At 68.7% G+C, this 56,843-nt stretch carries 48 protein-coding genes, 1 other RNA gene and 1 pseudogene (2 of these 50 only partly in view); 30 read left to right on the plus strand and 20 right to left on the minus strand.

From position 1 onward, the window contains the following. The 4 genes and pseudogenes from ABDW61_RS10995 to ABDW61_RS11010 form a co-directional block, all read left to right on the plus strand. Positions 1-960 carry the 3' portion of an ATP-binding protein gene (locus tag ABDW61_RS10995; protein WP_343638608.1) on the plus strand. Its footprint begins 441 nt before the window's first position, so 960 of the gene's 1,401 nt are visible here — the last part of the coding sequence; its start codon lies off the left edge, out of view; the stop codon is at positions 958-960. After that, positions 944-1,522 (plus strand): response regulator transcription factor, encoded by a 579-nt coding sequence (locus ABDW61_RS11000; protein WP_343638610.1) that lies wholly within the window; start codon positions 944-946, stop codon positions 1,520-1,522. Before ABDW61_RS10995 ends, ABDW61_RS11000 begins: the two co-directional genes overlap by 17 nt. Before the next feature lie 83 nt (positions 1,523-1,605). Next, positions 1,606-1,896 carry a nucleotidyltransferase family protein gene (locus ABDW61_RS11005; protein ID WP_343638611.1) on the plus strand — a complete coding sequence of 97 codons (291 nt, stop codon included), beginning with the start codon at positions 1,606-1,608 and terminating at the stop codon, positions 1,894-1,896. After that, positions 1,893-2,259 (plus strand): annotated as a pseudogene (locus ABDW61_RS11010) (DUF86 domain-containing protein). The gene ABDW61_RS11005 and the pseudogene ABDW61_RS11010 overlap by 4 nt, the downstream one beginning before the upstream one ends. Positions 2,260-2,319: 60 nt before the next feature. On the opposite strand, the gene ABDW61_RS11015 reads toward ABDW61_RS11010, so the two are convergent. From ABDW61_RS11015 to ABDW61_RS11060, 10 genes are all read right to left on the minus strand, one after another. Beyond that, positions 2,320-2,787: a glycine zipper 2TM domain-containing protein gene (locus ABDW61_RS11015; RefSeq protein ID WP_343638612.1), complete on the minus strand. Its 468-nt coding sequence runs from the start codon at positions 2,785-2,787 to the stop codon at positions 2,320-2,322. 197 nt (positions 2,788-2,984) lie between these two features. Further along, positions 2,985-3,545: an HNH endonuclease gene (locus ABDW61_RS11020; protein ID WP_343638613.1), complete on the minus strand. Its 561-nt coding sequence runs from the start codon at positions 3,543-3,545 to the stop codon at positions 2,985-2,987. Positions 3,546-3,744: 199 nt separating this feature from the next. Then, a complete protein-coding gene (locus ABDW61_RS11025; protein WP_343638851.1) occupies positions 3,745-4,473 on the minus strand; it encodes a response regulator transcription factor in 729 nt (242 codons plus the stop codon). 58 nt (positions 4,474-4,531) lie between these two features. Continuing rightward, positions 4,532-7,513, minus strand: coding sequence for a response regulator (locus ABDW61_RS11030; protein ID WP_343638614.1), 2,982 nt, complete (start codon positions 7,511-7,513; stop codon positions 4,532-4,534). Further along, positions 7,510-8,646: a chemotaxis-specific protein-glutamate methyltransferase CheB gene (cheB, locus tag ABDW61_RS11035; protein ID WP_343638615.1), complete on the minus strand. Its 1,137-nt coding sequence runs from the start codon at positions 8,644-8,646 to the stop codon at positions 7,510-7,512. Before cheB ends, ABDW61_RS11030 begins: the two co-directional genes overlap by 4 nt. Next, positions 8,643-10,754 (minus strand): response regulator, encoded by a 2,112-nt coding sequence (locus tag ABDW61_RS11040; protein WP_343638616.1) that lies wholly within the window; start codon positions 10,752-10,754, stop codon positions 8,643-8,645. Before ABDW61_RS11040 ends, cheB begins: the two co-directional genes overlap by 4 nt. Before the next feature lie 37 nt (positions 10,755-10,791). Continuing rightward, positions 10,792-12,252 carry a CHASE3 domain-containing protein gene (locus tag ABDW61_RS11045; RefSeq protein WP_343638617.1) on the minus strand — a complete coding sequence of 487 codons (1,461 nt, stop codon included), beginning with the start codon at positions 12,250-12,252 and terminating at the stop codon, positions 10,792-10,794. Positions 12,253-12,265: 13 nt separating this feature from the next. Further along, on the minus strand, positions 12,266-12,823 hold the full coding sequence (locus tag ABDW61_RS11050; protein ID WP_343638619.1) for a chemotaxis protein CheW: 558 nt from the start codon (positions 12,821-12,823) through the stop codon (positions 12,266-12,268). Next, a complete protein-coding gene (locus ABDW61_RS11055) occupies positions 12,820-14,196 on the minus strand; it encodes a CheR family methyltransferase (protein ID WP_343638621.1) in 1,377 nt (458 codons plus the stop codon). The genes ABDW61_RS11050 and ABDW61_RS11055 overlap by 4 nt, the downstream gene beginning before the upstream one ends. Next, positions 14,193-14,681: a chemotaxis protein CheW gene (locus tag ABDW61_RS11060; protein WP_343638623.1), complete on the minus strand. Its 489-nt coding sequence runs from the start codon at positions 14,679-14,681 to the stop codon at positions 14,193-14,195. Before ABDW61_RS11060 ends, ABDW61_RS11055 begins: the two co-directional genes overlap by 4 nt. 332 nt (positions 14,682-15,013) lie before the next feature. Between ABDW61_RS11060 and ABDW61_RS11065 the strand changes: the two genes are divergently transcribed. The 6 genes from ABDW61_RS11065 to ABDW61_RS11090 all read left to right on the plus strand — a co-directional run bounded on the left by ABDW61_RS11065 (position 15,014) and on the right by ABDW61_RS11090 (position 22,811). Continuing rightward, positions 15,014-15,712 (plus strand): TetR/AcrR family transcriptional regulator, encoded by a 699-nt coding sequence (locus ABDW61_RS11065; protein ID WP_343638853.1) that lies wholly within the window; start codon positions 15,014-15,016, stop codon positions 15,710-15,712. Positions 15,713-15,788: 76 nt separating this feature from the next. Further along, on the plus strand, positions 15,789-17,579 hold the full coding sequence (locus ABDW61_RS11070) for an acyl-CoA dehydrogenase C-terminal domain-containing protein (RefSeq protein WP_343638625.1): 1,791 nt from the start codon (positions 15,789-15,791) through the stop codon (positions 17,577-17,579). An 82-nt stretch (positions 17,580-17,661) separates the two neighbouring features. Continuing rightward, positions 17,662-18,117, plus strand: coding sequence for a DUF2147 domain-containing protein (locus ABDW61_RS11075; protein WP_343638626.1), 456 nt, complete (start codon positions 17,662-17,664; stop codon positions 18,115-18,117). Positions 18,118-18,171: 54 nt separating this feature from the next. Continuing rightward, positions 18,172-20,568 (plus strand): 3-hydroxyacyl-CoA dehydrogenase NAD-binding domain-containing protein, encoded by a 2,397-nt coding sequence (locus ABDW61_RS11080; RefSeq protein ID WP_343638628.1) that lies wholly within the window; start codon positions 18,172-18,174, stop codon positions 20,566-20,568. Positions 20,569-20,594: 26 nt separating this feature from the next. Then, the gene (locus ABDW61_RS11085) at positions 20,595-21,809 is read left to right on the plus strand and encodes an acetyl-CoA C-acyltransferase (protein ID WP_091726153.1); all 1,215 of its coding nucleotides are present in this window, start codon (positions 20,595-20,597) and stop codon (positions 21,807-21,809) included. A 240-nt stretch (positions 21,810-22,049) separates the two neighbouring features. Beyond that, positions 22,050-22,811, plus strand: coding sequence for an enoyl-CoA hydratase (locus ABDW61_RS11090; RefSeq protein WP_343638630.1), 762 nt, complete (start codon positions 22,050-22,052; stop codon positions 22,809-22,811). 57 nt (positions 22,812-22,868) lie between these two features. On the opposite strand, the gene ABDW61_RS11095 is transcribed toward ABDW61_RS11090, so the two are convergent. After that, positions 22,869-23,183 carry a hypothetical protein gene (locus ABDW61_RS11095; protein ID WP_343638631.1) on the minus strand — a complete coding sequence of 105 codons (315 nt, stop codon included), beginning with the start codon at positions 23,181-23,183 and terminating at the stop codon, positions 22,869-22,871. 312 nt (positions 23,184-23,495) lie between these two features. Here ABDW61_RS11095 and ABDW61_RS11100 point away from each other — a divergent pair, with 312 nt between their 5' ends. Next, positions 23,496-23,744: a hypothetical protein gene (locus ABDW61_RS11100; protein WP_343638632.1), complete on the plus strand. Its 249-nt coding sequence runs from the start codon at positions 23,496-23,498 to the stop codon at positions 23,742-23,744. Continuing rightward, a complete protein-coding gene (locus tag ABDW61_RS11105) occupies positions 23,741-24,448 on the plus strand; it encodes a hypothetical protein (protein ID WP_343638633.1) in 708 nt (235 codons plus the stop codon). Before ABDW61_RS11100 ends, ABDW61_RS11105 begins: the two co-directional genes overlap by 4 nt. 67 nt (positions 24,449-24,515) lie before the next feature. Here the strand turns inward: ABDW61_RS11105 and ABDW61_RS11110 are convergent, their stop codons facing one another. After that, a complete protein-coding gene (locus tag ABDW61_RS11110; protein ID WP_343638634.1) occupies positions 24,516-25,856 on the minus strand; it encodes a dicarboxylate/amino acid:cation symporter in 1,341 nt (446 codons plus the stop codon). A 134-nt stretch (positions 25,857-25,990) separates the two neighbouring features. Then, positions 25,991-26,347: an acyl-CoA thioesterase gene (locus tag ABDW61_RS11115; protein WP_343638855.1), complete on the minus strand. Its 357-nt coding sequence runs from the start codon at positions 26,345-26,347 to the stop codon at positions 25,991-25,993. A 165-nt stretch (positions 26,348-26,512) separates the two neighbouring features. Between ABDW61_RS11115 and ABDW61_RS11120 the strand changes: the two genes are divergently transcribed. From ABDW61_RS11120 to pyrC, 8 genes are all read left to right on the plus strand, one after another. Then, positions 26,513-28,339 (plus strand): ABC transporter ATP-binding protein/permease, encoded by a 1,827-nt coding sequence (locus tag ABDW61_RS11120; RefSeq protein ID WP_343638635.1) that lies wholly within the window; start codon positions 26,513-26,515, stop codon positions 28,337-28,339. Between the two features lie 11 nt (positions 28,340-28,350). Next, complete coding sequence (locus ABDW61_RS11125; RefSeq protein ID WP_343638637.1) at positions 28,351-29,280, plus strand: LysR substrate-binding domain-containing protein; 930 nt, start codon at positions 28,351-28,353, stop codon at positions 29,278-29,280. 176 nt (positions 29,281-29,456) lie between these two features. Beyond that, positions 29,457-30,350 carry an amino acid ABC transporter substrate-binding protein gene (locus ABDW61_RS11130; protein ID WP_343638639.1) on the plus strand — a complete coding sequence of 298 codons (894 nt, stop codon included), beginning with the start codon at positions 29,457-29,459 and terminating at the stop codon, positions 30,348-30,350. A 147-nt stretch (positions 30,351-30,497) separates the two neighbouring features. Continuing rightward, entirely contained in the window at positions 30,498-31,235 is a 738-nt protein-coding gene (locus ABDW61_RS11135) for an amino acid ABC transporter permease (RefSeq protein ID WP_343638641.1), read from the plus strand. A gap of 4 nt (positions 31,236-31,239) precedes the next feature. Then, entirely contained in the window at positions 31,240-31,902 is a 663-nt protein-coding gene (locus ABDW61_RS11140; RefSeq protein ID WP_343638857.1) for an amino acid ABC transporter permease, read from the plus strand. Between the two features lie 13 nt (positions 31,903-31,915). Next, positions 31,916-32,650: an amino acid ABC transporter ATP-binding protein gene (locus ABDW61_RS11145; protein WP_343638643.1), complete on the plus strand. Its 735-nt coding sequence runs from the start codon at positions 31,916-31,918 to the stop codon at positions 32,648-32,650. Positions 32,651-32,945: 295 nt separating this feature from the next. Next, positions 32,946-33,452 carry a hypothetical protein gene (locus tag ABDW61_RS11150; protein WP_343638645.1) on the plus strand — a complete coding sequence of 169 codons (507 nt, stop codon included), beginning with the start codon at positions 32,946-32,948 and terminating at the stop codon, positions 33,450-33,452. Positions 33,453-33,474: 22 nt separating this feature from the next. Then, positions 33,475-34,509, plus strand: coding sequence for a dihydroorotase (gene pyrC / locus ABDW61_RS11155; protein ID WP_343638647.1), 1,035 nt, complete (start codon positions 33,475-33,477; stop codon positions 34,507-34,509). Here pyrC and ABDW61_RS11160 read toward each other — a convergent pair. Continuing rightward, positions 34,487-35,434, minus strand: a complete 948-nt coding sequence (locus ABDW61_RS11160; protein ID WP_343638649.1) for a winged helix-turn-helix domain-containing protein — start codon at positions 35,432-35,434, stop codon at positions 34,487-34,489. The genes pyrC and ABDW61_RS11160 overlap by 23 nt on opposite strands. A gap of 256 nt (positions 35,435-35,690) precedes the next feature. Here ABDW61_RS11160 and ABDW61_RS11165 point away from each other — a divergent pair, with 256 nt between their 5' ends. After that, complete coding sequence (locus tag ABDW61_RS11165; RefSeq protein WP_343638650.1) at positions 35,691-36,431, plus strand: hypothetical protein; 741 nt, start codon at positions 35,691-35,693, stop codon at positions 36,429-36,431. A gap of 21 nt (positions 36,432-36,452) precedes the next feature. Here ABDW61_RS11165 and ABDW61_RS11170 read toward each other — a convergent pair whose 3' ends face one another. Next, positions 36,453-39,251: a TonB-dependent receptor gene (locus ABDW61_RS11170; protein ID WP_343638651.1), complete on the minus strand. Its 2,799-nt coding sequence runs from the start codon at positions 39,249-39,251 to the stop codon at positions 36,453-36,455. Between the two features lie 272 nt (positions 39,252-39,523). On the opposite strand from ABDW61_RS11170, the gene ABDW61_RS11175 reads away from it, so the two are divergent. From ABDW61_RS11175 to ABDW61_RS11185, 3 genes are all read left to right on the plus strand, one after another. Further along, positions 39,524-40,990 carry a cyanophycinase gene (locus tag ABDW61_RS11175; protein WP_343638653.1) on the plus strand — a complete coding sequence of 489 codons (1,467 nt, stop codon included), beginning with the start codon at positions 39,524-39,526 and terminating at the stop codon, positions 40,988-40,990. A 145-nt stretch (positions 40,991-41,135) separates the two neighbouring features. Then, positions 41,136-42,563: a serine protease gene (locus ABDW61_RS11180; RefSeq protein WP_343638655.1), complete on the plus strand. Its 1,428-nt coding sequence runs from the start codon at positions 41,136-41,138 to the stop codon at positions 42,561-42,563. Further along, positions 42,545-43,615: an FHA domain-containing protein gene (locus ABDW61_RS11185; protein ID WP_343638657.1), complete on the plus strand. Its 1,071-nt coding sequence runs from the start codon at positions 42,545-42,547 to the stop codon at positions 43,613-43,615. Before ABDW61_RS11180 ends, ABDW61_RS11185 begins: the two co-directional genes overlap by 19 nt. A 161-nt stretch (positions 43,616-43,776) precedes the next feature. On the opposite strand, the gene ABDW61_RS11190 is transcribed toward ABDW61_RS11185, so the two are convergent. The 4 genes from ABDW61_RS11190 to ABDW61_RS11205 all read right to left on the minus strand — a co-directional run bounded on the left by ABDW61_RS11190 (position 43,777) and on the right by ABDW61_RS11205 (position 46,929). Next, a complete protein-coding gene (locus ABDW61_RS11190) occupies positions 43,777-44,877 on the minus strand; it encodes an acyltransferase (protein ID WP_343638659.1) in 1,101 nt (366 codons plus the stop codon). A gap of 133 nt (positions 44,878-45,010) precedes the next feature. After that, positions 45,011-45,478: a GNAT family N-acetyltransferase gene (locus tag ABDW61_RS11195; protein WP_343638661.1), complete on the minus strand. Its 468-nt coding sequence runs from the start codon at positions 45,476-45,478 to the stop codon at positions 45,011-45,013. A gap of 88 nt (positions 45,479-45,566) precedes the next feature. Continuing rightward, an RNA gene (rnpB, locus tag ABDW61_RS11200) (RNase P RNA component class A) lies at positions 45,567-45,901 on the minus strand. 53 nt (positions 45,902-45,954) lie between these two features. Continuing rightward, positions 45,955-46,929: a Gfo/Idh/MocA family oxidoreductase gene (locus tag ABDW61_RS11205; RefSeq protein ID WP_343638662.1), complete on the minus strand. Its 975-nt coding sequence runs from the start codon at positions 46,927-46,929 to the stop codon at positions 45,955-45,957. Between the two features lie 206 nt (positions 46,930-47,135). Between ABDW61_RS11205 and ABDW61_RS11210 the strand changes: the two genes are divergently transcribed. The 3 genes from ABDW61_RS11210 (at position 47,136) to ABDW61_RS11220 (ending at position 51,500) form a co-directional block, all read left to right on the plus strand. After that, on the plus strand, positions 47,136-48,359 hold the full coding sequence (locus ABDW61_RS11210; RefSeq protein WP_343638664.1) for a multidrug effflux MFS transporter: 1,224 nt from the start codon (positions 47,136-47,138) through the stop codon (positions 48,357-48,359). A 141-nt stretch (positions 48,360-48,500) separates the two neighbouring features. Beyond that, positions 48,501-49,445, plus strand: a complete 945-nt coding sequence (locus ABDW61_RS11215) for a carbonic anhydrase family protein (RefSeq protein ID WP_343638666.1) — start codon at positions 48,501-48,503, stop codon at positions 49,443-49,445. A 237-nt stretch (positions 49,446-49,682) separates the two neighbouring features. After that, positions 49,683-51,500: a methyl-accepting chemotaxis protein gene (locus ABDW61_RS11220; RefSeq protein WP_343638668.1), complete on the plus strand. Its 1,818-nt coding sequence runs from the start codon at positions 49,683-49,685 to the stop codon at positions 51,498-51,500. 168 nt (positions 51,501-51,668) lie between these two features. On the opposite strand, the gene ABDW61_RS11225 is transcribed toward ABDW61_RS11220, so the two are convergent. Further along, a complete protein-coding gene (locus ABDW61_RS11225) occupies positions 51,669-52,394 on the minus strand; it encodes a TetR/AcrR family transcriptional regulator (protein ID WP_343638670.1) in 726 nt (241 codons plus the stop codon). A 187-nt stretch (positions 52,395-52,581) separates the two neighbouring features. Here ABDW61_RS11225 and ABDW61_RS11230 point away from each other — a divergent pair, with 187 nt between their 5' ends. The 3 genes from ABDW61_RS11230 to ABDW61_RS11240 all read left to right on the plus strand — a co-directional run. Further along, on the plus strand, positions 52,582-53,712 hold the full coding sequence (locus ABDW61_RS11230; protein WP_343638672.1) for an MBL fold metallo-hydrolase: 1,131 nt from the start codon (positions 52,582-52,584) through the stop codon (positions 53,710-53,712). Between the two features lie 157 nt (positions 53,713-53,869). Continuing rightward, on the plus strand, positions 53,870-55,432 hold the full coding sequence (locus ABDW61_RS11235; RefSeq protein WP_343638674.1) for an AAA family ATPase: 1,563 nt from the start codon (positions 53,870-53,872) through the stop codon (positions 55,430-55,432). Positions 55,433-55,554: 122 nt separating this feature from the next. Continuing rightward, positions 55,555-56,843: the 5' portion of an SIR2 family protein gene (locus tag ABDW61_RS11240; RefSeq protein WP_343638676.1), read on the plus strand. Its footprint extends 319 nt past the window's final position; the window shows 1,289 of its 1,608 coding nt (coding positions 1-1,289); its start codon is at positions 55,555-55,557; the stop codon falls past the right edge of the window.

The following is a 56,843-nucleotide window of genomic DNA, read 5'->3' on the forward strand; positions in this document are numbered from 1 at the left end:
TCGCGCTACATCTGGTTCACGGTGGCGGTGACGGGCGGCTGCTTCGTGGCGCTGACGCAGTGGCACCTGCCGCTGCTGGTGCCGGACATGGAGGGCCTCTCGCTGCCGCCGCATTACATCGGCGGCTTGCTGATCTGCTTCGCGATCAACGCCGGGCTGCTGGTGATCTTCATCCAGCGCATCGGCCGCAACCTGCGCCAGCGCGACGCGCGCCTGGCCGATCTGCGCCAGCGCGCCGCCGAGGAGGAGCACATCGTGCGCATGGGCCTGCTGGCCTCGGGCGCGGCGCATGAGCTGGGCACGCCGCTGGCGACGCTGTCGGTGATCCTGGGCGACTGGTCGCGCATGGCGCCTTTCGCCGGCGATCCGGAGCTGCGCGAGGAGATCGAGGAGATGCAGGTCCAGCTGCGGCGCTGCAAGGCGATCGTGAGCGGGATCCTGATGTCGGCGGGCGAGTTGCGCGGTGAATCGCCGGTGGTGACGACGCTGCAGGCCTTTCTTGATGACCTCGTGCAGCATTGGCTGACGACGCGCGCGCATCACGGACTCGAGTACCTGCCCGATGTCCATCTGCCGCGCCTGCGCATCGTGTCGGACGTGGGGCTCAAGCAGATGATCGACAACGTGCTGGACAACGCGCTGGAGGCGGCGCCTGGCCAGCCGGTGACGCTGCGCGCGCTGACGGAGGATGGACAGCTGGTGCTGCGGGTCGCGGATCGAGGCGCGGGTTTCCTGCCGGAGATGCTGGAGCGCTTTGGCAAGCCCTATCAATCGAGCAAGGGGCGGGCCGGCGGCGGACTGGGGTTGTTCCTGGCGCTGAACGTGGTGCGATCGCTGGGCGGACGGCTGCAGGCGCGCAACCGTCTGGCGGAAGAGGGTGGCGGCGCCGAGGTGGAGATCCGTCTGCCGTTGTCCGCCCTGGCCCCCCAGGACCTGCCGGAGAATGCTGCCCATGGATGACCTTTCGCCTGCGGACACGGACCGCCTGCTGCTGATCGTCGAGGACGATGACGCCTTCGCGCGGACGCTGTCGCGCTCGTTCGAACGCCGTGGCTATCAGGTGCTGCGCGCGACCAGCGTGGAGCAGGTGCAGAAGCTGCTTGCCGAGCGCGGCCGGGAAGAGGCGCCGGAGTACGCCGTCGTCGACCTGAAGCTGGCGGGCGGCGGTTCCGGGCTGTCGTGCGTGCAGATGCTGCACGAGCATGACGCGGAGATGGTGATCGTGGTGCTGACCGGCTACGCGAGCATCGCCACGGCGGTGGAGGCGATCAAGCTGGGCGCGCGGCACTATCTGGCCAAGCCCGCGAACACCGATGACATCGAGGCGGCGTTCGCGCGCGCGCAGGGCGACGCGGAGGTCGAGGTCACGGACCGGGCGACCACCTCGATCAAGACGCTGGAGTGGGAGCACATCCACGAGACGCTGGCGGCGACGGGGTTCAACATCTCGGAGACGGCGCGGCGGCTGGGCATGCACCGGCGCACGCTGGCGAGGAAGCTGGAGAAGCAGCGGGTGAAGTGAGGGCGGAGCGCCGCTCGTTTTGAGCGACGCGCGGCGGCCTTATCCTGATCGTGTCGTGGCAACTCGATACGAAAGGAAGATCGATGAAACCCTCGCAGGCGCTTGCCTTGAAACGAGACCTGATCGGCTCGATCGTGGCCCGTTATCCCACGACGAACCTGCGTGTCTTCGGATCCGTGCTGCATGGGCAGGATCGCGAGGACAGTGACCTGGACCTGCTCGTCGACGCCATGCCGAGCGCCACCTTGATCGACCTCAGCGGTCTTCATCTGGAGCTTGAAGACCTGCTTGGCGTTCCCGTGCATCTGCTCACCCCGGGAGACCTTTCTCCGAGGTTCCGTGGCGAGGTGCTTGCAGAGGCGCGTCCGGTATGAGCCGCATGGGATTGGTCGAGTACCTTGACCACATGCATGAGGCCGCGACCTTGGCGCATGGCTACGTCGCGGAGATGACCCAGGCTCAGTTCCAGAGCGACAAGAAGACGCAGCAGGCGGTGATCTTCAACATCGTCGTATTGGGAAGAAGCCGCAACGGTGCTGTTGAAGGGGCATGGCGCCTTCGTGGCAGGACACCCTCAGATTCCATGGCGCAGCATCAAGGACATGCGCAATCGCATCGCGCATGTGTACTTCGACATCAATCTTGATGTCGTGTGGCGAACGGTGAAGATCTGGGTCCCCGAACTCTTGGCGAAGCTGCCTGCCGTGCGGGCGGCGGCAATCGCCGCCGGTGGATAACGCGAACGTGCCATGAGAAAGGGGCCGCGAGGGCCCCTTGTCATTGACGCAGACGGACGCTCAGTTCGTACGCGTCGCCGCCGGCGCGCGTACCACGCGCGACTTGCCGCCGGTGGTGACGACGATCACCGGCTCGCCGGCGATCCAGTTTTCGTTGCCTTGCGCCTGAACGATCGCGCGGCGCTCACCGTTGCGCAGTTGCAGCAGGATCTCGACGGCCTGTTCCTTGGTCACGCCGCGTTCGACGGCGTTGCCCAGTGCCGCGCCAGCCACGGCGCCCAGCACGCCAACGACCAGGCCTTCACGATGGCCGCCGACACTGCCGCCGGCCACGCCGCCCACGACCGCGCCGGTCACCGCGCCAGCGCCGCTCTGCGAGCCGTCCACCGTCACCGGGCGCACCGACAGCACGGTCGCGTCCTGCACCTGCGACATGCGCTGCGCATCGCCGCGCTGGATCACATCAGGGCTCGTCGTCGAGCACGCGGCCAGGGCGGCCACCATCGTGGCAATCAGCAGCTTCTTCATTTCATCTCTCCAGGTCGATGCCCGGCCAACGGATGCCTGTGACCTTCCGTTGACCGTGCAACAAGTCTTTACCCGCCCGTGACACGGACCCGCGCCGCATGGCGGACGCACGTGAAGGACTCTACCGGAGCCCGCTTTGACGCCCCTTAAGACCGCCGAACGACTGCGATGGCAGCGCGGTCAAGCACGGCGGCGCGCTACGACGCGTACAACCTCGACGACTTCGGCACGCTCGCCAGCAGGAACTCCATCTGGTCGGCCAGGATGCGCCGGCCGCGCAGGATCATGTCCTCGTGCAGGCTGGGCACGTACGGGAGATAGAGCAGCGACATGCGTGCCTCTTCCGGTGTGCGGTTGCCCTTGCGGCCGTTGCACGCGCGGCAGGCGGTGATGCAGTTCATCCACGAGTCCTGCCCGCGGCGCGACACCGGCTGGATGTGCTCGCGCGTCAACTGGTCGGGATGGAAGCGGTGGCCGCAGTACGCGCAGACATGCCGGTCGCGCGCGAACAGCTTGAAGTTGGACAGCGCCGGCGCCTGGCGCCAGGCGCGGCTCGGGATCGCGCCGCGCACCGCGACGATCGGATGCAGCTCGATCCGCGATTGCAGCCCCGTCAGCCGCTGGAAGCCGCCGCGCAAGATGTGGCACGGCTCGCCCAGCGTCCACGCCACCGCGTCGCTGGCATACAGCACCGCTGCTTCCTTCGTCGAGATCCAGGCCTGCGGTCGGCCCGAGATGTCCAGCTGCAGAACGTCCACGGTCGATGACCTCCAGCGACAAAGGGTAATCCAGTCGCAGGGGGCAACTCAAGTGCCAGCCGCGCACGGTGGCGCCGCCGAGACGATATTCAGGCTGTTCGCCGACGATAGGCGCCCGTGGGCCAAGGTTCAACCCGGCGTATCCCCATTCCGAACTGCTTCCTTCGGCTCAGTCCAGGTGTCTCGGCCGCGTCACGCCTCACGAGGGCAGCTTGCCCAGCGCCCGCAGTTCCGCCAGCGCCACCAGCCCGCCACTGGAGAGCGCGTCCTCCGGCAGCCGCGCGCGGCCGATCCGCACGTCCGGCGCCAGCACGTCGAGCCGCTCCCGCAGCGAGGGCGTGTCCTCGCCGTCGACCTGCACGACGCAGAGCCGGTCCGCCGCGCCCGGATGGACCCAGCCGACCAGATCGCCGCTGTCGACAGCGGCGATCAACTGCGCCGCCAGCGGCGGCAGTTCCTCGGCGCGGCCGGCGATCACATGCACGACGACCTCGCCGCCATCGCGCATCGCCAGCTTCACCGTCTGGTCGAGCTGCTCGCGCAGTGCCGCCGCGTCGAGCGGCGCCGGCACCGGCACTTCCGGCTGGCCGGTCAGCTGCCGCAGCATCTCGTCGAGTTCCTCGGCCTTGTCGAAAAACCCGTTTGCCCCCGCCGCCAGGACCGCGGCGCGATACGCCTCGGTCTGATGCGACAGCACGTGCACCTGTCCGCCATAGCCCTGGCGCCGCAGCGTCTTGAGCACCGCGATGCCGGAGCCGCCCTGCGCCAGCGACAGGTCCAGCAGCACCGCCGATGGCTTCAGGTGATCGACCAGCGCCAGCGCGGTCGTCTCGTCCGCGGCCTCGCCGACCACGCGCAGTCCCGGCACCGCGTCGAGCCGCTGCAGCAACTGGCGCCGGATGGTGAAGGAGTCCTCGACGAGGACCACGGTCAAAGGTGTCGCATTCGCTTGCATCGTTCGGTCGCGTCCTCCTCGCCGCGCGAGGTCAGTCATCCAGCGGATCGAGTTCGCCCCAGCTCGTACGGCTGATCGCGCGCTTGACCTCGTCCATGAAATGCCCCTGCGGGCCCGTCGGCGCGCGCACGCCCGGCGCGGGCACCGGCGTGCCATTCGCGCCATTGGCCACCGGCGCGGCGGCCGGATCGCGCGTCGCGCGCTGCACGTGGCGGTTCAGCAGCTCGCGGTCGCGCGGTGTCAGCTGCGACGCCGCCACGACGATCACCGGGATCGCCGCCGTCAGCGGATCGCGCTGCAGCGCCTCGACGACGCCGATGCCATCGACCTCCGCCATCAGCAGATCCAGCACGATCAGGTCAGGCACATGGCGCCGCGCCAGCTCGATGCCCTCCTTGCCGCCGGTCGCCCGCAGCACCGAGAAGCCGGGCTGCGACAGATGCGCGCTGAGCGACTGCAGGTCGCCGGGCGCGTCGCTGATCGCCAGCACCAGGAATTTGCGCGTCGCGGTCGGCTTGAAGCCGAGCATCTCCAGTTCCTTGCTGAGCGCCTTGCGCGACACCGGCTTGTGCAGCACCGCCGACGCGCCCAGCGACAGCGCCACCTCCTGGCCCGCGTCCACCGACACCACCACCACCGGGATGTGCGCCCAGCCCGGCAGGTTCTTCAGCCGCGACAGCAGCTCCCAGCCATCGAGCCCCGGCAGGTTGACCTCCAGCGTGATCAGGTCCGGCCGCAGCTGGTGCGCGAGCTCCAGCGCCGCCTCCGCCGAGTCGACATGCCGCACGCGAAAGCCCGCCGCATTCAGCTGCGTCTCCATCAGCGCCGCCGCCTGCTGGTTGTGCTCGATGACCAGCGCCAGCGGCCGTGCGCCGGCCTCGTCCGGCAGGATGACGTCGGGGATCACCGGCTCACGCCACGGCAGCCAGCAGGTGAAGCAGCTGCCCTTCTCGGGCTGGCTGCTCACCGCCACCGCGCCGCCGTGCAGCTGCACCAGCCGCGCCACCGTCGCCAGGCCCAGGCCGGTGCCCTCGACCTTGTGCGTCATCACGTTGCGGATCTGGTTGAAGGGCTGGAACAGCTTCTCGAGCCCCTCCGGCGGAATGCCGATGCCATCGTCGGTGACGCTGATCTGGACGAACTCGCTGAAGTCGCTCTCGGGCAGGTCGGTGCGCCGTCCCGACGGGAAGCCCGGCAGCGCCTCGCGCGCGCGGGCTCGCGGCACGCGCCGCGCCTCGAGCCGGATGTGGCCGGCCCTGGGCGTGAACTTCGCGGCGTTGGACAGCAGGTTGTAGATGATCTGCCGCAGCCGCCGCCGGTCCACGCACACCCGCTGGCCGGCGCCGACGCCGAAGAAGCTCATCTCGACGCGGTTCAGCCGCGCGCGTTCCTGCACGATGGTCAGCGCGTCGCGCAGCAGCTCGTCCAGATCGACCGGCTCGATGTCGAGATCGACGCGCCCCGCCTCGATCTTGGCCATGTCCAGCAGGTCGTTGACCAGCGAGAGCAGATGCTGGCCCGCGTTGTGGATGTGGTTGCAGAACTCGGCCTGGCGCTCGCTGACCGGTCCGGCGGCGCCGTCGCGCATCAGCTGCGCGAAGCCGATCACCGCGTTCAGCGGCGTGCGCAGCTCATGCGACATCGTCGACAGGAAGGCCGTCTTGGCGCTGCTGGCCCGGCTGAGCTCCGCGTTGAGCTGCTCCAGCGCGTCATTGCGCTGCTGCAGCGCGGCCAGCAACTCGGCGCGGCTGTCGGCGAGGTTGCGGGCGGCGCGCGCTTCGGCGGCCTCCATCGCGCTGTTGTGCAGCTCGGCATGGACGCGGCGCGCCTCGTCCTCGAACTGCTTGCGGCGCAACTGCGCGCGCAGCCGCGCCTTGAGCAGCTCGACCTCGCCATTGGCCTTGACGACGTAATCGTCGGCGCCGGCCTCCAGGCCCGCCAGCATCGACGCGCGCCCCTCGAAGGCCGTGAGCAGCAGCACCGGGATGTCGCGCAGCGCCGGCGCGGACTTGATCCGGCGGCAGGTCTCCAGGCCGCCGATGCCCGGCATCTGCACGTCCAGCAGCACCGCGTCCACGGTCTGCACCGCGAGCAGCTCCAGCGCCTGCTCGCCATTGCCGGCCGCGATCACGTCGAAGCCGTCGTCGCGCAGCGTCGCGCCGAGCTCGGCCAGCACATTGGCGCTGTCGTCCACCAGCAGCAGGCGCTTGGGGCCGAGCAGGCTCGCGCCCTGCTCGGGCAGACTGGCCGCGGCGCTGCGCAGCATCGCGGCGACGCGCGCCAGGATCAGGTCGACGTCGTCCTGCTTGCGCGCGAACGCATCGGCGCCGGCCTCCAGCGCGCGCAGCTCCGCCTCGGGCCCTTCGTCGGCGGTGAGCAGCAGGCAGGGCGTGTGGCGCAGCGCCGGATCCAGGCGCAGCCGGCGTATCACCGCCGCGCCATCGATGCCGGGCATGTGCTGGTCGACGATCACCGCGTTGGGCCGCAGCGCGGCGGCCTGGCGCAATCCCTCCTCGCCATGCGCGGCCATGTGGATGCCGTAGCCCTGCGGCTCGAGCGCGTCGCGCAGCGCCTCGCGGAAGGTCTCGCTGTCGTCGATCAGCAGCACCGTGGCCGCGTGCGGCGCCGGCACCATCCGCGCCTGGCGCTGGCGCACCAGCTCGCGCGCGCGGTCGACGACGTAGACGCGGTCGTAGGGCTTGCCCACGTACTCGTCGGCGCCGTGGGCCAGGCCGCGCAGCCGGTCGCTGGCCTGCGATGCGTTGGACAGGATCAGCACCACGCACTCGGCGCCCTGGGGCGCGGCGCGCAGCTCGGGCAGCCAGGCGGCGCCGTCGCCGTCCGGCAGCAGGTTGTCCAGCAGCACCAGGGCCGGCACGCCGCCGGCCAGCGCGGCCCGGGCCTGCGCCAGCGAGGCGCATTCGACGCAGTCGAAGCCGGCGTCCTCCAGCGCCTCGCGCAGGTCCATCCGGACCGTCAGGCTGTCCTCGACGATGAAAGTTCTCTTGTTCATGAATGGGCTCCTCCCCAGGCCATACCGCTCAAGCCCATCAGGGCGGGGCCGATGTCGGCCAACGGCAGCACGCGCTCGGCGGCGCCCAGCTGGGCGGCTTCGCGCGGCATGCCATAGACCATCGAACTGGCTTCGTCCTGCGCCAGCGTGGCGCCTCCCGCGCGCCGGATCGCGAGCAGGCCTTGCGCCCCGTCGCGTCCCATGCCGGTCAGCAGCGCCGCCGCGACGCCGCTGCCGATCTCCGTGGCCAGCGACTCGAACAGCACATCCACCGACGGCCGGCACGAGTGCCGCGGCGGCGCATGGCTGAGCTGCAGCTGGCCGGACTGCAGCACCAGGTGCGAGTCCGGCGGCGCCAGCAGCACCTGGCCGGCCAGTTCGTGCAGCCGCTCGCCCCCATGGGCGTAGCGCACCGGATGCGCCGTCTGCGCGTCCAGCCATTCCGCGAAGCCGCGGCTGAACACCGCGTTGATGTGCATGACGATCAACACCGGCAGCGGCGCCGGCGCGGGCAGCGTCTGCAAGACCTTCATCAGCGCGCCCGGACCGCCGGTGGAGGCGCCCAGCGCCAGCAGCGCGCGGCGCGGCGTCGGCGGCGCATGCGGCAGCCGCGCCGAGGACCGGCCCGGGATGCGCGCCCGCACATGCGTGATCACGCGGATGCGCGCCACCAGCCGCAGCAGCGTCAGGTAGCGGCGCTCCCATTCGCCCTCGGGCATGGTGGCGGTGGGCTTCTCCAGCACCTCGACGGCGCCGGCGGCCAGCGCCTCGTAGGTGCGCAGCAGCTCGCCCCGGTTGGTCGACGAGGACACGATCAGGATCGGCGTCGGGCAGTGGGCCATGATGGCCTCGGTCGCGGCCTGGCCGTCCATGCCGGGCAGCATCATGTCCATCGACACGACGTCGGGCCGCAGCCGCTGGCACAGCGCCACCGCCTGGGCACCGTCGTGCGCCTCGCCAACGAGCTCGATGTCGGGCTGCGAGGCCAGCACCTCGCGGATGTGCGCCAGCACGGTGATCGAGTCCTCGACCACCAGCACCCGCAGCGGGCGCCCCGCTCTGGCGCCGGCCAGGTCGGCGGGCGCGCCGCCACCGAGCCCGCCGATGCCACCGATGCCGCCGATGCCGCTCATGCGGACGCCCCCTCCGCCGCGGGCTGCGCCGAGCGCGCCACCAGCCGCGCGACCTGCGCGAGGAACTCGTTCTGCGCGAACTCGCCCTTGACGATGTAGCCGTCGGCGCCCGCGGACTTGCCGCGCGCGAGGTCCTCCGGCGCGTTGCGCGAGGTCACCAGCACCGCCGGGATGTCGCGCAGCGACGCGTCGCCGCGAATGGTCTCGACGAATTCGAAGCCGCTCATGCCCGGCATCTCGACGTCGACGAGGATGAGCGCGTAGCGCTCCCGGCGCGCGGCCTCGAGGCCGTCCTCGGCGGAGGCAGCCATGTGCACGCGGTAGCCAGCGGCTTCGAGGATGCTCTGCTCGAGCATGCGGGTGGTCAGCGAGTCGTCGATGACCAGGATGGTGCCGGTGCGCGGCGGCGGCGGCGGCGCGCGGGGCCGGGCGTTGCGCGCGGCGGCGACCAGGCCGTCCGGCGCCAGCACCGGCACCGGCTGCCGCGCCGCGTCCAGCGCGAGCCCGGCGATCAGCGGCGAGGGCGGCAGCAGCGCCGGCGGCGGCCGCAGCACCACACTGGTCACGCCGTCGAGCGAGTCGACGCCCAGCGCCGCCCGCTGTCCGCCGGCGCGCAGCACGAGGGCGGAGCGCGGCGGCGAGGGCGGATCGCCGGGACGCAGCGCATCGGCCAGCGACAGATGGGGCAGCAGCTCGTCGTCCACGGCGACGTGCGAGCCGTTCAGCACGGGCCGCTGCAGCACGCACTCGACGGCATCCAGCGGCACCCACGCCGACATCGCGCCGGCGCAGACGCGGATCGCGCGCAGCGCCGCCAGTTGCAGCGGCACGCAGAGCTCCACCGTCGTGCCTTCGCCGCGGCGGCTGCGCAGCGTCAGGCGGCCACCCAGGCGGTCCGCCGTGTCGCGCACCAGGTCCATGCCGACCCCGCGCCCGGCGAGCGCGTCCACGCGCCGCGCGGTGCTCAGGCCGCCGCGCAGCAGGCGCTCGATCAGTGCGTCGTCGTCCAGGCGCGCCGCGCCCGGGATGCCCTTGTCGACCGCGGTGCGGCGCAGCGCGTCCAGATCGAGTCCGGCGCCGTCATCGGCGCAGCAGAACAGCACGTCGCGGCCGCGCCGCTCGATGCGCAGCTCGATCCGCCCCTGTGGCGGCTTGCCGGCGGCGGCGCGTTCGGCCGGTGTCTCGATGCCGTGCGCAACGGCGTTGCGCACCATCTGGACCAGCGCGCCGGAGACCGCGTTCAGCAGCGCCGCCTCCAGCTTCACGTCGCCGCCCGAGCCGGTCAGCCGCGCCTGCTTGTCCTGCGAGCGCGCCGCGTCGCGTGCGCTGCGTTGCAGCGGCGCGAACAGCTGCGACGCGGGCAGCAGCCGCAGCTGCTCGGCGTCATCGCGCAGCGCCACGAGCTCGCGCGCAAGCTGGCGCACGCCGCGTTCGATCTGGTCCTCGATGCGCGCCAGCGGGCCGGCGAGCAGTTCCTGCTGGCCTGAGAGCGTGCCGCGCAGTTCGCGCAGCAGCGCCGCGGCGCGCTCGATGGGCACGAGATGGCCCTGCGCGCGGGCGATGTCGCCCAGCAGGCCGTCGAGTTCCTCAGGCAACAGCTGCGGCACGGTCAGCAGGCCCGCGATGGGATCGTCGCCGGGCTCTTCACCGGGGAGCCCGGCGGCCGGCGTCGACGGCTCCGCAGGTGCCTGTCCATCGGGTGACGCGGAAACCGGGGAAGAGGGGAGAGGGGGGGAAGGGCGGCTCGCGCCCGGAGCCGGCGAGTGGCTCGCGGTCGCCGGTGCGGGCGAAGCCGCCGGCGCGTCCAGGGCCGAGATCGCGTCGCCGGCGGCGTCGATCAGCGCCAGCAGCGCGTCGATGCCGGCGCGGTCGGGAGCTTCGCCGCTGTCGCGCAGCGGCGTGAGCAGGTCCTCGATCGCATGCGCCTGCGCAGCGATCGCGGGCTGGCGCACGACGCTCGCCGCGCCCTTGAGCGTGTGGGCCAGGCGCAGCATCCGCGGCGCGAGGTCGGGCACGGAGCCCTGCTCGGCGGCGAGCACGGCCTCGCTCATCTGCCGCAGCAGATCGCGGGCTTCGACGCGGAAGAAGCGGTAGGGGTCCTTGGCCACGGGCGCGCGCTGTCGGGTTGAAGGGAAGGGACGCCGCTCAGGTCGGCTGAGCCTGCACGAGTCGCAGCAGATCACGCGACATCTCGGCCAGCTCGGTGGCGGTCTGCGAGGTCTGGCCGGAGCTGGCCTCGGTCTCGCGCGACGCCTGCGCGGTGTTGGACAGCGCGACGTTGAGCTGCTCGACCGCGGTCGCCTGCTGCTTGGTGGACAGCTCGATCTCGCGTGCCGCGTCCATCGTCGTGACCACCAGGCCGGCGATGCGGCCGAAGGTCGCGGCCACCTCGTCGAACTGGCGCGCGCCCGCGTCGACGGCCTTGGAGCCGGTCTCGGTGGCCATCACCGTCGTGTTGACCGCGCCGCGCACGTCGTCGATCTGCACGCGGATGTCCTTGGTCGATGCCGTCATGCGGTCGGCGAGCTTGCGGATCTCGTCCGCCACGACGCTGAAGCGCCGCCCCGCGTCGCCCGCCACGGTGGCCTCGATGGTGGCGTTGATCGCCAGGATGTTGGTCTGCTCGGCCAGTTCGCCGACCAGATCCAGCACCACGCCGATCTGCTGCGACTTGCGGCCCAGGTCCAGCATGTGGTCCACCACCAGATCGATCTGGCGCCGCATCGCGGCGATGGTCTCGCGCGCGGCCTGCAGCGTGCCGTCGCCGCCACGCGCGAAGCTGGCGGTCTGCTCGGCGATGCCGACCACGCGCTGCGCGCTGTCGGCGATCTGGCGCGAGGTGGCCAGCAGCTCGGAGATCGTGGTCGAGATCTCGGTCATCGAGGTCGCCGTCTCGCGCGCGCCGGCGGCCTGCTGATTCGCGGCCGCCTGCAGCTCGGCCGACGAGCGCTGCACATGCTTGACCGCCGTGCCGACCTGGCCGGTCAGCGCGCGGCTGAGCGTCAGCGCCGCCGCCAGCACCAGCAGCGCACCGGCCACCGTGCCCCAGACGATGGTCTGGCGCACGCCGTTGGCGGTGGACTCGACCTCTCTGGCGCGCTCGCGCAGCAGGTCGGTCTCCTCATCCTCCATCTGGGTGATCACGGCGCGCAACTCGTCCATGCGGCGCTTGCCCTCGCCCAGTTTGACGTTGCGGATCGCGGCTTCCTGCCCTTCGCCGCGGCGGGTGTCGATGCGCTCCTTGTGCATCGCCATCAGGCCGTCGATCATCGCGCTGGCTTGCTCGAAGCGCGCCTGCTGCGCCGGGTTGTCGCGCAGCAGCGGCTTGAGTTCGGAGATCAGCTTGGGCAGGCTCGTGAGAGCGCCGCGGTAGGGCTCGAGGTAGCCCTCCTCGCCGGTCAGCAGATAGCCGCGTTGCGAGGTTTCGGCATCCTTCATCAGGCTGAGCAGCCCGCCGATGTGGGTCACCGCCGCATGGGTGCGGGTGACCTGGTAGCTGTTCTGCGCCAGCACGTCGACGCCGCGATAGGCCAGCACGCCGATCAGCATCAGCAGCGCGAAGGACAACGCGAATCCCACCGCCAGCTTTCTTCCGAAGGTCCACATGGCTCGCTCCCTGTCATCGGCCGGCGCGGCCGGCGGTCGTTGTGCTTGTGTCACGGTCGGCGAAGGCCGCGCCGTCGAGCTGGCCGCCCGCGATCGCGGCGATCACCCCCTCGAGCTCGATCAGCGGCCGCAGCGCGCCGCCGCAGCGCACGGCCCAGCCGGTGCCGGTGGCGTCGCTCTGCTGCAGGCGGTCGCCGGGCGACAGGCGCCACTGCCCGTCGAAGCCCTCGAAGGCCAGCGCCAGCGGGGCGGCCCGCGTGATCGCCCACCAGCGCGGCGCCGTCGCCGGACCGCGTCCGATCAGCGCCTGCAGGTCGTAGAGCGGCAAGACCTGGCCCTGATGGCCGGCGAGTCCGAGCAATCCCGGGGCGGTGGCCGGATAAGGGGCGGGGGGCATGGCGGGCGTCAGTCCGGCCAGGTCGGCCAAGTTCAGGGCGAACGGGTCGCCGGCAATCCGTATGCCCAGCACGTCGAGCGCGGCCTCGTCCTCGCGCCGGCGCAAGGGCTCGGCGAAGGAGCGGTCGAAGGCCTCGCGCCAGTCGCGCAGCCGCGCGCGGGTCGCTTCCGTCATGAACGGACCTCCCGGATCTCGTCGCGGCACAGGCGCCGCAGGTCATCGCGTTCGAAGCCGCCACCGAAGCGGCGCAGCCGCTCGGTGGACTCGCCCTCCAGCAGCTCGAGCGCGCGCCGCAGCTCACGCCGCGCGGCGACGACCTCGCCGCGGCGCCGTGCCAGCAGTCCCAGCCGCAGGTGCGGCAGCGCGAACGCCGCGTCCTTGGCCGCGGCGCGCTGGTGATGCCATTCGGCGGCGGGCAGTTGGCCGCGCTCCTCCATCGCCAGTCCCTGCAGGAAGAGCACGTCTGCTTGCAGCGCGGCCGGCGTGCGCGGCGCGATCAGCCGCGCGCAGGCGCGCAGGCCGTCCTCCACCTGGCCGGCCTCGACCAGCAGCAGCGCTTCGTCGAGCAGGGCCTGGTCCGCGCTCTGCGCAGCGGCCGGTCCGGGCGGCGGCGCGGCGGCAGGCAGCGGCGGCGGGTGTTCCGCGGCGGGACCGGGCGAACCCCAGGGAAAGGGCCAGGCGGGCGGCGCCTCCGGGCTCTCGCGCCGGTAGAAGAAGCAGCCGTGCGACTGCCGCAGCGCCAGGCCCGCCGCGCGCGCCTGGCTCTGACCGCGCAGCGTCTCCGCATGGCCCAGGAACAGCGCGCCGCCCGCCGTCAGCGAGCCGGTCAGGTGGCGGATCGCCTGCCGCAGCGCGGCCGGCTCCAGATACATCAGCACGTTGCGGCAGAAAATGACGTCGAAGCGGTCCGGCGTCCAGAACGCGGCGTCGGGCTGGCCGAGTTGGCGCAGCTCGAACCGCACCCGCTGGCGGATCGACGGCAGCGGCGTCCACTCGTGATCGCCGACGCGCCGGAACCAGAGGTCGCGCTGCTCGGGCGGCGTCGCGCGCAGGCTCCATTCGCCATAGCGCGCCGCCGCCGCGCGCGCCAGCGCTAGCGGGTTCACGTCGAGCGCGAGCACCTCCCAGTCGATGCCCTGCGCCTGCAGCCCGGCGCGGTGCAGCGTGATCGCCAGCGTGTAGGCCTCCTCGCCGGTGGCGCAGCCGGCGGACAGCACGCGCAGCCGGCCACCGGGCGGCAGGCCGCGCACCAGCGACGGCAGCAGCTCGGCGCGCAGCGCCTCCAACTGCTCCGGGTGGCGGAAGAAGAAGGTCTCGCCCACCGTCAGTTCGGCCGCGAGCGCGTCCAGGCCGGCCCGCGTCGGCGCCAGTTCCATCTGATCCAGGAAGCGCTGCGGGCCCGCATCGCCGGCGGCACGTCCGAGCGCCGCGCTCAAGCGGTCATCCTGACGCTCGTCGAACTGCAGGCCCAGCCGCGCCGCGAGCAGCGCGCGCAGGCGCGAGAGAAGCGGCGGCGGCATGGCGTCGGGCAGGCCCGCGCGCGTCATGAGGCGGCTCCCGCCTGGGCCGGCGCCAGCGGCGCCGCGGCGTGGCCGAGCAGTTCAGCGGGCAGCAGCCGGCCCTGGTCGAGCACGGCCACCAGTTCGTCGTCGCGTTCGGCCAGCGCGGCGACCGCGCCATGCTCGCGATCGCGCAGCAGCGGGGGGAGGGCGCGCAGATCGGAAGCGGGAAGCTCATGCAGGCCAAGCACCTCGGCCACGGCGAGCGCGACGCGGCGCCCGCCGGTGCGCACGATCACGTAGCGCGCCGCCGGGGCCGCGCCGTTCATGCCGAGCAGGCCGGCCAGATCCACCACCGGGATCCAGTCGCCGCGGATGCGGGCCAGGCCCGGCACATGCACGACGGGCGCCGCCAGCGGCCTGAGCGGCTGCGGGCGCAGCGTTTCCTCGACCGCATCCAGCGGCAGGCCGCAGAGCCGGGACTGCACCCGGCACACCAGGACTCGAACCACGCCACTCGATGGCTTGTGCATCCTTCCGGCTCCCTGTTTGCGTCAGTCTATGCCGACGTCAGGCGAGCGGGCGTTGCCGAAGGTCACTGGCCGGGCGCCCGCGAGTCGCTCAGCGTCGCAGAGAAGCTCATCGCGCCGGGTTCGGGTAAACCCTTGAAGCGAATCGTGAGCAGGGTGATGGGCCCTGGCGAGGGGCCGAGTTTTTTAGGTCATCGCCACTAAAAAAGGGTGGTCAAGGATTGCCATTCCCGCCCGGAACTGATCAAAATAGAACGATCGTTCGTTTTATTATTCCGGGCATCGTGTCCACCACCTCCGCCACTGCCGCCAAGCCTGCCGCCCCCGCCACGCCCGTGGCGCGCCGTGGCGCGCGCTCGCTCCAGAAGGGCGCCCAGACGCGCGCCGCGATCCTGGACGCGGCGCTGGGACTGGCCTCGCACATGGGGCTGGAGGGCCTGTCCATCGGCGCGCTGGCCGATGTGACGAAGATGAGCAAGTCCGGCGTGTTCGCGCATTTCGGCTCGCGCGAGGAACTGCAGATCGCCGTGGTGCGCGAGTATCACGCCAAGTTCGAAGAGGAAGTCTTCTTCTCCGCGATCCGCCAGCCGCGCGGCCTGCCGCGCCTGCGCGCGCTGTTCGAGCGCTGGGTGCACCGCACCTCGGTCGAAGTGGACTCGGGCTGCATCTACATCAGCGGCGCGGTGGAATTCGACGACCGGCCGGGCCCGGTGCGCGACGCGCTGGTGGCCATGGTGCGCGACTGGCACGCCGCGATCCGCAAGGCCATCCTGCTGGCGCAGGAATGCGGTCATCTGGCGCCGGACGCCGATCCCGACCAGGTCCTGTTCGAGATGCACGGCCTGATCCTCTCGCTGCATCACGACGCGCGCTTCCTGCGCAGCCCCGGCGCGCTGGCGCGGGCCCGCACGGGCCTGGAGCGCATCCTCGACAGCTTCGCCACGCCGGCCGGCCGCAAGGCCGATGCCCAGGCGCGGCAGACGACACCTCCCACCGCTCCGGCGAGCGCGGCCAGCGGCCGCAAGCGCGGCTGAGCGGCGCGAGCCCTTTCCGGTCTTTCGATCCGTCGATCTTCCGATCCCTTCCAGAACCATTCTCAGGAGAGTCCTCATGCCCCAGTACAACCCGCCCCTGCGCGACATGCAGTTCGTGCTGCACGAGCTGCTGCACGCGGTCGACGAACTGAAGCTGCTGCCCGCGCATGCCGAGGTCGACGAGGACACCATCAACGCGGTGCTGGAAGAGGGCGGCAAGTTCGCCGCCGAGGTGCTGGCCCCGATCAACCTGTCGGGCGACCTGGAAGGCTGCACGCTGGACAAGACCACCCACGAGGTGAAGGCGCCCAAGGGCTTCAAGGAAGCCTACGCGCAGTACGTCGAGGGCGGCTGGCCCGCGCTCTCCTGCGATCCGGAGTACGGCGGCCAGGGCCTGCCGGTGCTGGTCAACCAGTTCATGTACGAGATGATGAACTCGGCCAACCAGGCCTGGACCATGTATCCCGGCCTGAGCCACGGCGCCTATGAGGCGCTGCATGCGCACGGCACGCCCGAGCAGAAGGCCACCTACCTGCCCAAGCTGACCTCCGGCGAATGGACCGGCACGATGTGCCTGACCGAGCCGCACTGCGGCACCGACCTGGGCCTGCTGCGCTCCAAGGCCGAGCCGCAGGGCGACGGCACCTACAAGATCACCGGCCAGAAGATCTTCATCTCCGCCGGCGAGCACGACCTGGCCGAGAACATCGTCCACCTGGTGCTGGCGCGCCTGCCGGACGCCCCGGCCGGCTCCAAGGGCATCTCGCTGTTCATCGTGCCCAAGTTCAACGTCAACGCCGACGGCTCGCTGGGCGAGCGCAACCCGGTGTACTGCGGCGGTCTGGAGCACAAGATGGGCATCCATGGCAACGCCACCGCGCAGATCGTGCTGGACGGTGCCGTCGGCACGCTGGTGGGCCAGCCCAACAAGGGCCTGCAGGCGATGTTCGTGATGATGAACGCCGCCCGCCTGGGCGTGGGCAACCAGTCGCTGGGCCTGACGGAAGTGGCGTACCAGAACGCCGTCGCCTACGCCAAGGACCGCATCCAGATGCGCGCGCTGTCGGGCCCGAAGGCGCCGGACAAGCCGGCCGATCCCATCATCGTCCACCCGGACGTGCGCAAGATGCTGCTGACCGCCCGCGCCTATGCCGAAGGCGGCCGCGCGCTGTCGGCCTACGTGGCGCTGCAGCTGGACAAGGCGCTGGCCAGCGATGACGCCGACGAGGCCAAGGCCTGCGAGGACGAGGTCGCGCTGCTGACCCCCATCATCAAGGCCTTCATCTCGGACAACGCCTGGATCGCGACCTCGCACTGCATGCAGGTGTTCGGCGGCCACGGCTACATCCACGAGTGGGGCATGGAGCAGTTCGTCCGCGACTCGCGCATCAACATGACCTACGAAGGCACGAACACCGTGCAGTCGCTGGACCTGCTGGGCCGCAAGATCCTGGGCAACAACGGCGCGACGCTGAAGAAGTTCGGCAAGAAGATCGCCGAGTTCGTCGAGGAAGAGGGCACCAGCGAAGCGATGCAGGAGTTCATCAACCCGCTGGCCGACATCGGCGACAAGGTCACCAAGCTGACCACCGAGATCGGCATGAAGGCCTTCCAGAACCCCGATGAAGTGGGCGCCGCCGCGGTGGACTACCTGCGCGTCGTGGGCCACCTGTGCTTCGCCTACATGTGGGCGCGCATGGCCAAGCTGGCGCTGGAGAAGAAGGACAGCGGCGATCCGTTCTACACCGCCAAGCTGGCGACGGCACGCTTCTACTTCGCCAAGCTGCTGCCCGAGACCGCGAGCCTGATCCGCACCGCGCGCGCGGGATTGAGCCCGCTGATGGAAATGGACGAGGCGCTGTTCTAAAAACGGCGTCACGGGCGCCCCCTCGAGCGGGGCGCCCGCGTTCACCCATTCCAAGACACCGAAGACCGGAGAGAGACAAACGATGAAACCGCTGTTCGCCACCGCCGTCGCCCTGGGCCTCGGACTGTCCGCCAATCTCGCGCTGGCGCAGACCGCCACCAGCCCGGTCGGCGTCTGGAAGACGATCGACGACGAGACCAAGCAGGAACGCTCCACCGTGCGCATCAGCGAAGTGGGCGGCGTGCTCGTCGGCCGGATCGAGAAGATCACCGACCCGTCCAAGCAGACGGCCAAGTGCGACGAATGCGCCGACGAGCGCAAGGGCCAGCCCATCCTGGGCCTGACCATCCTGCGCAACGTCAAGAAGAACGGCGACGACGCCGATCTGTGGGACGGCGGCGACATCCTCGATCCGTCCAACGGCAAGGTCTACCGCGTGCGGCTGCGCCCGGTGGACGGCGGCAGGAAGCTGGAGGTGCGCGGTTTCATCGGCATGCCACTGCTGGGCCGTACACAGACCTGGATCCGCGTCGAGTAAGCGCGGCCCCTGAAGACACATCCCCACATCCCCGAGATGTTCATTGGAGAAACCATGAGTCGATTCCAAGTTCGCAAGGTCGCCGTGCTCGGCGCCGGCGTGATGGGCGCGCAGATCGCGGCCCATCTGGTCAACGTGAAGGTGCCGGTCGTGCTGTTCGACCTGCCCGCCAAGGAAGGCCCGAAGAACGGCATCGTGGCCAAGGCCGTCGACGGCCTGAAGAAGCTCAAGCCGGCGCCGCTGGGCGTGCCCGAGAACGCCGCCCTGATCCAGCAGGCCAACTACGAGGAGCACCTGGAGCTGCTCAAGGACTGCGACCTGATCATCGAGGCCATCGCCGAGCGCATGGACTGGAAGCTGGATCTCTACACGAAGATCGCGCCGTTCGTCGCGCCGCACGCGATCGTGGCGTCCAACACCTCGGGCCTGTCGATCACCAAGCTGTCGGAAGTCCTGCCTGAATCGATCAAGCCGCGCTTCTGCGGCATCCACTTCTTCAACCCGCCGCGGTACATGTACCTGGTCGAGCTGATCAACACGCCGACCACCAACCCTGAAGTCATCGACCAGCTCGAGAGCTTCGTCACCACGGCGGTGGGCAAGGGCGTCGTGCGCGCCAACGACACGCCCAACTTCGTCGCCAACCGCGTCGGCATCGCCGGCATGATGGCCACGATGATCGAAGCCGAGAAGTTCGGCCTGTCCGTGGACGTCGTCGACGACCTGACCGGCAAGAAGCTGGGCCGCGCGTCCTCGGGCACCTTCCGCACCGCGGACGTGGTGGGCCTGGACACGATGGCGCACGTCGTCAAGACGATGCAGGACAACCTGAAGGACGACCCCTTCTACTCGACCTACGCCACGCCCAAGGTGCTGGCGGGCCTGATCGAGAAGGGCGCGCTGGGCCAGAAGGCCGGCGCGGGCTTCTACAAGAAGGTCGGCAAGGACATCCAGCGCCTGGACTTCGCCACTGGCGAGTACGTCGCCGGCGGCGGCAAGGCCGACGAGATCGTCGCGCGCATGCTGAAGAAGCAGCCGGCCGACCGCATCAAGCTGCTGAAGGAATCGAGCAACCCGCAGGCGCAGTTCCTGTGGTCCATCCTGCGTGACTCGTTCCACTACGTGGCCGTGCACCTGGACACCGTCGCCGACACCGCGCGCGAGATCGACTTCGCCATGCGCTGGGGCTTCGGCTCGCAGCAGGGCCCGTTCGAGCTCTGGCAGGCTGCGGGCTGGAAGCAGGTCGCCGAATGGGTGCAGGCCGACATCGACGCCGGCAAGACGCTGTCGAGCGCGCCGCTGCCCAAGTGGGTCTTCGAGGGCCCGGTCGCCGAGAACGGCGGCGTGCACTCGAAGGACGGCTCGTGGAGCGCCAAGGAAGGCAAGTTCAAGCCGCGCGCCAAGCTGCCGGTCTACGAGCGCCAGGCCTTCCCCGAATCGCTGGTCGGCGAGGGCGCGGTGGAGCCGCTGAAGGCGGGCACCGAGGAGTTCAAGAACGACGAGGTCCGCGTCTGGTCGCTGGACGGCGAAGTGCTGATCGCCTCGATCAACTGCAAGCTGCACCTGATCAGCCCGACGGTCACCGAGGGCCTGCTCAAAGCGGTCGAGATCGCCGAGGCCAAGTACAAGGGCCTGGTGATCTGGTCGCCGGACGACGTGTTCTCCGCCGGCGCCAACCTGGAAGCGCTGATGCCGGTCTTCATGGCCAAGGGCGCCAAGGGCATCGCGCCGGAAGAGAAGAAGCTGCAGGACATGATGCTGCGCGTGCGCTACGCCAACGTGCCGGTCGTCGCCGCGATGCGCGGCCTGGCGCTGGGCGGCGGCTGCGAGCTGGCGGTGCACTGCGCCCGCCGCGTCGCGCACATGGAGTCGTATGTCGGCCTGGTGGAAGTGGGCGTCGGCCTGATCCCCGGTGGCGGCGGCCTGACCTACATCGCGCGCCGTGCCGCTGAGATGGCCTCGGCCGGCAATGCCAACGCGGACATCTTCGCCTTCCTGAAGGACGGCTTCACCAACGCCGCGATGGCCAAGGTGGCGACCTCCGCGCTGGAGGCGCAAAAGCTGGGCTACCTGCTGGACAGCGACGTCATCGTCGCCAACAAGGACGAGCTGCTGTTCGTCGCCACGGCGCAGGCCAAGGCGATGGCGGACTCCGGTTACCGCGCGCCGCTGCGCGCCAGGTTCCCGGTGGCGGGCCGCTCGGGCATCGCGACCGTCAAGGCGCAACTGGCCAACATGCGTGACGGCGGCTTCATCAGCCAGCATGACTTCCACCTGGCCTCGCTGATCGCCGACGTCGTCTGCGGCGGTGAAGTCGAGGCCGGCTCGCTGGTGACCGAGGAATACCTGATGTCGCTGGAGCGCAAGCACTTCTGCTCGCTGCTGGAGCACCCGAAGACCCAAGAGCGAATCATGGGCATGCTCCAGACCGGCAAGCCGGTCCGGAATTGAGCAGCGCAGCCCACAAGGAACACATCATGAGCAAGCAAGTTCAAGACGCCTACATCTGCGCCGCCACCCGTCTGCCGATCGGCAAGTCGGGCCGGGGCTACTTCAAGAACACCCGTCCGGACGAGATGCTGTCCCGCGTCATCCAGGCCGCGATGGCCCAGGTCCCGGGCCTGGATCCGTCGGTCATCGAGGACGCGATCATCGGCTGCTCCTTCCCGGAAGGGGAGCAGGGCATGAACATCGCCCGCGTGGCGGCCGTGCTGTCGGGCCTGCCGAACACGGTCGGCGGCGTGACGGTGAACCGCTACTGCGCGTCGGGCATCACGGCGCTGGCGATGGCGGCGGACCGCATCCGCGTCGGCGAGAGCGAAGTGATGATCGCCGGCGGCGTGGAGTCGATGTCGATGGTGCCGATGGGCGGCAACAAGCCCTCGTTCCCGCCCGCGATCTTCGAGCGCGACGAGAACATCGGCCTGGCCTACGGCATGGGCCTGACGGCCGAGAAGGTTGCCGACAAGTGGAAGGTGAGCCGCCAGGCGCAGGACGAGTTCGCGCTCGAATCGCATCGCCGCGCGCTGGCCGCGATCGAAGGCGGCTTCTTCAAGGACGAGATCACGCCGTTCGAGATCAAGGACCGCCAGCCCGACCTGAACGGCGATGGCGTGATCGTCAAGTCGCGCACGGTCGACATCGACGAAGGTCCGCGCAAGGACACGTCGATGGAAGGCCTGGCCAAGCTCAAGCCGGTGTTCGCCGCCAAGGGCAGCGTCACGGCGGGCAACAGCTCGCAGACCTCGGACGGCGCGGGTGCGCTGATCGTGGCGTCGGAGGCGGCGGTCAAGCGCTTCGGCCTGACGCCGCTGGCGCGCTTCGTGTCCTTCGCGGTGCGCGGCGTGCCGCCGGAGATCATGGGCATCGGCCCGATCGAGGCGATCCCGGCCGCACTGAAGCTGGCCGGCATCAAGGCCGAGGACCTGGGCTGGGTCGAGTTGAACGAGGCGTTCGCGGCGCAGTCGCTGGCGGTGCTGAATGACCTGGACGCGAAGGGCATCGTGCTGGACCGCACCAAGGTGAACCCGAACGGCGGCGCGATCGCCCTGGGCCACCCGCTGGGCGCGACCGGCGCGATCCGCGCGGCATCGGTGATCCACGGCCTGCGGCGCACCGGCGCGAAGTACGGCATGGTCACGATGTGCGTCGGCGCGGGTCAAGGCGCCGCCGGCATCATCGAGCGTCTGTAAAAAGCGCGTCGGCCGCCGCAGTCCGCTCGTCCTCGGGCAGCGAGTGTGGGTGGGGCCGGAATGATGCGGGGGGTTCCCGGAGGGACGCCCCCCGCGTCGTGGAGAGCCCGCGTCTGGCCCCACGTGGTCGGGCATCCTTCGCAGGCGCCCATCAGCGTCTTCATCGAACGCCGCCTGTGGCCGCAGGTGAGCGCCTGGCTGGCATGATCGCGGCCATTCATTGAACGAGGAGAGTGCTCCATGAGCATCAAGACCGCCATCGTGAACGGCGTGCAGACCATCGAGATCGCACGCCCCGAAAAGAAGAACGCGCTGACCCGCGCGATGTACCAGGAGATGGCCGACGCGCTGGTCGCGGCCAACGCCGAGAACAGCGTGCGCGCGGTGCTGATCCAGGGCCAGCCGCAGATCTTCACGTCGGGCAACGACATCGAGGACTTCATGGGCAGCCCGCCGCGGGACGAGAACGCGCCGGTGTTCCAGTTCATGCGCGCGATGATCGGCTGCGACAAGCCCATCGTGGCCGCGGTGAACGGCGCGGCGATCGGCATCGGCACGACGCTGCTGCTGCATTGCGACTTCGTCTACGTCGCCGATGACGCGCGCCTGGCGATGCCCTTCGTCAGCCTCGGGCTGGTGCCGGAGTTCGGATCCAGCCTGCTGGTGCCCAAGCTGATGGGCCCGCGCCGCGCCGCGGAGAAGATCCTGCTGGGCGACCCGTTCACCGGCGAGCAGGCGGTCGAATGCGGTGTCGCGAACGCGGTGCTGCCGGCCGGCGAAGTGGTCGCCCATGCGCGCCGTGTGGCCGAGCGCTTCAACAAGCTCCCGCCGAGCGCCGTGCGCGAGAGCAAGCAGCTGATGCGCCGCGCGACGAAGGAGCAACTGCTGGAGACTATCCAGGCCGAGGCCGAGATCTTCGGCGCGCGTCTGCGCAGCCCCGAGGCGATGGAAGCCTTCCAGGCCTTCTTCCAGAAGCGCCAGCCGGACTTCTCGAAGTTCTGATCGCCCGCGCGGCAGGGCGGATGCGGCGTGCGCGCCGCCCTGCCGTGAGACCCCATGTCAATGGCTGCACAGGGTCGTCCGGGTGGTGGTCGCGGTGTGCGTCGTGGTCCGGGAGGGCGTCACGGTGCACGCGATGAAGGGGAAGCTCGCCGTGAGGCTGCAGCTGGCGGGCGAGGTCGTGGTGGTCGTCACGGTGCGGAACTGCAGCTCGGTGGTACTCGTGCAGGACGGGGTGGAGGCGCCCCAGAAGCCGTGCTCGCCATACGAGTAGCTGCGCGCGGCGGCGGTCATGCCGTCTTCCGAGATCCGTTCAAAGCACCAATGGTCGCCGCCGTGGACCAGGTCCAGTTCGCGGGGGTCGAGTTCAAGCATGGGGACTCCTGAATGACTGAGAGACGCAGGCGAGAGTGCCTGTGCGATGCAGTGTTCATCCCGAGGCGTCCCGCGACAACGACTGGAACCAGTGTGCTTGCCGGCCGCGAACCAAGGTTCCAGTAGGTCGGCCGACTTGAAGTGCTGGAAGGCGTCCGACGCGGCGGGCGTTGTCGAGGGGAAACGCTCATTCGCGTGATCTAGACGACTTGCTCAAGGCAGCGTCGAGCGTTTCTGCACGGCAACGTGCCATTGGCCTGGGTTCCGTGCCTCGCAATCATGAGGACTCCCTGTTGATTGGAGCGAGTCCAGATGAGCAAGAAGCGCAATGGAAAGAAGGCGAAGCCCGGAAAGCGACAGCAATGCTGCGAACGCTGCGGCCATATGGCGCGAGCTTCGATGCCAGTCGGCGAGCCGCCGAGCTGGGCTTACAAGGCTGGAACGTTCGGGCTGCCACAGGAGGGAGAGCTGAAGACGCACTCCCCGGAAGTCGCCTTCGAGCTGGCGCAGAAGGCCGGCATCGTCGATGCCGAGGGCAACCTGATGCCGGGGTACCGATGAGTGAAGGACCATTGATACTGGCCTATCACGGCTGCGACATCACGGTACGCGATCGTCTGGTGAAAGGGACGCTGGCGCGGTTGAAGCCCTCCACCAACTGCTATGACTGGCTTGGCGACGGCGTGTACTTCTTCGAGGGGGATGCCGAAAGGGCATTCGGCTTCGCGCAGGCCTCGCATCGAGCAGTTGAGAAGCTGTTGTCCGCCCGGCCGATCGTCACTCCCTCGGTGGTTGGGGCGGTCGTGGCCGTGTCTCGGTGTTGGGACATGACGACCGTTTCAGGTCAACGCGTCTATCGGTCCGCACTGGCGGAGCTGCGAGTCTCGCGGGACCTGTGCGGCAGGCCCATGCCCGTCAATCGCGCGGCCGATCTTGAGGACGAGACTGTGCGGCTGCGAGGATTGGACCGTGCTGTGTTCAACATCGGCCATCAGATGCGTGAAAGGGACGGCCAGCCTCCCTTTCAAATGGTGCGTGCAGCCTTCTACCAAGGGCGCCCTATCGTCGATGGAGGGGAGTTCCGATCAGGCACGCACCTTCAACTGGCCTTGCGGGATCAGCAGTGCGTGCTTGGCTGGTTCCTGCCCAAAGGGGTGGGGTCCGCGTTGCTCAGTGATCGGGAACTGGTCGAAGCTGAGGCCGCGATGACGAGGGCCCTTCGTGCCAGGACCGCGAACAAACCGCGAATGAGGGCACTGCCTTGAAGAACAACACGCGAAGAAACAACAACGGGTCCTGCAGGACCCGTTGTCACTTGTGCGGCGAAGCCGCTCAGGCGGTCTCGGCCGGGCTGGCCATCCGCACCGGCAGGTCGTCCGGATCGACGGTCCTGCCCGACAGCGCCAGGTCCAGCGCGTCGTGGTCCAGCGCGCGTTCCCACTTCGACACGACGATCGTCGCCACCGCGTTGCCAACGAAGTTCGTCAGCGAGCGGCACTCCGACATGAAGCGGTCCACCCCCAGGATCAGCGCCATGCCCGCCACCGGCACCTCGGGCACCACCGACAGCGTCGCCGCCAGCGTGATGAAGCCCGCGCCCGTCACGCCCGCCGCGCCCTTGGAGCTCAGCATCGCCACCAGCAGCAGCGTGATCTGGTGGCTCAGCGTCAGCTCGGTGTTCGTCGCCTGCGCGATGAACAGCGCCGCCAGCGTCATGTAGATGTTGGTCCCGTCCAGGTTGAACGAGTAGCCCGTCGGCACCACCAGGCCCACCACCGTCTTCTCGCAGCCGGCCTTCTCCATCTTCTCCATCAGCGACGGCAGCGCCGACTCCGACGACGACGTGCCCAGCACCAGCAGCAGCTCGGCCTTCAGGTAGCGGATCAGCTTGATGACCGAGAACCCGCACAGCCGCGCCACGATGCCCAGGATCACCAGCACGAACAGCAGCGAGGTCACATAGAAGCTGCCCACCAGCATGCCCAGGTTGAGCAGCGAGGCCAGCCCGTACTTGCCGATCGTGAACGCCATCGCGCCCAGCGCGCCGATCGGCGCCGCCTTCATCAGGATGTGCACCATCCGGAACACTGGCGCGGTCAGCGCCTCGAAGAAGGTCAGCACCGGCTTGCCGCGCTCGCCCACCAGCGCCAGCGCGACACCGAACAGCACCGCCACGAACAGCGTCTGCAGGATGTTGCCGTCCGCCAGCGCGCCCACCAGCGACTTCGGGATGATCTCCATCAGGAAGCCGACCAGGGTCAGGTCGTGCGTCTTCTCGACATAGCGGTGGACTTCCTTCTGGTCCAGGTCCGCCACGTTGACGTTCATGCCGTGACCCGGCTGCACCACGTTCGCGACCACCAGGCCCACGATCAGCGCCAGCGTTGAGAAGAACAGGAAATACGCCATCGCCTTGCCGAACACCCGGCCAACGCGGCTCAACTGCGTCATGCTCGCGATGCCGGTCACGATGGTCAGGAAGATCACCGGCGCGATGATCATCTTCACCAGCTTGATGAAGGCATCGCCCAGCGGCTGCAGCGTCACGGCGAACTTCGGCTCGAAGTGACCCAGCAGGATGCCGATCACGATCGCGATGACGACTTGCAGGTACAGGTGGCGATACCACGGCACGGGCAGGGCCGGCGTGGCGGAGGCGGAAGGGGACAGCATGGATTCGGCTCCGGTTGCGGCGGGGCGCAGGGGCCGTCTCGGCATGGCTGCGCGCCCAGGCCGGGCAGTATCCCACCCGCAAAAATGCGGTGTCTGCGGAATCTACGTACAAACCCGAGTGATCCAACCCCTCATCAAGGTTGTTGGCCGAAGACCCTCGACTTGCCTTCGCGATCGATCGCGACGTAGGTCAGGTTGGCCTCCGTCACCTTGACCACATGCGGGTTGGCCGGGTTGCGCTCGGCGAAGACCTCGACATGCACCGTGATCGAGGTGCGCCCGATGCGCGTGACCTGCGCATAGAAGCTGAGCAGGTCGCCCACCGACACCGGCTGCTTGAAGATGAACTCGTTGACCGCAACCGTCGCGATCCGGCCGCGCGAGATGCGCGCCGGCAGCACCGAGCCCGCCAGGTCGACCTGCGCCATGATCCAGCCGCCGAAGATGTCGCCATTGCCGTTCGCATCGGCCGGCATCGGCATCACGCGCATCACCAGCTCGCGCGGACCGATGGTCTCGGGCGACAGCGAGGGGGCCGCCGAAGGGGGGACAGTGGGGGAGGTGGAATCGCTCATGATCGGCAAACGGTGACAATGCCCACCATTGTCGTCCAGCACGCGCCGGACCTCGCGACATCCCCCTTCCGACCTCGCTCCATGCGCCGCTCCACGCTCGCCGGCACCACGCCTTCGCCCGCCGTCCCTGGCGCCGCCACGCCGCAGTCCGGCGGCGACTGGCACACCATCGCCCGGCTGCTGCCCTACTTCTGGCGCTACCGCTGGCGGGTCGGGATTGCGCTCGCCTTCATGGTCGGCGCCAAGCTGGCCAACGTCGGCGTGCCGCTGTTGCTCAAGCAACTGGTCGACAGCCTCGACCTCCCGCCCGGCAGCCCGCAGGCGCTGATGGCCGTGCCGGCCGGGCTGCTGCTCGCATACGGGATGCTGCGGCTGTGCACCTCGCTGTTCACCGAGGCGCGCGAGCTCATCTTCGCCAAGGCCACCGAGGGCGCCTCACGCAGCATCTCGCTGCACGTGTTCCGCCATCTGCACGACCTCAGCCTGCGCTTCCACCTCGAGCGCCAGACCGGCGGCATGACCCGCGACATCGAGCGCGGCACCCGCGCCGTGCACGCGCTGATCTCGTACTCGCTCTACAGCATCTTCCCGACCCTGGTCGAGGTCGCGCTGGTGCTGAGCCTGCTGGCGGTCAAGTTCGACGTGCTGTTCGCGTGGATCACCGGCGCGGCGCTGGTCTTCTACATCGGCTTCACGATCGTGGTCACCGAGTGGCGCACCAAGTTCCGCCGCCAGCTCAACGAGCTGGACTCGCACGCGCACAGCAAGGCGATCGATTCGCTGCTGAACTACGAAACGGTGAAGTACTTCAACAACGAGGACTTCGAGGCCGCCCGCTACGACCAGAGCCTGGAGCGGCTGCGCCGCGCGCAGCTCAAGGCGCAGACCACGCTGTCGCTGCTCAACAGCGGCCAGCAGCTGATCATCGCCATCGCGCTGGTGGGCATGCTGTGGCGCGCCACGCAGGGCGTGGTGGCCGGCCACATGAGCCTGGGCGATCTGGTCATGATCAACGCCTTCATGATCCAGCTCTACATCCCGCTGAATTTCCTCGGCGTGATCTACCGCGAGATCAAGCAGAGCCTGACCGACCTGGACAAGATGTTCGGCCTGCTCGCGCGCGAGCGCGAGATCGCCGACGCGCCCGGCGCCCCGCCGCTGCGCGTGGCGGGCGCGGCGGTGCGCTTCCACGACGTGCACTTCGCCTATGAACCGCAGCGGCCCATCCTCAAGGGCGTGAGCCTGGAGATCCCGGCCGGCAGGAAGGTCGCCGTCGTGGGGCCCAGCGGTTCGGGCAAGAGCACGCTGGCCCGTCTGCTCTACCGCTTCTACGACGCGCAGTCCGGCCGCATCGAGATCGACGGCCAGTCGCTGGCCGAGGTCACCCAGCACAGCGTGCGCCGGGCCATCGGCATCGTCCCGCAGGACACGGTGCTGTTCAACGACACCATCGCCTACAACATCGCCTACGGCCGGCCCGAGGCCTCGATCGAAGAGATCGAGGCCGCCGCCAGATCCGCCCACATCCACGACTTCATCAGCGCCCTGCCGCAGGGCTACCAGACCATGGTCGGCGAGCGCGGCCTGAAGCTGTCCGGCGGCGAGAAGCAGCGCGTGGCGATCGCGCGCACGCTGCTGAAGAACCCGCCGATCCTGATCTTCGACGAGGCCACCTCGGCGCTGGACTCGCGCAACGAGCGCGCCATTCAGGCCGAGCTCGAGGCCGCGGCGCAGGACAAGACGGTGCTGGTCATCGCCCACCGGCTGTCCACCATCGTCGACGCGCACGAGATCCTGGTCATGGAGCAGGGCCTCATCGTCGAGCGCGGCACGCACGCCGCGCTGCTCGCGTTGCGCGGCCGGTACGCGCAGATGTGGGCGCTGCAGCAGGATGGGCGGGAGGGCTAAACTCCCGCGCCGTGGAAACCAAATGGCTTGAAGACTTCGTGAGCCTGGCGGAGACGCGCAGCTTCTCCCGCTCGGCTCAATTGCGGCACGTCACGCAGCCGGCGTTCTCGCGCCGCATCCAGGCGCTGGAGGCCTGGGCCGGGGTCGATCTGGTCGATCGCTCGTCCTATCCGACCCGCCTCACCGCGGCCGGCGAGACGCTGCTGGGGCAGGCCGTCGACCTGCTCGGCAACCTGCAGGCCACGCGCAACATGCTGCGCAGCCACCAGTCGGCGGGGCAGGACATGATCGAGTTTGCCGTCCCGCACTCGCTCTCCTTCAGCTTCTTCCCGCACTGGCTGATGGAACTGCGCCAGCGCTTCGGCGAGGTGAAGTGCCGGCTCAACGCGCTCAACGTCCACGACGCGACGCTGCAGCTCAGCGAAGGCAACTGCGACCTGCTGGTCGTCTATCACCACCCGAGCCAGCCGCTGCAGCTCGACCCCGAGCGCTACGAATCGGTCTCGCTCGGCCACGAAACGCTGGCCGCCTATGCGAAAGCTGACACAGGCGGCGCGCCGATGTTCCGGATTTCCGGACACCCGGGCCAGAAGATCCCCTTCCTCAGTTACGCCTCGGGCGCCTACCTCGGGCGGTTGGTGGAACTGATCGTCAAGGACGCGGCGCAGCCGCTGAACCTTGAATCGGTCTTCGAGACCGACATGGCCGAGAGCCTCAAGGCCATGGCGCTCGAGGGCCATGGCCTGGCCTTCCTGCCGGCCAGTTCGGTGAAGAAGGAAGTCAAGGCGCGCCGCCTGGTGCGGGCCGCCGAGCCGGGCCAGTACGAACTGAACATGGAACTGCGGATGTACCGCGAGCGCCAGGGTTCGGCCCGGCGGGTCAAGCCGGTCGCGCAGGCGCTGTGGAACTTCCTCACCCACGCGGGCGCAGAGCAGGCATGAAACCTGCATATGTAAGCCACGTGACATGTCGAGATGCGTGATACTCCCTACCCAGCAAAGCAGCCGCTCATGGTCTGCTTCGCCGGGCTGGATGGCCGGACGTTCGAACTTCGTTTGAACTCCGTGTCGATCCCGTTCCCGTATCCGCTTTTGAATCCGAACAAGCAGGAGCAACTATGAAGAAGGCATTGCTAGTCCTGGCCCTTGGGGCGGCGTTGGTGGGCGTGGCCCAGGCCGACACGCTGAAGAAGATCAAGGACACAGGCAGCGTGACCATGGGCGTGCGCGAGTCCTCGGGCGCGCTGTCGTACACGCTCGGCGACGGCAAGTACGTGGGCTACCACGTCGAGATCTGCCAGCGCGTGCTGGCCGACGTGCAGAAGCAGCTGGGCCTGGCCAAGCTGGACATCAAGTACCTGCCGGTGACCTCGCAGAACCGCGTGCCGCTGGTGCAGAACGGCACCGTGGACATCGAGTGCGGCTCCACCACCAACAACATGACCCGCGCCAAGGACGTGGCCTTCGCCGTCACGACCTATGTCGAGGAGGTGCGCATCGCGGTGAAGGCCAATTCGGGCATCACCTCGATCGCGCAGCTCAACGGCAAGACCGTGGCGACGACCACCGGCACGACCTCCGTGCAGCTGCTGCGCAAGCACGAGCGCGCCAACGGCGTGGACTTCAAGGAAGTGCTGGGCAAGGACCACGCCGACAGCTTCCTGCTGCTGGAGTCGGGCCGCGCCGACGCCTTCGTGATGGACGGCCAGATCCTGGCCGGCAACATCGCCAAGTCGCGCAACCCGGCGGACTTCAAGATCGTGGGCGAAGTGCTGTCGGTCGAGCCGATCGCGATCATGATCCGCAAGGACGATCCGGCCTTCAAGAAGGCGGTGGACGACAGCATCATCAAGATGATGAAGTCCGGCGACATCGCCAAGCTGTACGACAAGTGGTTCACGCAGCCGATCCCGCCGACCAACACCAAGGTGGGCCTGCCGGCCACGGAAGCGACCAAGAACGCCTGGGCGCATCCGAACGACAAGCCGGTCGAGGAATACGCGAAGAAGTGATCGCGATGACCTGAGCGCAAGGCGCCCCGCGGGGCGCCTTGTCGCAAAGGCCGCATGATCGCGCGAAGCCTGCTTTCGCGAGCAGGCATCGCGCACCGGGGCCGCGGCGCGTGAGGCGGCCCTTTGCATTGATGGATGGAGCCCGCCATGGCGAGTTGGGATTGGCAGCTGTACTGCACAGACATGGTGACCGAGGAGGTCGCGCCGAAGTGTTTCGGCGCCCCCGGTTATGAGACTTACCTGGACGCGATGGTCCACGCCTGGGGCTGGACGATGACCGTCTCGGTGCTGGGCCTGCTGGTGGCGCTGGTCGCCGGCTCGCTGATCGGCGTGTTGCGGACCGTGCCGAACAAGCGCGTGGCGATGCTGGGCGAGGCGTGGACGGAGTTCTTCCGCAACATCCCGCTGATCGTCCAGCTCTTCCTGTGGTACCACGTGATCCCGCGCCTGTTCCCGGTGCTGGGCGGCGTGCCGCCGGCGGTGCTGGTGGTGATCGCCATCGGGCTGTTCACCTCGGCGCGGATTGCCGAGCAGGTCAAGGCCGGCATCCTGACCCTGCCCAAGGGCCAGCGCTACGCGGGCCAGGCGCTGGGCCTGACGCTGCCGCAGACCTATCGCCACGTGCTGCTGCCGATGGCCTTCCGCATCGTCATTCCGCCGCTGACCAGCGAGAGCATGAACATCGTCAAGAACTCGGCGGTGGCCTTCGCGGTGAGCATCCCCGACCTGGCGCAGTTCGCGCAGCAGGCTTCGGAGCAGTCCAGCTTCGTGCAGATCTTCCTGCCGGTGACGCTGCTGTATTTCGTTTCCGCGTACGCGATCAACCGCGTCGCCAAGCTGATCGAGATCTGGGTGCGCGTGCCCGGCATCCTGGGGGCCAAGTGACATGATGCAGCTTGATTTCTCGTTCCTGACCTGGGACGTGCTCTCGGCCTTCGTGGCCAAGGGCCTGTGGTTCTCGATCCAGCTGACCTTCTCGGCGATGCTGGGCGGCATCGTGCTGGGCACGGTGCTGGCGCTGATGCGCCTGTCGGGCAAGTGGTGGCTGGAGAAGCCGGCGGCGATCTACGTCGACACGCTGCGCTCGATCCCGCTGGTGATGGTGATCCTGTGGTTCTTCCTGCTGATCCCCTACGTGATGGGCCCGCTGGGCGCGGAGAAGACGGCGCTGATCACCTTCACGCTGTTCGAGGCCACCTACTACTCGGAGATCATGCGCGCGGGCATCCAGTCGGTGTCCAAGGGGCAGGTCTTCGCGGGCCAGGCGCTGGGCATGAGCTACCGCCAGACCATGGGCCTGGTGGTGCTGCCGCAGGCCTTCCGCAACATGCTGCCGGTGCTGCTGACGCAGACCATCGTGCTGTTCCAGGACACCTCGCTGGTCTACGCGATCGGCGCCTACGACCTGCTCAAGGGCTTCGAGGTCGCGGGCAAGAACTTCAACCGGCCGATGGAGACGTATCTCGTCGCGGCCGCCGTCTACTTCGTCATCTGCTTCTCGCTGTCCATGCTGGTGCGCCGGCTGCAGAAGAAGATCGCCATCATTCGCTGAGGGGTTGCACGCCATGATCGACATCAAGAACGTTTCCAAGTGGTACGGCCCCTTCCAGGTCCTGACCGACTGCAGCACGACCATCCAGAAGGGCGAGGTCGTGGTGGTGTGCGGGCCGTCGGGCTCGGGCAAGTCGACGCTGATCAAGACCGTCAACGCGCTGGAGCCGATCCAGGCGGGCGACATCGTCGTGGACGGCACCTCGCTGACCGATCCCAGGACCAACCTGCCCAAGCTGCGCTCGCGCGTGGGCATGGTGTTCCAGCATTTCGAGCTGTTCCCGCACCTGTCGGTGACGGAGAACCTGACGCTGGCGCAGGTCAAGGTGCTGGGCCGCAACATGGCCGACGCCAAGACCCGCGGCCTGAAGATGCTGGAGCGCGTGGGCCTGATGGCGCACAAGGACAAGTTCCCGGGCCAGCTCTCGGGCGGCCAGCAGCAGCGCGTGGCGATCGCCCGGGCGCTGTCGATGGACCCGATCGTGATGCTGTTCGACGAGCCGACCTCGGCGCTGGACCCGGAGATGGTCGGCGAGGTGCTGGACGTGATGGTCCAGCTGGCCAACGAGGGCATGACCATGATGTGCGTGACGCACGAGATGGGCTTCGCCAAGAAGGTCAGCAACCGCGTGATCTTCATGGACGCCGGCAAGATCATCGAGGACTGCGCCAAGGACGACTTCTTCGGCAAGCCCGAGGAGCGCTCGCCGCGGGCCAAGGATTTCCTGGCGAAGATCCTGCAGCACTGATCGCGCGCCTTCGGGCGTGCCGCCGCCAGGCCACGGGCCCGCTCCGCGAGGAGCGGGCCCTTTTCGTTGCGGCTGGCTGCGAGTTCCCGCGCGGTTGTCACTCGTCCACGGCATCGATGGCCAAAACACTCCTGGTCGAGGTCAGTGACGGCCGGCGAACTGCTCCCAACAATCGGTGCCATCGCGATTCGGCCCGTGTGTGGCGAGTCGCACGAAGCACGGGGCGTCCTGTGCGGGAATCCGCCCGCGAGGTCAGGCCGTGCGTCGACGCTCGAGCAGTCTGGAGGTTGTGCTCATGGCGACTTGGCAAAAGGCAAAAGGTTGGACGAAGCAGCGTGCTCGCCGGCCGGCGGGGCGTCAGCGGGAAGACTACGTGACTCGCATCGAGCACGATGCGAAGAACGACGCGCTGTTGCAACTGGTGCGCGCGGATTTCGCGATGCTGCGGTCAGACTTCGCCGGCCTTCGCGGCGACATGCTGGAGCGCTTCGGCAAGGTCGACGGGGAGATCACTGGCATCAAAGGGGAGATCACCGGCATCAGGGGCCAGATCGATGGGCTCAAAGGGGAGATCCACGGCATCAAGGACACGGTCGAGGGCCTGAAGAGTTCGCTGAGTTCGACGCAGTGGTTCGTGGGAGCTGCGGTGGCGCTGATGGCGCTGCTCCCGCAGTTGCCGAGCATGATTGCGGCCTATCGCTTTCCGCCGCCGCCCCGAAGCGCCTCACCGGCGGCGCGTCCGTCGCTGTCGGCGCCTGAGCCCGCTGCGAGCGGGCCTCGGGCGCAGCCCGTACAGGGGTGACCCGGTGCGACAATCCCGCCCCATGAGCGAAACCCTTGTCCTGACCCGCCCCGACGACTGGCACGTGCATCTGCGCGACGGTGCCGCGCTGCAGAGCGTCGTTCCGTACACCGCGCGCCAGTTCGCGCGCGCGATCGCGATGCCGAACCTCAAGCCGCCGATCACGACGGCCGGGCAGGCCCTGGCCTATCGCGAGCGCATCCTCGCCGCCGTCCCCGCCGGCGTGGACTTCCAGCCGCTGATGACGCTCTATCTGACCGACCGCACCACGCCGGATGACATCGCCGCCGCGAAGGCCGCGGGCGTGGTCGCGCTCAAGCTCTATCCGGCCGGCGCCACGACCAACAGCGATGCCGGCGTCACCGACATCCGCAAGACCTACGCCACGCTCGAGGCCATGCAGAAGGCCGGCCTGCTGCTGCTGGTGCACGGCGAGGTCACCGATGGCGACGTGGACGTCTTCGACCGCGAGGCCTTCTTCATCGATCGCGTGATGACGCCGCTGCGCAAGGACTTCCCGGAGCTGAAGGTCGTCTTCGAGCACATCACGACCAAGGAGGCCGCGCAGTACGTGACCGAGGCCGGCCGCTTCACCTGCGCGACGGTGACACCGCAGCATCTGCTCTACAACCGCAACGCGATCTTCATGGGCGGGCTGCGTCCGCATTACTACTGCCTGCCGGTGCTCAAGCGCGAGGAGCATCGCCTCGCGCTGATCCGGGCGGCGACCTCGGGCAGCCCGAAGTTCTTCCTCGGCACCGACAGCGCGCCGCATGCGTCGGTGATGAAGGAGAACTCGGTCTGCGGGGCCGGCTGCTTCACGGCGCTGTCCGCGATCGAGCTCTACGCCGAGGCCTTCGAGGCGGCCGGCGCGCTCGACAAGCTCGAGGCCTTCGCCAGCTTCCACGGCGCCGACTTCTACGGCCTGCCGCGCAACACCACGCAGGTCACGCTGCGCAAGACCGAATGGACGCTCCCCGAGTCCGTCCCCTTCGGCGAGGCCGCGCAGCTCAAGCCGCTGCGCGGCGGCGAGCTCATGGGCTGGAAGCTGGACTGAGCGCCGGCCGGCACCTCAGCGTGCCGATCAGGAAGCTCTCCTGACTGTCGTCGACCAGGATCGCCTTCGTCGTGGTGGCGATCCACGTCGCGCCGGGCGAGGGCGTGATGACCTCCTCGTTCGTGCTCTCCTCGCGTGACCGGAGCACGACATCGTCCTGCCGCCAGAAGACGTCGGCCTGAGCCTCAGGGAAGAAGTCGTAATCGGACTTTCCGAGCAGGTCTTCCCGCGCGTGGCCGATGAAGCGGCAGAACGCCCGGTTCAAGAACACCCATCGATGCGCCCGGTCCTTGATGAAGATCGGATCCGGGGACTGGTCGAGGGCCTGGTACAGGAAGTGCCGGTCGTCGCGCGCCTCCCAGGGCGCTGCCGCGGGCGCCAGCAGGCGCCTGATCTCGTTGACGTGCAGCCGGGCCAGGCAGGAGGCGCCCTGGCGCTCATGGATACCCGCCAGCACACGATGCACCAGCGCTTCCATCGCGACGAGACCGGCCGCATGCGCATGTTCCAGCAGCCGCACGCCGAGCGCGAGGGCCGCGGCGGCGTCGGAGCGGGCCAGGGACTCCAGCCGTCCCACAAGAGACAGGTCGAGCTGCCCGGCGTGCTGCCGTCCGTCCAGTTCGGCCACGAAGCGATAGCCCCGGCGCGGCACGGTGGCGACAAGTCTGGGCCGTCCGCTGCCGTCTCCGATCGCCCGCCTGACCTTCTGGATCGCCACCGAGATCACCGCTTCGGTCAGATGAGGATTGCGCCACACCTCGCCCAGCAGGCGGTCCTTCGTGACGACCTGATGCCGATGGCGGATGAGGTGAACGAGCAGATCGAATGGCAAGGGCTCGAGGGGCTGGGGATGACCCTCGAGGAGGATTTGCCGCTGCTCGACGCGCACCTCGCAGCGTCCGAAGACGAAGATCTCACCGCTCACGGGCTGGCTGGGCTGGTGTGGGGATGCGCGATTATCGAACCGATCTTGTTGCGGCCGGAATGTCGGCATCGATTCGGCGCAGGGGTTGAAGCGAGGTCATCGATCCGTTGAATGGCGGTGATTCATTGGTGATGCAAGGTTTGGAGATCCTTTTGAACGCGCCGGAGTGGCTTGCGCAAACTGTGAAGCGTCATCAGACATTCACCGGTGCGGCGCCGAAGCACCGTACCCGAGCACGTTCAACGAAGCACGCCCCATGCACCCTGTACGCCCCCACGCCAAGCACGCGAAACATCTGCTCCTGACGGCTCTTTTCAGCGCCATCCTGTCCGCCTGCGGTGGCGGGAATGACGAGGCCTCCCCACCGCCTCCAATGCCGGACGTCCCGGCGGATCCCACGCTGGCCGACTGCTTCGGCCTGACGGCCGGCACGGCCTACACGATGACGGATCCCGACGGGGGCAGCACGGCCGGCAAGGTCCTCGTCGTGAACGAGACCTTCGATGGGACGGCCCGCAATGGCCTGGTGGAGTTCGCCGGCGCCACCGACACCCGGAGCGCCGTGACCTATTGGTCGCCGGAATCGAACGGCATCCGGTTCTGGGGCGAGCTCGATTACGACGAGACTGGCACGGCGCAGACCAAGGTCGTCCATTCGGCTGAGTTCCTGCTGCCGCTGACGCTGCAGGTCGGGCAGTCGACGGTCTTGAAGTACACCGACACCAGCCAGCAACTGACGGGCGCTCAGGCCGGGCAGACGGACACCCAGGCGCTGGCGCAGCAGTGGACCTTCCAGGCCTTCGACACCGTGACGCTGGGCGGCAAGACCTTCACCAACACCTGCCGCATGCAGGTCATCGACGCGATGTCGAGCGAAGACGGCCCCACGACCCTCTGGTTCGCGAAGGGCTTCGGCGTCATCCACGTGCGGCACACCAACAGTGCCGGCCAGGTCGTCGAGGAATCGACGTTGAACGCCGTCACCGCGCAGCCATGACGCAGGGCCCCGAGAGGGCCTTCACTTGAACCGGTACTGCGCGGACAGGTAGAAGAACCGTCCGCGCGGATCGGTGTAGCTCGGGTCATAGCCCGAGATGAAGAAGTAGGCCTGGTTCGAGAACGGCGGCGACGTGTTGAACAGGTTCTTCACCCCGGCCCGCAGCGTGAGCGCGGCGGTGGCGTCCCAGCCGCCCGACAGGTCCCAGAGCGAGTACGCCTTGACCTTGTTCTTCCCGACGATGAGCCCGGTGTTGGTGTCGATCGCCGAGTTCTGGTCGTCGTAGCCGCTGTAGAAGGTGTTGGCCAGGTTCACGCTCCAAGGGCCGCGCGACCAGTCGATGTTGAGCCGATGCCGCCAGCGCTGCACCACGCCGTCGGTGACGAAGCGGCCGAGGTTGCTGATGTAGGGGTCGCCATCGCCGGTCTGCTTCTTCGAGCTGAGCGTCCAGGTCCCCACCAGCTTCACGCCCAGGCGCCCCCAGTCGGCCGCCGGCGAGCGATATTCCAGCGTCAGGTCCAGCCCCGAGGCCTTCTGCCGGCCGCGGTTCTCCTTGCGCAGCTCGATGTAGCAGATGCTGGAGTCGCCCGGGTCGTACTCGCAGCCCGGCAGGCCCTCGTTCTCGTTGTAGCGATGGACCAGCGGCTCGTACTTGTCCAGGTTGGACAGGATGACGTCGTCGCCCAGCGTGCTGATCAGATCGCGCTTCTCGATGTGCCAGTAGTCGAGCCCGACGCTCCATTGCGGCGTCGGATCCGCCAGCATCCCGATCGAGAACTGACGCGACTTCTCCGGCTTCAGATTCGCATTCGAATAGGTCCGCGTCTCCCAGTTGTTGGCGCAGAAGCCCAGGTCGTTGGCGTTCTCGCGCATGCAGACCGGGTCGGGCAGGGTGGCGGTCTCGCTGACCTTGACCGAGCGGTACAGGTCGTTCATCGACGGCGCGCGGAAACCGGTGCCCGCGGAGGCGCGGAAGGTCAGCTGGTCCATCGGCGCGTAGCGCAGGCCGATCTTGGGGTTCGTGGTCGCGCCGATCTTCTGGTAGTGGTCATGGCGCAGCGCGAACTGCAGCTCCCATTGCTTGGTGATCGGCGCCAGCAGCTCGCCGTAGGCGGCCCAGACCTTGCGCGAGTGGTTGCTGAACTGCGCGTCGCCCGGCGACGAGTCGCCCAGGATGTTGTCCGAGATCAGCAGATCGCTGGCCGCCGACGTGGACTTCTCGCGCCGCAGTTCCGCGCCGAGCGCCAGTGCCAGATCGCCGCCGCCCAGCGGCATCAGGCCGCGCGTGGCCTTCACGTCCAGGCTGTCCATCGTGCCGCGGGCGCGGCGCACTTCCTGGTTGATGTTGTTGTCGCGCAGGAAGGCCAGGCCCTCCGCGCTCGACGGGCCGAAGGGGTTCAGCCGGCCGTCGGCGTAGGCGGCCATCGTCGCGTCCTCGGGCAGGTAGCCGCGCACGTCGCGATCGGACACGCGATTCACGCTGTGATTGAAGCCCCAGTCGTAGTCCCAGCTGCCGAGTGAGCCGGTCATGCCCACGACCACGCGGCTGCCGGTGCTGATCAGCTCGCTGGCGCGCGGGCCGGCCTCGAGCATGCGCGTACGCACGGTGATGAGGCGGTCGTCCGGCAGCGCATCGCCCAGGCCCGTCGCCGCCAGCTGCGGGATCAGCGACACGTCCAGGTCGGCGTCGATGCGATTGCTGGTGCCGACGTACCAGCTCTTGCTGCGCGTGTAGGCGGCCTCGACGAAGGCCTCGTGGCGCTCGCCGAGCTTGAGCACGCCGCGGCCCAGGAAGCTGCCCTTGTCGGTCTTCGGGTAGAGCTCCAGGTCGCGCATGTAGTCGTAGGTGCAGCCGTCGACGCCGCCGATGCCGGCGGGCAGGTAGAGCGTGTGCGGCGGCTGGCAGCCGGGCGCGCTGAGGTTGATGGTGCGGGTGCTGATCGGCCTGCCGCCGATCGAGAAGCCCTGGTCGATCAGGTAGTCGCGCTGATCGCTCGAGAGCCGGATGTTGCCCGGGAAGCCCGCCGACGACAGCAGGTGCGGCAGCCGCTCCGGGATGCGCAGGTCGGAGATGAAGTCGCGCTGCGAGGTCCGCAGCGCGCCGGTCTTCTGGATGTCCAGCACGCCCATCACGTTGAAGCCGTCGCGCGCCAGATCGCCATGGCCGGCGGCGATCGACGCGGTGCGCTTGCCCGCGCCGCCCTCGCCGGACTTGCCGGCGTAGACGTCCAACTGCACGCCCTGGTAGTCCTTGCGGGTGATGAAGTTGACGACGCCGCCGATGGCGTCGGTGCCGTAGATCGCGGACGCGCCGTCGAGCAGCACCTCGACGCGCTCGATGGCCGCGGCCGGGATGTTGTTGAGGTCGACGCCGTTGTCGTCGCCCGGCGAGGCGAAGTTGGCCATGCGACGGCCATTGAGCAGCACCAGCGTCGATGAGGTCCCGAGCCCGCGCAGGTTGGCCGAGTTGAAGCCCATCTGATCGCGGAAGCCGCCGGTGCCGATGCTGACGCCGTCGGTCAGCGCATTGCTCATCGACGAGACCGTCGCCATCAGTTCGGCCGCGGCGGTGACGCCGGCCTTGACGATGTCGTTGCGGTTGAGGACCTGGACGGGCAGGGCGCCTTCGGCGGCGATGCGCTTGATCGCGGAGCCGGTCACCTCGACGCGCTGAAGCCGCTGGGCCGGCGCCGAAGCCGCCGGTTCTGGCGGCGCGACCTGGGCCTGCGCCGCGCCGCAGGCGGCCAGCAGCGCGGCGATCGCGCCGAGCTTCGGTGCGAAGGGCGGTCGAAGCGGATCGATCGGAGAACGGATGGTCATGGCGGGCTCCCTGTTGGCCGGTCTTGCCGATGCGATTGGCGGCGGCGTGGCTCAGTGGGACCAGTCTAGGGAGCGCGTTGTCATGAACAAGCGGTGCTGACCCGGGGCAGTCGCGACGATGCAACTGCGATGTGACCAATGGTCACCCAGGGGGCGGGACGCGACGCTATCTTTCCCTGCTGCCATCCCCCCTTCGTCCGATCCGTCCCACTCCTTGGGGCGGGCTCATCTGGTTACCCGATGCCGCCGGTCCGCGGCGTGAGGCCTTGACGATGACCGATTGCTGTTCTCCGAGATCCGCTGCCGGCGCTGCTTCGCTGGTGTTCGCGGCGCTGTTCGTCCTGCTGGTCGGCGCCGTGACCGGCTCCGCGCTGGCCGCATCGCCCGGCAGGAGTGCCAAGCCGGTCACCGGCGCGGCCAAGGCGGTACCGCCGGCGCCGGCGGCTTCATCGAGCACGGCAACGCCTGCCCCCGCCGCCGAGGCCGCTGCGGGCGATGTCCCCATAAAAGGCCACGCGATGGCGATCGGCGGCGCGCTGAAGGCGGACAACGACGAGGTGTGGAACCGCCTCGTGGCGCTGGCCGGCGGACGGGGCGCGCGCTTCGTCGTGTTCGGCACCGCCGCCGAGGATCCCGAGGCCAGCGCCAAGCAGATCGTCGAGCAGCTGCAGCGCCGCGGCGCGGTGGCCGAGGCGCTGCCGGTGGCGCCCAAGTTCTCGTGGGTCGACCTGAACAAGGTGGTGCGCGACGCCGCGCTGATCGCCAAGGTGCGCAATGCCAAGGGCATCTTCTTCACCGGCGGTTCGCAGGAACGCATCGTCGACGTGCTCTTCCCGGGCGGCCATTCGACGCCGATGCTCGAGGCCATCTGGGATGTCTACCGCAAGGGCGGCGTCGTGGCCGGCACCTCGGCGGGCGCCGCGATCATGAGCACGGTGATGTTCCGCGACGCGCCCAGCGTGATCAGCATCCTCAAGGGCCAGTGGGAGGAGGGCAAGCAGATCGACCGCGGGCTGGGCTTCGTCGGGCCGGGTCTGTTCGTCGACCAGCACTTCCTCAAGCGCGGCCGTTTCGGCCGCATGGTGCCGCTGATGCTGGCCAAGGGCTACAAGCTGGGCCTGGGCGTGGACGAGAACTCCGCCGCCGTGATCCGCGGCGACGAGGTCGAGATCCTCGGCCACAAGGGGGCCTTGCTGGTCGACCTCAGCGAGGCGAGCTCGGACCGCGCGCTCGGCGTCTTCAACCTGAAGAACGCCAAGCTCACCTACCTCGATCACGGCGACCGCATGAACCTGCGCACGCGCGGCGTGACGCCGTCGGCGCTGAAGCTGCGCGGCCAGAAACTGGAGCCCGGCGCGCCGGACTACAAGCCGTACTACACGCTGCCGCAGTTCTACACGGACATGCTGGGCGACTCGACGATCTCGACCGCGATGTCCATCCTGATCGACAGCGTGCAGCCGGAGTTCCGCGGCCTGAGCTTCGAGGCCGCGCCCAAGGCGAACGACTCACTGGCCGACCTGGGCTTCCTGTTCCGGCTCTACAAGGGGCCCGGCAGCATCGGCTGGAGCACCGACGAACTCGGGCCCGAGGACTACACGGTGGTCAATCTCTACCTGGACGTGACCCCGGTGCGCATGCCGCTGCCGCTGTTCGGGCCCTGGCCTGGCGACCGCCGCCCCGCGCAGTCCGCGCCGGCGGAGGAGCCGCCGCCCGGCGAGCGTCCGCAGCAGCAGTAGCAGTAACAGCCGCGGACAACCGCGGGCCGCGCGACGTGGCGCATGCCGCCCGCCGGACCGGCGGGGCCGTCCGGCATGAGGCTTGCTGGCGCGCTGCGCAAAGCCGCTAGCATGCGGCGTCCGCTCTTTCCTGGAGTCTCCTGCGTTGTCGCGAAAACTTCTCACCCCTGGGCGTGCCGCCGCCGGGGCGGTCCTGCTGCTGCTGCTGGCGGCGCTCGGACTGCCCGTCGCGGCGCAGTCCCCGCCGGCGCCCACGGCGCCCATCGCTTCGCCCGCCGCCCCGGCGTCCGCGGCCAGCCAGGCCCAGCCGGCCGCGCCGGTCTCGGCCAGCGCCCGCCGCCTCTATGACCGCAGCCGCGCGCAGCTGCTGCAGATCCGCACGCTGTACAACGGCAGCCAGGCCTCGGTGGGCTCGGGCTTCGTCGTCAGCGCCGAGGGTCACGTCATCACCAACTACCACGTGGTGAGCCAGCATGCGCTCGAGCCCGAGCGCTACCGGCTGCAGTACCAGACGCCCGAAGGCGATGGCGGCGACATCCAGCTGCTGGACTTCGACGCCCGGCGCGACCTGGCGCTGCTGCGCATCGTGGCCAAGGCGGGCGACGCGAAGACCGATCCCAAGGGCGTGGTTGCGCGCATGACCGCCACGCCGCTGGCCTTCCGCAAGGGCAGCCAGCCGCTGGCCAAGGGCGAGCGCATCTACTCGATGGGCAACCCGCACGACGTCGCCTTCGCAGTCGTGGAGGGCACCTACAACGGCCTGGTCGAGCGCAGCTTCGATCCGCTGATCTACTACTCCGGCTCGATCAATCCGGGCATGAGCGGCGGGCCGGTGCTCGACGAGGACGGCGAGATCGTCGGCATCAACGTGTCGACGATGATCTTCGCGCAGCAGATGAGTTTCCTGGTGCCGGCGGAGCACGCGGCCGCGCTGCTCGCGCGCAGCCGCGACGCCGCGCCGGTGAAAGGCGCCGCCTGGCCCAAGCTGCGTGAGCAGCTGATGGCCTACCAGGACGAGCTGTCGAAGAACTTCCTGGCGCAGCCGTGGCGCACGCTGACGCATCCGCGCTACCGCTTCCCGATCCCGCAGGAGCAGTACATGCGCTGCTGGGGCAGCGGCACCTCCGCCGACGCGCAAGGGCTGCAGATGCAGCGCACGCAGTGCCGGATGGAGCATGCGCTGTTCATCAACGAGAGCCTGCAGACCGGCTATCTGGGCGTGACCGAGGAGGTCTACGACGGCAGCAAGCTGGGGGCGCTGCGCTTCGCCAACATCTACTCGGCCAGCTTCCGCAACGAGCGCCTGGGCGCGCCGGACCGCGACCGCACGGCGCCGTACTGCAAGGAGGATTTCGTCCAGCAGAAGGACGGCCCGCCGCTGCGCGCGGTGGCCTGCCTGCGGGCCTACCGCAAGCTGGACGGCCTGTTCGACCTGACGGTGCTGGTCACCAACGTGGACGCCCCCACCGAGGGCGCCCTGGGCCGCTTCGAGGCCCGTGGCGTCAGCTTCGCGAATGCGACCCGGCTGACGCGTCATTACCTGCAAGGATTCGCATGGACCACGCCGCGGTAATCGAGATCGTCGACCGGGACGGTCATTGCCGGGACATTCACAAGGTGCGCGCGTGGCCGCTGCGCATCGGCCGCTCGCCGGACTGCGACCTGGTGCTGTCCGATCCGCACCTGGCCGGCGTGCACGCGCTGCTGCACTGGGATCGCGGCGAGCCCGCCACCGAGCCCGCCACCGAGCGCGGCGACGCGGCGCTCGACGCGCGGGCCGCGCCCGCCGCGGGCGGTCCGGTGCTGGAGCTGCTGCCCAGCCACAACGGCGCCTGGCTCGATGGCGCGCGGCTCGTGGCGGGCAGCCGCGCGGCGTGGCCGTCGTCGGCGCTGCTGCAGATCGGCACCACGCGCCTGCGGCTGCGGACCTCGCTGGACCCGCTGCCGGCCGAGAAGCCGATGAGCCGCGCCGACGAGCCGGTCAAGCGCGATGCGCGTCCGTCCTGGGCACTGCCGGCGCTGCTGGCGGTGTGGGCGCTGATGCTGTGGGTGACGAACTGGGCCACGAATGACGGCTCGGCCACCTGGGTGGACATCGTCAGCGCGCTGCTGGCGCCGGTGGGCATCGCGCTGATCTGGTCCGCGCTATGGGCGCTCGTGACGCAGGTGTTCCGGCACTGGTTCGCCTTCGGCGCGCACCTGTGGCGGGTGCTGGTGGCTGTGGTCGCGATGCAGGCGCTGGAGGTGGCGCTGCCGGTGCTGGCCTACATGTTCAACCTGCCCAGACTGCTGGCGCTGGAGACGCTGGTCATGTCCGTGGGCGCCGCGCTGCTGCTGTGGTGGCATGCGACGGTGGTGTGGCCGCGGGCATCACGGGGACTGGCGGTGGGCATCGGCGCGATGTGCGTCGTCGGGCTCGTGCTGACGGTGGGGAGGCGGACCGAGCAACAGTACTGGCTCGGGCCGAACTACATGGCGACACTCCCGCCGCCGGCGCTGCGCATCGCCACGCCCAAGCCGGTCGACGACTTCATCGGCGGCATGGAAGCGCTGGAGGCGCCGCTGCTCAAGCAGGCGCAGAAGCGCAACGACCAGGCCGGCGGCAGCGGCGACAACGACGAGTAGTGCGAAGACCCCTCACCCCCGCCCTCTCCCCGCTTCGCGGGGAGAGGGTGAAAGACGAGCGCCGCCGTATTGGTAGAGCGCCGCCGGTATTAACTCCCTCGCCCCCCGCGAGGGGGGAGAGGGCAGGGGAGAGGGGGAGCTTCGAAGGGCAGCAGCGCTGCTCAGGCGGTGGCTGCCGGCCTCGCGAGGCGAGGGGAGGCGGTGCGTCTGCGCAGCCAAGCCACCACCGGCAGCTCGACGCATCGCCCGATGAGCCAGCCGCCAGTGACCGCCGCAGCGACGGCGACCGCGAAGATCACGAACTCCGGCAACGTCCGGTAGAGCCCCGTCTTGGCCAGCAGCGCGAGCACGATGTTGATCAGCAGGCAGTGGGCCAGGTACAGCGAGTACGACGCGGCCCCCAATTGCGCGAGCATTGCCGGCACGCGCACCGGCCGGCGCTGTTCCATCGCGACCAGCGTGGCCAGCACCAGCGCCGAGGCCAGCCCGAGCGCGACACGTCCGCCGAAGGCATGCGCCCCTTGCGCGCCCAGGCGCTCATACAGCACCGCGCCGATGAAGGCCGCGCCCACCAGCCCCCATTGCCGCCGCACCAGCGGCAGCGCCGCGTGCCGCGCGAGCAGCCCGGTGGCCACGCCCATCAGGAACTGCAGGCAATGCGGATCGCCGAGCTTGAGCGGCAACGCGCCGGGCAGCGCCCCGAAGGCCTGGGCCACCACCAGCACGGCCCACAGCCCATAGAGCGCCAGCCCGCCGCGCAGGTGCAGCAACAGCACGCAGAAGCTCAGGTAGAACAGCACCTCGTACTGCAGCGACCAGGCGACGCCGACATACGCCGGCTCGTGGCCGCCGATCCACAGCAGCAGCGTGCCGGGAATGTCCTGCGCGCCGAGTTCCGACACCGGCGTGCGCCCGGCCAGCCAGCGCGCGGCGATCGACGGCCCGGCCGTCATCGCCAGCACCAGCCAGTAGATCGGGAAGACGCGCACGAAGCGCTTCCACAGGTAGCCCGGCCAGCGCCCCGCGCCGCGTCCCAGCTCCGCGTGATGGACGTAGGTGATGATGAAACCGCTCAGGACGAAGAAGAAGTCGACACCGACGTAACCGAAGTCGAACATCCCGCCGAGCGCCACATGACCGCTGAACTGCGGCACGCGCATCAGGTGGGTCGCATGCATCAGCACCACCGCCAGCGCGGCGAGCGCGCGGGCGGCCTCGATCGAGGCCAGTCGGGGAGCGTGGGCGGGAGCGGTCGGGGACATGGGGCGAAGGCGCAGCGGCGGGAGCCTGGGCAGCCTTGCACTGTAGGCCGTCGGCGCGCGGGCCGCTCTCGGCCATGCCCTCGGACGAGGGAACCCGTCCAGGGGACAGGTCCTCCCGGCGGCGCGCAGCGGCTCAGTTCGCCGTCAGCCGCTTCTCCATGAACACCGACAGCGGGTCGTCGGCGTAGTTGCCGAACGGCTCGCGCCGGCCATAGCCGAGCGTCTCATAGAGCTTGAGCGCCTCGGGCTGGTGCACGCCGGTCTCCAGGCGCGCCAGTCCGATGCCTTGCGCCCTCAGGTGGGACTCGAGCTCCTCCATCAGGACCTTGGACAGGCCGCGTCCCCGGAACTGTGGCTGAACGAACATCCGCTTGATCTCGCCATAGGCGCCATCGCCGTCTTCGACGACCTTCACCGCGGCGCAGCCGGCCAGCCATTCGGCCAGCCAGACGCCAATGAAGCGCACCTTCGGCTGCGCCAGCGCGTCGGGGTCCGCGAGGTGGTTGCTCTCGCCGGGGTAGAGCGCCGCCATGTAGGCGTCCGACTGCGCCAGCAGGGACATCGCCGCGGCGCTGTGGGGGTCCAGGGGTTGGATCTGCATGATCCCGAAGGTAGCAACCGATGTGCCTGTCGGCGCCGGTGGCCCTGAAAGGGTTTGCAAGCCAACGTTCGCTTGCAAATCGTCATAAGGGTGAAGCAAGCCGATAGGCCGGATTCTGTGCGCGGATCCTCTTGCGATTCCCCGCGTGACCGCCATTCCTCTGGGCCGGGCATCGCTGCCCGGCTCGGTGCCACCTACCCGCCAGCTCTGCGAGCCGCATCGACGCTGGCCTACTTGGTGTTGCTGCGCGTAGAGATTGCCCGTTTCACCCGAACCAGGCGAAGCCTGGTTCGACTCGTCTCTGTTGCTCTGATCCTCGGCTTACGCCGGGCAGCCGTTAGCTGCTACGCTGCTCTATGCAGTCCGGACCTTCCTCCAGTGCCGTGTTTCCACGCTTGCACCAGCGGCGGTCTGGCTTGCTTCACAGCGGCGGATTCTAGCCGCGTGGCCGCCTCGGCTCCGCGGCGCGATTGGCGTCAGGCCTTGCCCACCAGAATCGCTTCGACAGTCTGCTGCACCGCGAGCGCCTCCGCAAAGCCAGGCAGGCTGTGCGAGCGGCCCTCCAGCATCGCGGCCCAGTGAGCGAGCTGATCCGTCATGCCGTTCATGCGCAAGGTCTCAGCATCGCCTAGGCTCTGCACGCGCTCGCCCTGGCGCTGCTGGGTCACGCCGAACCAGTCGCGCAACTCGATCTCGCCCTCGCTGGCGCGCCACAGCATTCGGTTGTCGTCGGCACGCTCGCCGCCAATGGCGGCACTGACCGTCACCGGGATGCCGGCCGCGCTCAGTTCCGCCTCGACCGAGAGCTCCGAGCCGATGCCGTCCCCGGGATACACGACCTCGCTGCGCACGACGCGCGCCGGGCCCAGCACCCGCTGCAGCACGAAGATGAAGTGCGACAGCACCTCGCGCGTGAAGCCGCCCTCGGCGCGTTGCGACAGCCAGGCGCCAGCGCCGGCCTGCCAGGGCCGCGGCCAGGCGGCGAAGCGCAGCTCGATGCGGACATCGTGCAGCGCGCCCAGCGGCCGCCGCGAGGCCGCGCCGAAGGCCAGCTGCAGCTGCGCCAGTCCGGTCGACGAGGCCAGCGAGTAATTGACCGCGGCCCGGCGCCGTTCCTGCTCGATGCGCTCGATGCAGGCGCGCGCGGCGGCGAAATCGGTGGTGAGCGGCTTCTCGCACAGCACCGGCAGCCCGGCGTCGAAGGCGCGCTCGGACAGCGCGATGTGCGGCCCCGGCGGCGTGGCGATGTACAGGCCGTGCAGGCCGGGCTCGCGGATGAGCGCCTCGGCACTGCTGGCGGCGCGCAGCATCGGATCGTTCGCCAGCGCCTGCGACAGCACCACGGGGTTCTCGTCCCAGACCCGGGTGACGCGCAGCCGCGCATGTCCGGCCAGCCGCGCCAGCATGCGCTGGCCCATCACCCCCAGTCCCACCACCCCAATGCTCAACACGCCTGGCACCACCGTCTCCGCCCGAAGTTCCGCAAAAGCCCCGCAGTGTAGGGGGGCCGCCACAGCCCGGACTGCCGCCCGGCGGGCCGGGGCGACCCGCGCACGCCTACGGCGCAAGCAGCGTGCCCGGGCGGCATGACGGGCGGTGCGGCGGCCCCGGCGGGGGTATCGTCGGCGGCTTCTCGCACGCTCGCATCGCCTCACGCATGAACCCCGAAGCCAGCCAACTGTGGCGCGCGCCGCGCTGGGCCCTCGCCATCCTGCTGGCCGCGCTGGCCACGGTGGGGCCGTTCTCCATCGACACCTACATCCCCGCCTTCGCCGGCATCGCCCGCGCGCTGGACGCCACGCCGGTCCAGATGCAGCAGACGCTGTCGGGGTACCTGCTGGGCTTCGCGGTGATGAACCTGTTCCACGGCGCGCTGTCGGACAGCTTCGGCCGGCGGCCCGTGGTGCTGTGGGGCATGGCGGTGTTCGCGCTGTCCTCGCTGGGCTGCGCGCTGGCCGGCAGCATCGGCCAGCTGGTGTTCTGGCGCACCGTGCAGGGCCTGTCGGCCGGCGCGGGCGTGGTCGTCTCGCGCGCCATCATCCGCGACATGTTCCCGCCGTCCGAGGCGCAGCGCGTGATGTCGCAGGTGACGATCTTCTTCGGCCTGGCCCCCGCGATCGCGCCGATGATCGGCGGCTTCCTCTACGTCCACGCCGACTGGCACGCGATCTTCTGGTTCCTGGTCTTCGTCGGCGCGCTGCTGTTCGCCGTCACCTGGCGCCTGATGCCCGAGACGCTGCATCGCGACCACCGCCAGCCCTTCCACGTCGGCTCGCTGCTGCGCGGCTACCGCAGCCTGGTGGGCAGCCGGCGCTTCCTGCTGCTGGCGCTGGCCAGCGGCATCCCGTTCAACGGCATGTTCCTGTACGTGCTGGCCGCGCCCGTGTTCCTGGGCGAACACCTGGCCCTGCAGCCGACGCAGTTCTTCATCTTCTTCCTGTTCAGCATCGGCGGGATCATGGGCGGCGCCTGGCTGAGCGGCCGGCTCGCCGGCCGGATCGCGCCGCGCAAGCAGATCCGGCGCGGCTTCCTGATCATGGGCTTCACCTCGATCGCCAACATCGCCTGCAACCTGCTGCTGCCGCCCAGCCCGTTCTGGGCCTTCCCGCTGATCAGCAGCTTCGCGTTCGGCTGGGCGCTGATGGTGCCGGTGGTGACGCTGCTGGTGCTGGACCAGGCGCCCGAGCGCCGCGGCATGGCCTCGTCGCTGCAGGCCTGCATCGGCAGCGCCGCCAACGGCCTGGTGGCCGGCGTGCTGGTGCCGCTGGTGATGCATTCGACGCTGACGCTCGCGCTGGCCTCGGCCGCGATGATGTGCATCGGGCTGGTGTCCTGGACCTGGGTCAAGCAGGAAGTGTCGACCCCGCCACCCGCCGCCTGACGGCCTCAGAGCCCGAGGGCTTGCGGGCTTGAGGGCCTGGACCGGGAGCGGCGTGACATCGGCCCGCTCGGGGCGCTCAAGAAGCCCGCGCGGGGTCCGAAATAGACAGGGCGTCCCCGTCTCGTTTCCGGAGCCCCGTCCATGTTCCATCGTCCCGGCCTCGGCCTTCTGCTGCCGGCCGTTCTCTGCCTGTCCCTGCTGCTGCCCGCCGCCAGCGGCGCCGCCGAGGCGCCCGCGAGCGAAGCGTCGTCCGGGCAACTGCGCGACCGCCTCGCCGAGCGGCTGAAGGACGACAGCGCCACGCTCAAGCTCAAGAAGACGCCGGACGACGTCCGCACCAGCAACCCGGTCGACCTGCGCGCGCGCCGCGCGGCCCCCAAGCCCGCCGGGGCCGCCTCGGCGGCGAAGCCGTCCACGCCCTGGGCCTACACCGGCGAGGGCGCCCCCGACCGCTGGGGCCAATTGCAGCCCGAGTTCCGCCAATGCGCGGTCGGTACGCGCCAGAGCCCGATCGACCTGCGCGACACGATCAAGGTCGACCAGGAGCAGATCCAGTTCGATTACAAGGCCAGCAGCTTCTCGGTGGTCGACACCGGCCACACGATCCAGGTGAACGTGGCGCCGGGCAACGCGATCCAGGTCATGGGCCGGCGCTACGAGCTGCAGCAGTTCCACTTCCACCGCCCCAGCGAGGAGCGCATCAATGGCCGCCAGTACGACATGGTCGCCCACCTGGTCCACAAGGATGAGCAGGGCCGGCTGGCGGTGATCGCCGTGCTGCTGGAGCGGGGCCAGGACCAGGCGCTGATCCAGACGGTCTGGAACCACCTGCCGCTGGAGCGCGGCGACACCTATGCCGCGCCGGTGCCCATCGACCTCAACCAGCTGCTGCCCAGGGACCGCGCCTACTTCTCCTACATGGGCTCGCTGACGACGCCGCCCTGCACCGAGGGCGTGCTGTGGATGGTGTTCCGCCAGCCGGTGCCGGTGTCGACGCAGCAGATCTCGGTGTTCACGCACCTGTACCCGATGAATGCGCGCCCGCTGCAGGCGCAGTCGGGCCGCCTGATCAAGGAATCGAACTGAGGGCCAGGCCCGGGCGCCAAGGCGCCCGGAACCGCCAGGACTGAGCCGCGGGAGCATCGCTTGCCGCTTTGAGCCGGCGCTGTGACGGTCGTCACGGCACCGGCTTTCTTCTTGGTGGAAACCCTTGGTTCGCGGTCAACGAGCCTTCAAAATCCTCGCCGCCCCGTCCCTGTCATGCGTTTGTTTTGATTCATATCAAGGACGGGCGCGCCCAACCTCCCCCCAGGAATCCCCATCGTGTTGAAGACCATCAAGTCGCGCCTGATCGCGATCAGCATCCTGATCGTGGTGGCAGCCGTCGCGCTCGCCACCTTCGCCAGCTACTGGGCCGTGCGCGATCACGCGCGCCGCCAGGTGCAGGCGCAGCTCACGGACATCGCCAACGCCAACGCCGCGGGCGTGGCCGCATGGGTGAAGACGCAGAAGGACGTCGTGGCGGCGATGGCGCCGGCCGCGCAGCTCGAGGACCCGCGCGCGGTGCTGACGCAGGGCCTGCAGTCGGGCCGGCTGGACCTGGCCTACGTCGGCGGCGCGGACAAGCGGATGATCTCCATCCCCGACCGCCAGCGCCCGTCGGACTACGACCCCACTGGCCGCGGCTGGTACAAGCTGGCGTCCGGCTCGGACCAGCCGGTGATCACCGCGCCCTACGTCGCGGCCTCGAGCAAGAAGCTGGTCGTGACCTTCGCCAACGCCGTGCGCGCGGGCGGCGAGGTCAAGGCGGTGACTGGCACCGACGTGGCGCTGGACGACATCGTCGCGACGATGAAGTCGATCAAGCCGACGGCGAGCGGCTTCGCGATGCTGCTGGACAAGAAGGGCACCGTGATCGCCCACCCGGACGCGGCGCTGACGCTCAAGCCGGTGAAGGATCTGTCGGCCGCGTTCGACGACGCGCTGCTGGCCACCGCGCACGGTGGCGAGCCGACGCTGGCCAATGTCGGCGACGAGCGCTTCTTCCTGAAGGCCGTGGACGTGCCGGGCACGGACTGGGTGCTGGTGGCCGCGGCCGAGCGCAACGAGGCGCTGGCCGCGCTGTCCGACGTGCTGCGCAACGCGGGCGTGACGATGGCGGTGGTGACGGTGGTGGCGGCGCTGGTGGCGGCCGCCGCGGTCGGCGCGCTGCTGCGGGGCCTGGGCGGCATCAAGCGGGCGATGAACGACATCGGCGCCGGCGAGGGCGACCTCAGCCAGCGCCTGCAGGTGCGGGGCGAGGACGAGATCGCCGACATCTCGCGCGGTTTCAACCAGTTCATCCAGAAGATCGAGCAGGTGATGCTGCAGGTGCGCGAGACCAGCCAGTCGATCGCGGTGGCGTCGCGGCAGATCGCCGCCGGCAACCATGACCTGAGCCAGCGCACCGAGGAGACGGCCAGCAATCTGCAGGAGACGGCCAGCTCGATGGAGGAGCTCAACAGCACGGTGGCCAACAGCGCGGCCAATGCCGACCAGGCGCGCCAGCTGGCCGACACGGCGAGCCGCGTCGCGCGCGACGGCGGCACGGCGATGGGGCAGGTGGTGTCGACGATGCAGGAGATCAGCGCGAGCTCGCGCCAGATCGGCGACATCATCGGCGTGATCGATGGCATCGCGTTCCAGACCAACATCCTGGCGCTGAACGCCGCGGTGGAGGCGGCGCGCGCGGGCGAGCAGGGCCGCGGCTTCGCGGTGGTGGCGGGCGAGGTGCGGGCGCTGGCGCAGCGTTCGGCGGGCGCGGCCAAGGAGATCAAGGCGCTGATCACGGCCAGCGTCGAGCGCGTCGAGACGGGCACCCGTCAGGTGTCGACGGCGGGCGAGACGATGAACGAGGTGGTGGGCAGCGTGCAGCGGGTGGCGCAGATGATCGGCGAGATCAGTCACACCGCGCAGGAGCAGAGCCACGGCATCGGCCAGGTCAACGTGGCGGTGGCGCAGCTGGATCAGGTCACGCAGCAGAACGCGTCGCTGGTGGAGGAATCGGCGGCGGCAGCCGAGAGCCTGAAGGACCAGGCGCAGAAGCTGGCGGACGTCGTCGGCACCTTCCGCCTGAGCGGCGGCCACGCAGGGGGGCGATAACTCCCTCGCCCCCCGCGAGGGGGGAGAGGGCAGGGGAGAGGGGGAGCTTCGAAGGGCAGCAGCGCCGTGGCACGAACCCCCTCTCCCCTCCCTCTCCCCGCTGGGGCGAGGGGGTAAGACAGGGCTGCCCGCACTTGCGGCCGCCCGTTGTCTCTTCTTGCGGCCCCTTCAGTCCTTCGTTTCCACTGCGTGGAAGCACAGGAACATGTCGGCCGCCGAGTCGGCGACCTGTCGCTGCTGCGCCGCGTCGAGCGGTGGCTGTCCCATCGTGATCTGCGGCCAGAACGCGAATCCCTTGACCAGCGCCTGCAGCTGCGCTGCCGCGAACGCCGGATCCCCGGCCTTGATGCGCCCATCGGCCATCGCCGCGCGGATCCACACGGTCAACCCTTCCTCGCGCCCACCCAGCCGGCCGAGCATGTCGCGCGCCCGCTGCGGCGCGTGGATCGCCTCCGCGATCAGCACCCGCGCCAGATCCAGGAACTGCGGATCGCCGCTCATCGCGAGCTTCTGCTCGATCAGCTTGAGCAACTGCACGCGCAGCGGCTGATCGGCGCGATACGAGAGCTTCACCTGCGCCTCGGTCGCCGCCCACAGCCGCTCAAGGATGGCCTCGAACAGCGCGTCCTTGCCGCTGAAGTGGTTGTAGACCGTGCGTTTGGAGACCTGCGCCCGGCCGGCGATGCGGTCCATGTTGGCGACCTCGAACCCGTGCTGCCGGAACTCCTCGATCGCTGCGTCCACGATGGCCTGGCGCTTGCGGTCCGTCAGCCGCAGCCGTTCCGCGTCGGTCTGCGGCGCCGCATCGTCGCCCGCCGGCTCACCGGCCTCGGGCGTACCGGAAGCGGTGGAGGAAACGGCGTCGGGGGAGGGCGTGGCGGCGTCGGAAGTCATGGCCGTGAATCTTACACCGGGGAGTTTACTTTTCAGATTCTGCTGTCTACACTCCGCTGAAACTACACCGTGTAGTGCAAGTTTTCAAATGACGCCCTCCCGCCGACCGCCTGCCCGTGCGCTGCTGAGCCTGTCGCTGACTGCGCTGACCGGCGTGGTGTCCGTCCTGCTAGTTGGAGCCCTTGCCATGACCGCCTCCCGCGCCCTGTCCACACCCGCCCCGGTCCCCCCGAAGGGCGTGTCCGCTCCCACCGCCGAGGGGGCCCAGCCCGTCCTCGCGCACTCCCCGCAATGGTCGGAAGGCCGCTTCCACAACCCGGCCGTGGAGCCCGCGCAGGGCTTCTGGAAGATGATGGGGATCATGTGGGACTTCATGTTCCACAAGCCCGCCGGCACCGTGCCCGACCGCCCGATCGAGGTCCAGCCGCTGACGCGCGACCAACTGCTCGCCGCGCCGGACCGCACGCTGTTCCGCCTGGGTCATTCCACCGTGCTGCTGAAGCTGCGCGGCCGTTTCTGGCTGACGGATCCGGTGTTCTCGGAGCGCGCCTCGCCGTTCTCGTTCATGGGTCCGAAGCGTTTCCACGCGCCACCGATCGCGCTGGACGAACTCCCGGAGATCGAGGCCGTGATCCTGTCGCACGACCATTACGACCATCTGGACCACGACACCGTGCTGGCGCTGGCGCCGAAGGTGCGCCACTTCGTGACGCCGCTGGGCGTGGGCCAGCGCCTGATCGATTGGGGGGTGCCGGCGGCCAAGGTGCAGCAGTTCGACTGGTGGCAGGGCACGGCGATCGCCGGTCTGCAGCTGACGGCCACGCCCGCGCAGCACTTCTCGGGCCGCGGCCTGAGCGATCGCAACTCGACGCTGTGGGCCTCGTGGGTGCTGATCGACGACGAGCTGCGGATCTTCTTCAGCGGCGACACCGGCTACTTCGACGGCTTCAAGGCGATTGGCGAGCGCTTCGGTCCCTTCGACCTGACGCTGATGGAGACCGGCGCCTACGACCCGCGCTGGCCGTATGTGCACATGCAGCCGGAGCAGACGATGCAGGCGCACGTCGACCTGAAGGGGCAGCGGCTGCTGCCCATCCACAACGGCACCTTCGACCTGGCGATGCATCGCTGGCAGGACCCGTTCGAGCGCATCGCCGCGCTGGCCCGGTTGCGCAATGTGGAACTGGTGACGCCGGTGATCGGCGCGCCGCTGGCGATCGAGCAGCCGGGCCCGACGCCGCAGTGGTGGCAGGGGGCCGTCGGCACGCCCGAGGCTTCAGCTGCGCCGTCCTCGAAACCCTCCATGGCGGCTCCCTGACCGTCGCGCGGCTACCCCGCGCCCTTCGACCGAACCAAAGCCCGGCCTGGCCGGGCTTTTTGCATTCCTCCCACCTTTCCACCACCCGGGGCGCAGTTTCAAGCCCCGTAAGATGGGTATGCACGATTCATTGAGTGAGGCAGCGAGGGAGGGGTCAATGAGGAACTACATCGTGTCTGCAGACGTAGACATACTTAAAGGCCTGTTGCGTGGAACCATGGAGTTCTTGCCCGGGCTCAACATCATTAGTGGGGAGAACGGAACGCTGAAGACCCAGCTTCTGCAAGCTCTCCGCAGCAGCGTCGGAGTGCAGGCGCGCCTCCCTGCAGGGCTGCGGATGCAGACGTTTAGTCCGAAGAGAAATTCTGAGCGGCGGGCAAGCGAGGCGATCCTTCAGTTCTTTCGGCAGAACAACCGTACGTGGGAATCTAACGTCAATGAACGGATAGGTGCGCAGATAAACGCATCCGGATTCGACAATTATCCCTCGCTAGGAGATCTCTACTACTTGCTGTTCCAGCACCGATGCAAGGATGGCACAGCCCAAAAAGCTCACATGGACGCTTTGACGGGCGAGTTCAACGACGTCATTCAATCCATCTTCCCGAACTACTGCCTACAGGCCAATTGGGACGAAAGTTTGGGTGCCCCCCGGATCGGCATGCGCAAGCACGGGCGCATCGAATTCCCCATCGAAGGTCTTTCGATGGGCGAGCAGGAAGTTCTCTCGTTGATCCTCAGTATCCACACTGGCAAGGACGATGTGGACGTCTATCTGATTGATGAGCCCGAAGTTCATCTGAACTGGCATCTAGAAGAGCAGCTTTTTAGCTTCCTAGACGACTTCTGTAAAACAGCGGCGAAGCAAGCCATCGTCGTAACTCACAGCAGGACGATCTTTAAGCCACGATTCCTCCCAGCGGCGCAGTTCCTCCGGTGGGGTGATGACCAGACGGTCGTATGGGGCAAGGATCTCACGCCGCAGCAGCGGAGTCGCCTCGCCGGCGATGCCATTGAGATCGTCGCACTTGGCGACTTCGGGAGGCCCACGCTCTTTGTTGAAGATGGTGCTCACGCCGATGTAGTCAAGGCCGTTGCGGGCATTTATGGCGCAAATGTCACTACCTCGCCGTGCGGAAACAGCACGAACGTCAAGTCGCTGTACGAGTACCAACGAGTTCAGGGACGTTGGACAAACGCGCATTTCATGATCGATGGCGACAACCAGGGAAATCCGTTCCCCCATGACGAACAGTTCATTCATCTGCCGTACTACTGCATCGAGAACATGATGTTGGATCCGCAGACCCTCGCGGCAACTTCAGATCGACCGTTGCCAGACGTGCAGACGGTCATAGTTGCGTCGATTAGCGCCCGGAGGAAGGCGGTCTTCCAGAAAAGCAAGTTCTTCGAGTTCCTTGCTGACCGTATTGATGCCGGCCACATGACCTTCGAGAACCTGCGCACGTTTGACGCCTCTCTAATTGTCGCGGACGTGTTTAGGGCTCTAGGGATCGCGGACCTGGGTAGCTACTTCCTGGCGGCAAAGGCCTATGGACGACTTGATGCAATCGTCCCCAAGCAACTGCAGCAAGTCCTGGAGTCTGCCGTTCCGGTTGCCGCTCAACCGGATCCAGTCGTGAGCGCTGCCGAAGCTGCGAATGGCGAAGCGCTTACGGAGAAAGGGCTGGTGGTGAGACCGGGCCACCTTCCCACTTGAATGAGGGGCTTGAAAGGCTCCCCCGCCACCCCGCAGGTTGGCACCGCACTCATTTGCGGCTATCCGCGCCATGAGTCCGTTGGGAACAAACACAAGACTCCACACGAGTGGAGGGAGACCTCATGTCAATCGTCGACCAGCTTTTCGGTCACCTGGATCAGTTTTCGTCGCCCCCGTACCTGTTCGTGGGCTCGGGCATCGCTCGGCGCTACTTCAACCTGCCCGACTGGCGCGGCCTGCTCAAGGGCATGTGCGAGGAGCATGGGCTGAACCACGGCCTGCTGTCCAGTTCCGTGAACGGCGACCTGCCGAAGCTCGCCAGCGAGATGGCGGCTCAGTTCAACGAGAAGTGGTGGAGCGAGGACCGGTACGAAGAGGCGCGAGCGAAGCATGCTACCGAAGCGGTGACCAAGGAAGACGCGCTGAAGATCGAGATGGCCGCGTACCTTGAGAGGTCCATCAGCCCTGCCGCCGGCGGTGATATCGCGCGTGAAATCGAGCTGTTCCAGAAAGTGGTTGTGGAAGGCATCGTCACCACGAACTGGGATGGCCTGCTCGAGCATTTGTTCCCGGGTTACGAGGTGTACGTGGGTCAAGAGGCGCTGCTGTTCTCGCACATCCAAGGCATCGGCGAAATCTACAAGATTCACGGATCGGCCGAGCAGCCGCGGAGCCTGGTGGTCACTTCAGACGACTACTCGACCTTCGAGAAGAAGAACCCGTACTTGGCTTCCAAACTGCTGACCTTCTTTGTCGAACATCCCATCGTCTTCATCGGCTACTCCCTGACCGACAAGAACATCCTGTCGATCCTGAACTCCATCTTGAGTTGCTTGTCTCCGGCCAACGTCAAAAAGCTGTCCGACCGGCTCGTGTTCGTTCAGTGGGAACGCAACTGCAAGGATGATCGCTTCGAGCGCACGATCCTGTCCGTTGATGGGCAAAGCCTGCCCGTTATGCAGGTCACTGTCGGTTCGATGCATGGCGTGTATGAAGCTCTCGGCAAGATTAAGCGTCGGCTGCCCGCCAAGCTTCTACGCATGCTCAAGGAACAGGTCTACCAGCTGGTCCACACAGCCAATCCGACCGAAAAGCTCCTCGTGCAGGACATCAACGACAACACCGACGTTCACGAGATTGAGTTCGCCGTGGGCGTGGGCATCCAGGAGCGGCTGCGAGACAAGGGCTACACCGCCATCAACCGGCTCGACCTGATGAGGGACTCGCTGCTGAACGATGGCAGCTACAACGCCCGACACATCGTGGAGCAGACGCTTCCAGAATTGCTGAAGCGGTCGCCTTACATTCCGGTGTTCAGGTACTTGGCCCTGGCCCAGTCGATGCCAGGTTTCGACATGGCGAAGCTACCAGCGCGCGTTCAGACAGCTGCAGCGAAGGGCTACAGCCATTT

This window comes from Roseateles sp. (assembly GCF_039595595.1).
Taxonomy (GTDB): domain Bacteria; phylum Pseudomonadota; class Gammaproteobacteria; order Burkholderiales; family Burkholderiaceae_C; genus Roseateles.

Excerpts from the sequence above, each read along its gene's own strand:
- ABDW61_RS11005 (WP_343638611.1), top strand. The coding sequence starts at position 1,606 with ATGAAACCCTCGCAGGCGCTTGCCTTGAAACGAGACCTGATCGGCTCG.
- ABDW61_RS11080 (WP_343638628.1), top strand. The coding sequence starts at position 18,172 with ATGAGTCGATTCCAAGTTCGCAAGGTCGCCGTGCTCGGCGCCGGCGTG.
- ABDW61_RS11225 (WP_343638670.1), bottom strand. The coding sequence starts at position 52,394 with ATGACTTCCGACGCCGCCACGCCCTCCCCCGACGCCGTTTCCTCCACC.
- ABDW61_RS11060 (WP_343638623.1), bottom strand. The coding sequence starts at position 14,681 with ATGCACAAGCCATCGAGTGGCGTGGTTCGAGTCCTGGTGTGCCGGGTG.
- ABDW61_RS11165 (WP_343638650.1), top strand. The coding sequence starts at position 35,691 with ATGCACCCTGTACGCCCCCACGCCAAGCACGCGAAACATCTGCTCCTG.
- ABDW61_RS11000 (WP_343638610.1), top strand. The coding sequence starts at position 944 with ATGCTGCCCATGGATGACCTTTCGCCTGCGGACACGGACCGCCTGCTG.
- ABDW61_RS11105 (WP_343638633.1), top strand. The coding sequence starts at position 23,741 with ATGAGTGAAGGACCATTGATACTGGCCTATCACGGCTGCGACATCACG.
- ABDW61_RS11210 (WP_343638664.1), top strand. The coding sequence starts at position 47,136 with ATGAACCCCGAAGCCAGCCAACTGTGGCGCGCGCCGCGCTGGGCCCTC.
- ABDW61_RS11015 (WP_343638612.1), bottom strand. The coding sequence starts at position 2,787 with ATGAAGAAGCTGCTGATTGCCACGATGGTGGCCGCCCTGGCCGCGTGC.
- ABDW61_RS11100 (WP_343638632.1), top strand. The coding sequence starts at position 23,496 with ATGAGCAAGAAGCGCAATGGAAAGAAGGCGAAGCCCGGAAAGCGACAG.
- ABDW61_RS11185 (WP_343638657.1), top strand. The coding sequence starts at position 42,545 with ATGGACCACGCCGCGGTAATCGAGATCGTCGACCGGGACGGTCATTGC.
- ABDW61_RS11130 (WP_343638639.1), top strand. The coding sequence starts at position 29,457 with ATGAAGAAGGCATTGCTAGTCCTGGCCCTTGGGGCGGCGTTGGTGGGC.
- ABDW61_RS11140 (WP_343638857.1), top strand. The coding sequence starts at position 31,240 with ATGCAGCTTGATTTCTCGTTCCTGACCTGGGACGTGCTCTCGGCCTTC.
- ABDW61_RS11230 (WP_343638672.1), top strand. The coding sequence starts at position 52,582 with ATGACCGCCTCCCGCGCCCTGTCCACACCCGCCCCGGTCCCCCCGAAG.
- ABDW61_RS11135 (WP_343638641.1), top strand. The coding sequence starts at position 30,498 with ATGGCGAGTTGGGATTGGCAGCTGTACTGCACAGACATGGTGACCGAG.
- ABDW61_RS11075 (WP_343638626.1), top strand. The coding sequence starts at position 17,662 with ATGAAACCGCTGTTCGCCACCGCCGTCGCCCTGGGCCTCGGACTGTCC.
- ABDW61_RS11070 (WP_343638625.1), top strand. The coding sequence starts at position 15,789 with ATGCCCCAGTACAACCCGCCCCTGCGCGACATGCAGTTCGTGCTGCAC.
- ABDW61_RS11115 (WP_343638855.1), bottom strand. The coding sequence starts at position 26,347 with ATGCGCGTGATGCCGATGCCGGCCGATGCGAACGGCAATGGCGACATC.
- ABDW61_RS11090 (WP_343638630.1), top strand. The coding sequence starts at position 22,050 with ATGAGCATCAAGACCGCCATCGTGAACGGCGTGCAGACCATCGAGATC.
- ABDW61_RS11190 (WP_343638659.1), bottom strand. The coding sequence starts at position 44,877 with ATGTCCCCGACCGCTCCCGCCCACGCTCCCCGACTGGCCTCGATCGAG.
- ABDW61_RS11095 (WP_343638631.1), bottom strand. The coding sequence starts at position 23,183 with ATGCTTGAACTCGACCCCCGCGAACTGGACCTGGTCCACGGCGGCGAC.
- ABDW61_RS11030 (WP_343638614.1), bottom strand. The coding sequence starts at position 7,513 with ATGAACAAGAGAACTTTCATCGTCGAGGACAGCCTGACGGTCCGGATG.
- ABDW61_RS11170 (WP_343638651.1), bottom strand. The coding sequence starts at position 39,251 with ATGACCATCCGTTCTCCGATCGATCCGCTTCGACCGCCCTTCGCACCG.
- ABDW61_RS11150 (WP_343638645.1), top strand. The coding sequence starts at position 32,946 with ATGGCGACTTGGCAAAAGGCAAAAGGTTGGACGAAGCAGCGTGCTCGC.
- ABDW61_RS11175 (WP_343638653.1), top strand. The coding sequence starts at position 39,524 with ATGACCGATTGCTGTTCTCCGAGATCCGCTGCCGGCGCTGCTTCGCTG.
- ABDW61_RS11120 (WP_343638635.1), top strand. The coding sequence starts at position 26,513 with ATGCGCCGCTCCACGCTCGCCGGCACCACGCCTTCGCCCGCCGTCCCT.
- cheB (WP_343638615.1), bottom strand. The coding sequence starts at position 8,646 with ATGAGCGGCATCGGCGGCATCGGTGGCATCGGCGGGCTCGGTGGCGGC.
- ABDW61_RS11085 (WP_091726153.1), top strand. The coding sequence starts at position 20,595 with ATGAGCAAGCAAGTTCAAGACGCCTACATCTGCGCCGCCACCCGTCTG.
- pyrC (WP_343638647.1), top strand. The coding sequence starts at position 33,475 with ATGAGCGAAACCCTTGTCCTGACCCGCCCCGACGACTGGCACGTGCAT.
- ABDW61_RS11215 (WP_343638666.1), top strand. The coding sequence starts at position 48,501 with ATGTTCCATCGTCCCGGCCTCGGCCTTCTGCTGCCGGCCGTTCTCTGC.
- ABDW61_RS11110 (WP_343638634.1), bottom strand. The coding sequence starts at position 25,856 with ATGCTGTCCCCTTCCGCCTCCGCCACGCCGGCCCTGCCCGTGCCGTGG.
- ABDW61_RS11055 (WP_343638621.1), bottom strand. The coding sequence starts at position 14,196 with ATGACGCGCGCGGGCCTGCCCGACGCCATGCCGCCGCCGCTTCTCTCG.
- ABDW61_RS11050 (WP_343638619.1), bottom strand. The coding sequence starts at position 12,823 with ATGACGGAAGCGACCCGCGCGCGGCTGCGCGACTGGCGCGAGGCCTTC.
- ABDW61_RS11145 (WP_343638643.1), top strand. The coding sequence starts at position 31,916 with ATGATCGACATCAAGAACGTTTCCAAGTGGTACGGCCCCTTCCAGGTC.
- ABDW61_RS11195 (WP_343638661.1), bottom strand. The coding sequence starts at position 45,478 with ATGCAGATCCAACCCCTGGACCCCCACAGCGCCGCGGCGATGTCCCTG.
- ABDW61_RS11235 (WP_343638674.1), top strand. The coding sequence starts at position 53,870 with ATGAGGAACTACATCGTGTCTGCAGACGTAGACATACTTAAAGGCCTG.
- ABDW61_RS11045 (WP_343638617.1), bottom strand. The coding sequence starts at position 12,252 with ATGTGGACCTTCGGAAGAAAGCTGGCGGTGGGATTCGCGTTGTCCTTC.